This window comes from Aquimarina amphilecti, from assembly GCF_900109375.1.
Classification (GTDB): Bacteria; Bacteroidota; Bacteroidia; order Flavobacteriales; family Flavobacteriaceae; genus Aquimarina; species Aquimarina amphilecti.
Genome location: NZ_FOAB01000006.1, coordinates 346,029 through 403,699, shown reverse-complemented (window position 1 = coordinate 403,699; position 57,671 = coordinate 346,029). Strand labels below are relative to the sequence as shown.

Annotated in this window: 41 protein-coding genes and 1 tRNA gene (2 of these 42 cut by a window edge); 21 read left to right on the top strand and 21 right to left on the bottom strand. The window is 31.5% G+C overall.

The features are described from left to right. From BMY33_RS17490 to BMY33_RS17455, 8 genes are all read left to right on the top strand, one after another. Nucleotides 1–1,062 carry the end of a SusC/RagA family TonB-linked outer membrane protein gene (locus tag BMY33_RS17490; RefSeq protein ID WP_091410935.1) on the top strand. Its footprint begins 1,890 nt before the window's first position, so the window shows 1,062 of its 2,952 coding nt (coding positions 1,891–2,952); the start codon falls outside the window, past its left edge; the stop codon is at nt 1,060–1,062. An 11-nt stretch (nt 1,063–1,073) separates the two neighbouring features. Next, nucleotides 1,074–2,921, top strand: coding sequence for a RagB/SusD family nutrient uptake outer membrane protein (locus BMY33_RS23825; protein ID WP_091410934.1), 1,848 nt, complete (start codon nt 1,074–1,076; stop codon nt 2,919–2,921). 13 nt (nt 2,922–2,934) lie between these two features. Next, the gene (locus tag BMY33_RS17480) at nt 2,935–4,026 is read left to right on the top strand and encodes a SusE domain-containing protein (protein ID WP_091410932.1); all 1,092 of its coding nucleotides are present in this window, start codon (nt 2,935–2,937) and stop codon (nt 4,024–4,026) included. A 66-nt stretch (nt 4,027–4,092) separates the two neighbouring features. Then, nucleotides 4,093–6,876 carry an alpha-amylase family glycosyl hydrolase gene (locus BMY33_RS17475; protein ID WP_234424200.1) on the top strand — a complete coding sequence of 928 codons (2,784 nt, stop codon included), beginning with the start codon at nt 4,093–4,095 and terminating at the stop codon, nt 6,874–6,876. A gap of 353 nt (nt 6,877–7,229) precedes the next feature. After that, entirely contained in the window at nt 7,230–7,433 is a 204-nt protein-coding gene (locus BMY33_RS17470; RefSeq protein WP_027394054.1) for a hypothetical protein, read from the top strand. 64 nt (nt 7,434–7,497) lie between these two features. Beyond that, nucleotides 7,498–8,796 (top strand): DUF6734 family protein, encoded by a 1,299-nt coding sequence (locus BMY33_RS17465; RefSeq protein ID WP_091410930.1) that lies wholly within the window; start codon nt 7,498–7,500, stop codon nt 8,794–8,796. Nucleotides 8,797–8,958: 162 nt separating this feature from the next. After that, nucleotides 8,959–11,163 carry a peptidase domain-containing ABC transporter gene (locus BMY33_RS17460; RefSeq protein ID WP_091410928.1) on the top strand — a complete coding sequence of 735 codons (2,205 nt, stop codon included), beginning with the start codon at nt 8,959–8,961 and terminating at the stop codon, nt 11,161–11,163. 1 nt (nt 11,164) lies between these two features. Further along, complete coding sequence (locus BMY33_RS17455) at nt 11,165–12,460, top strand: HlyD family secretion protein (protein ID WP_091410927.1); 1,296 nt, start codon at nt 11,165–11,167, stop codon at nt 12,458–12,460. 8 nt (nt 12,461–12,468) lie between these two features. Here the strand turns inward: BMY33_RS17455 and BMY33_RS17450 are convergent, their stop codons facing one another. The 5 genes from BMY33_RS17450 to tilS all read right to left on the bottom strand — a co-directional run bounded on the left by BMY33_RS17450 (nt 12,469) and on the right by tilS (nt 21,939). Beyond that, a complete protein-coding gene (locus BMY33_RS17450; protein ID WP_091410925.1) occupies nt 12,469–14,445 on the bottom strand; it encodes a tetratricopeptide repeat-containing sensor histidine kinase in 1,977 nt (658 codons plus the stop codon). Between the two features lie 207 nt (nt 14,446–14,652). Continuing rightward, nucleotides 14,653–16,521: a DUF885 domain-containing protein gene (locus tag BMY33_RS17445; RefSeq protein ID WP_091410923.1), complete on the bottom strand. Its 1,869-nt coding sequence runs from the start codon at nt 16,519–16,521 to the stop codon at nt 14,653–14,655. Between the two features lie 35 nt (nt 16,522–16,556). Next, nucleotides 16,557–18,458, bottom strand: coding sequence for a CocE/NonD family hydrolase (locus BMY33_RS17440; protein ID WP_091410922.1), 1,902 nt, complete (start codon nt 18,456–18,458; stop codon nt 16,557–16,559). A 173-nt stretch (nt 18,459–18,631) separates the two neighbouring features. Next, nucleotides 18,632–20,626, bottom strand: a complete 1,995-nt coding sequence (locus tag BMY33_RS17435; RefSeq protein WP_091410920.1) for a protein-disulfide reductase DsbD family protein — start codon at nt 20,624–20,626, stop codon at nt 18,632–18,634. After that, complete coding sequence (tilS, locus tag BMY33_RS17430; RefSeq protein WP_091410918.1) at nt 20,626–21,939, bottom strand: tRNA lysidine(34) synthetase TilS; 1,314 nt, start codon at nt 21,937–21,939, stop codon at nt 20,626–20,628. Before tilS ends, BMY33_RS17435 begins: the two co-directional genes overlap by 1 nt. 159 nt (nt 21,940–22,098) lie before the next feature. Between tilS and BMY33_RS17425 the strand changes: the two genes are divergently transcribed. Beyond that, nucleotides 22,099–22,803 (top strand): hypothetical protein, encoded by a 705-nt coding sequence (locus tag BMY33_RS17425; RefSeq protein WP_091410916.1) that lies wholly within the window; start codon nt 22,099–22,101, stop codon nt 22,801–22,803. An 18-nt stretch (nt 22,804–22,821) separates the two neighbouring features. Here the strand turns inward: BMY33_RS17425 and pabB are convergent, their stop codons facing one another. The 14 genes from pabB to BMY33_RS17355 all read right to left on the bottom strand — a co-directional run bounded on the left by pabB (nt 22,822) and on the right by BMY33_RS17355 (nt 43,508). Beyond that, nucleotides 22,822–24,132 (bottom strand): aminodeoxychorismate synthase component I, encoded by a 1,311-nt coding sequence (gene pabB, locus BMY33_RS17420; RefSeq protein WP_091410915.1) that lies wholly within the window; start codon nt 24,130–24,132, stop codon nt 22,822–22,824. Nucleotides 24,133–24,135: 3 nt separating this feature from the next. Beyond that, the gene (locus BMY33_RS17415) at nt 24,136–24,675 is read right to left on the bottom strand and encodes an NADPH-dependent FMN reductase (protein WP_091410913.1); all 540 of its coding nucleotides are present in this window, start codon (nt 24,673–24,675) and stop codon (nt 24,136–24,138) included. Between the two features lie 138 nt (nt 24,676–24,813). Continuing rightward, nucleotides 24,814–28,797 (bottom strand): DUF6923 family protein, encoded by a 3,984-nt coding sequence (locus BMY33_RS17410; RefSeq protein ID WP_091410912.1) that lies wholly within the window; start codon nt 28,795–28,797, stop codon nt 24,814–24,816. Nucleotides 28,798–28,956: 159 nt separating this feature from the next. Continuing rightward, nucleotides 28,957–29,769 (bottom strand): glycosyltransferase, encoded by an 813-nt coding sequence (locus BMY33_RS17405; RefSeq protein WP_091410910.1) that lies wholly within the window; start codon nt 29,767–29,769, stop codon nt 28,957–28,959. A gap of 816 nt (nt 29,770–30,585) precedes the next feature. Then, nucleotides 30,586–30,888 carry a hypothetical protein gene (locus BMY33_RS17400; protein WP_091410909.1) on the bottom strand — a complete coding sequence of 101 codons (303 nt, stop codon included), beginning with the start codon at nt 30,886–30,888 and terminating at the stop codon, nt 30,586–30,588. Nucleotides 30,889–31,040: 152 nt separating this feature from the next. Then, nucleotides 31,041–31,688, bottom strand: a complete 648-nt coding sequence (locus tag BMY33_RS17395) for an SCO family protein (RefSeq protein ID WP_091410988.1) — start codon at nt 31,686–31,688, stop codon at nt 31,041–31,043. Next, nucleotides 31,678–32,490 carry a sterol desaturase family protein gene (locus tag BMY33_RS17390; RefSeq protein WP_091410907.1) on the bottom strand — a complete coding sequence of 271 codons (813 nt, stop codon included), beginning with the start codon at nt 32,488–32,490 and terminating at the stop codon, nt 31,678–31,680. Before BMY33_RS17390 ends, BMY33_RS17395 begins: the two co-directional genes overlap by 11 nt. A 16-nt stretch (nt 32,491–32,506) precedes the next feature. Further along, nucleotides 32,507–34,183: a tetratricopeptide repeat protein gene (locus BMY33_RS17385; RefSeq protein WP_091410905.1), complete on the bottom strand. Its 1,677-nt coding sequence runs from the start codon at nt 34,181–34,183 to the stop codon at nt 32,507–32,509. Nucleotides 34,184–34,262: 79 nt separating this feature from the next. Beyond that, nucleotides 34,263–35,354: a leucine-rich repeat domain-containing protein gene (locus BMY33_RS17380; protein WP_091410903.1), complete on the bottom strand. Its 1,092-nt coding sequence runs from the start codon at nt 35,352–35,354 to the stop codon at nt 34,263–34,265. Between the two features lie 60 nt (nt 35,355–35,414). Next, nucleotides 35,415–37,091, bottom strand: coding sequence for a leucine-rich repeat domain-containing protein (locus BMY33_RS17375; RefSeq protein WP_091410901.1), 1,677 nt, complete (start codon nt 37,089–37,091; stop codon nt 35,415–35,417). 18 nt (nt 37,092–37,109) lie between these two features. Beyond that, nucleotides 37,110–38,429: an NHL domain-containing protein gene (locus BMY33_RS17370; RefSeq protein ID WP_091410899.1), complete on the bottom strand. Its 1,320-nt coding sequence runs from the start codon at nt 38,427–38,429 to the stop codon at nt 37,110–37,112. Nucleotides 38,430–38,563: 134 nt separating this feature from the next. Continuing rightward, complete coding sequence (locus BMY33_RS17365) at nt 38,564–42,502, bottom strand: hybrid sensor histidine kinase/response regulator transcription factor (RefSeq protein ID WP_091410898.1); 3,939 nt, start codon at nt 42,500–42,502, stop codon at nt 38,564–38,566. A gap of 254 nt (nt 42,503–42,756) precedes the next feature. Beyond that, nucleotides 42,757–42,831: transfer RNA gene (locus BMY33_RS17360), tRNA-Pro, on the bottom strand. Between the two features lie 59 nt (nt 42,832–42,890). Then, nucleotides 42,891–43,508 carry a hypothetical protein gene (locus BMY33_RS17355; RefSeq protein WP_091410896.1) on the bottom strand — a complete coding sequence of 206 codons (618 nt, stop codon included), beginning with the start codon at nt 43,506–43,508 and terminating at the stop codon, nt 42,891–42,893. 108 nt (nt 43,509–43,616) lie between these two features. Between BMY33_RS17355 and BMY33_RS17350 the strand changes: the two genes are divergently transcribed. From BMY33_RS17350 to BMY33_RS17300, 11 genes are all read left to right on the top strand, one after another. After that, nucleotides 43,617–45,899, top strand: coding sequence for a TonB-dependent receptor (locus BMY33_RS17350; RefSeq protein WP_091410895.1), 2,283 nt, complete (start codon nt 43,617–43,619; stop codon nt 45,897–45,899). A 44-nt stretch (nt 45,900–45,943) separates the two neighbouring features. After that, nucleotides 45,944–47,065 carry a PQQ-dependent sugar dehydrogenase gene (locus tag BMY33_RS17345; RefSeq protein ID WP_091410894.1) on the top strand — a complete coding sequence of 374 codons (1,122 nt, stop codon included), beginning with the start codon at nt 45,944–45,946 and terminating at the stop codon, nt 47,063–47,065. A 15-nt stretch (nt 47,066–47,080) separates the two neighbouring features. After that, nucleotides 47,081–47,545, top strand: a complete 465-nt coding sequence (locus BMY33_RS17340) for a c-type cytochrome (RefSeq protein ID WP_091410893.1) — start codon at nt 47,081–47,083, stop codon at nt 47,543–47,545. 146 nt (nt 47,546–47,691) lie between these two features. Beyond that, the gene (locus BMY33_RS17335; protein ID WP_091410892.1) at nt 47,692–48,444 is read left to right on the top strand and encodes a hypothetical protein; all 753 of its coding nucleotides are present in this window, start codon (nt 47,692–47,694) and stop codon (nt 48,442–48,444) included. Nucleotides 48,445–48,478: 34 nt separating this feature from the next. Continuing rightward, nucleotides 48,479–49,576, top strand: a complete 1,098-nt coding sequence (locus BMY33_RS17330; protein ID WP_244543047.1) for an anhydro-N-acetylmuramic acid kinase — start codon at nt 48,479–48,481, stop codon at nt 49,574–49,576. Between the two features lie 96 nt (nt 49,577–49,672). Then, nucleotides 49,673–50,281 carry a uridine kinase gene (gene udk, locus BMY33_RS17325; protein WP_091410889.1) on the top strand — a complete coding sequence of 203 codons (609 nt, stop codon included), beginning with the start codon at nt 49,673–49,675 and terminating at the stop codon, nt 50,279–50,281. A gap of 40 nt (nt 50,282–50,321) precedes the next feature. Then, the gene (locus BMY33_RS17320; RefSeq protein ID WP_425284232.1) at nt 50,322–50,681 is read left to right on the top strand and encodes an FtsB family cell division protein; all 360 of its coding nucleotides are present in this window, start codon (nt 50,322–50,324) and stop codon (nt 50,679–50,681) included. Continuing rightward, nucleotides 50,674–52,041: a methylmalonyl-CoA mutase subunit beta gene (locus BMY33_RS17315; protein WP_091410886.1), complete on the top strand. Its 1,368-nt coding sequence runs from the start codon at nt 50,674–50,676 to the stop codon at nt 52,039–52,041. The genes BMY33_RS17320 and BMY33_RS17315 overlap by 8 nt, the downstream gene beginning before the upstream one ends. Before the next feature lie 93 nt (nt 52,042–52,134). After that, nucleotides 52,135–52,758, top strand: a complete 624-nt coding sequence (locus BMY33_RS17310) for a hypothetical protein (RefSeq protein ID WP_091410884.1) — start codon at nt 52,135–52,137, stop codon at nt 52,756–52,758. Nucleotides 52,759–52,968: 210 nt separating this feature from the next. Continuing rightward, complete coding sequence (gene scpA / locus BMY33_RS17305) at nt 52,969–55,104, top strand: methylmalonyl-CoA mutase (RefSeq protein WP_091410882.1); 2,136 nt, start codon at nt 52,969–52,971, stop codon at nt 55,102–55,104. A gap of 82 nt (nt 55,105–55,186) precedes the next feature. Continuing rightward, on the top strand, nt 55,187–56,068 hold the full coding sequence (locus BMY33_RS17300; RefSeq protein WP_091410881.1) for an SDR family oxidoreductase: 882 nt from the start codon (nt 55,187–55,189) through the stop codon (nt 56,066–56,068). A 103-nt stretch (nt 56,069–56,171) separates the two neighbouring features. Here the strand turns inward: BMY33_RS17300 and BMY33_RS17295 are convergent, their stop codons facing one another. Beyond that, a complete protein-coding gene (locus BMY33_RS17295; protein WP_091410879.1) occupies nt 56,172–56,969 on the bottom strand; it encodes a tetratricopeptide repeat protein in 798 nt (265 codons plus the stop codon). After that, nucleotides 56,966–57,523: an RNA polymerase sigma factor gene (locus tag BMY33_RS17290; RefSeq protein WP_091410987.1), complete on the bottom strand. Its 558-nt coding sequence runs from the start codon at nt 57,521–57,523 to the stop codon at nt 56,966–56,968. The genes BMY33_RS17295 and BMY33_RS17290 overlap by 4 nt, the downstream gene beginning before the upstream one ends. A gap of 99 nt (nt 57,524–57,622) precedes the next feature. On the opposite strand from BMY33_RS17290, the gene BMY33_RS17285 reads away from it, so the two are divergent. Further along, nucleotides 57,623–57,671, top strand: the start of a protein-coding gene (locus BMY33_RS17285) for a hypothetical protein (RefSeq protein WP_091410878.1). The gene runs 428 nt beyond the window's last position; 49 of the gene's 477 nt are visible here — the first part of the coding sequence; its start codon is at nt 57,623–57,625; its stop codon lies off the right edge, out of view.

Below are 57,671 nucleotides of genomic sequence, written 5' to 3'. Positions count from 1 at the left end.
CTTGCTAGAATATTGACTAGTGATCCACAATCTCAATATCAGATTGGTCAGGAACCAGATGGAACTCCAATCTTTATCTCTACAGGTCTAGCACTTCCTTATAATCCAGATTTAACTTGGGAAACTACAACTCAGTATAACGTAGGTTTAGATTATGGGCTTTTTGATGGTAGAGTATCCGGTTCCATAGATGTATATAGAAAAGAAACCGAAGATCTTCTCTTTTTAGCTGCTCTTCCTAGTGGTAGTTTATCAAACGAAGATGATGTGAATTTAGGGAACTTAACTAATGAAGGGCTTGAACTTTCTTTAAATGTTACTCCCATCCAAACAGAAAACTTAAGATGGCAAATTGGAGGTAATATAACTTTTCAAAAAGGAGAAGTTACAGAATTATTTGCAGTAGATAATCCAAATTTCGAAGGGTTCTTTAATACCGGTTTTGTTGGTAGTAATATTAATATTCAAACGGTAGGTTTCGCTCCTAATTCTTATTGGGTATTTGAACAAATATATGATGCTAACGGAACACCTGTAGAAGGAGCCTATGTTGATAGAAATAACGATAACATCATAAATGAGAAAGATAAATATATTTATAGAAAACCCGCAGCAGATTTCTTTTACGGTTTTAATACCATCTTAGATTATAAGAATTGGAACTTTAGTATGTTCTGGAGAGGTAGTGTAGGGAATTATAACTATAATTTTGTAGATGCGGGAAGTAATGGAAGAAGAATTTTGAATTTCCAGAATACACTTTCTAACACTACTACAGACTTATTACAGTCTAACTTTTTTGATGGTGGAGTTGATAGGTTTTCTTCAGATTATTATATCCAAGATGCTTCATTCCTAAAATTAGATAACATCTCTTTAGGATACACTTTTAAGAATTTCTTGAACTATAAGAATATTGATATGAAATTGTACGGAACGGTGAATAATGTTTTAATTATTACTGATTATACTGGTATAGATCCTGAAATCAGTAGTGGTTTTGATAGTACGATTTATCCAAGACCAAGAACGTACCAATTTGGAGTTAATTTAGACTTTTAAAAATTAATGCAATGAAGATAAAATTTAAAAACTTAATAAACATTGGTATATGCACGTTCCTATTATCTGTAGGGTCTTGTACTGATGATTTAGATGTAGAAGTTAATGATGATCAGAATCAAACTACGGATGAATTCTTTAGTTCTGATCAAGCATATTTGCAAGCACTTGGTAAGCTATACTCTGGACTAGCGGTAAGTGGTCAGTTAGGTCCGGGTGATAGTGACATTTCAGGTATTGACGCAGGTTTCGGCCAATACTTAAGAGGATTTTGGCAACTACAAGAATTACCAACAGATGAAGCTGTAATTGCTTGGGGAGATCCTGATCTACCTGTATTAAATTTTGGACAATGGACTTCTAGTAATGCTTTTGTAAGAGCGTTCTATGATAGAGCTAATTTTCAGGTTTCATCGGTAAACGAATATTTGAGACAAACGACGGATGGCAAATTAGATTCGAGAGGAGTATCTGCAGCTTTAAGAACAGAAATTCAAGGATTTAGAGCTGAGGCTCGTTTCTTAAGAGCATTAAGTCATTTTCATTTGATCGATATGTTTGGGAATATTGCTTTCTTCACGGAAAATGATCCAGTAGTTGGATTTATTCCTCCACAAGTTTCTAGAAAAGAAGCATTTGATTTTGTGGTATCTGAGTTATTAGCTATCGAAGATGAAATGCCAGCACCACAAACAAATTCATATCCAAGAGCTGACCAAGCTGCGGTATGGATGCTATTATCAAAACTTTACTTAAATGCAGAAGTATATACTGGTGTAGAAATGTATACAGAAAGTTTAGAATACACTAATAAAATATTGAACGCAGGTTTTGCCTTAGTCGATGATTATCAAAAACTTTTCTTAGCAGATAATAATTTCAATGGTTCTCAAAGCGAGAGTATTTTTAGTGTTGCCTTTGATGGAATTAACACACAATCTTTTGGAGGAACGACTTTCTTAACACATGCTCCAATTGGTGGAAATATTAGACCTAGAGCCTTTGGTATAGATGGTGGATGGTTTGGAGTACGAACTACAGAATCTTTTGTTGAGTTATTTGGAAATAGTAGTGGATCCTTTGAAATCTATGAATATGACAATGATTTAAGATTATTAGCTGAAGACGCAGGTACATTAAAAGCATTTGATGCGGATGGTGATTTTGAATATCTAGGGACTGATGAAAATAACATTAATCCTGACTTTGACTCAAACGAGGTATATACCTATAACTTTTTGACTGGTGTTATCACTAATAATGGTACTGAAGTATCAGCACCAACTATGGCAGTTTCGATTGCTTCTCAGCCACTTTGGAATGACTCAAGAGGAAAATTCTATTCAAACGGTCAAACTCTTGAGATTGCAACACTTTCAAATTATTCTGATGGATATGCAATACAAAAATGGAGAAACGTTGGAGTAGATTTAGAACCAGGATCAGATGGAACAGGGACACATGTAGATGCTGATTTTCACATGTTTAGACTTGGAGAAGTTTTCTTAAACTATGCCGAAGCTGTAGTAAGAGGTGGTACAGGAGGTACTCCTAATGATGCTGTAGGATATGTTAATCAACTAAGAGAACGTGCTTATGGTGACTCTAGCGGAAATATAAATGCTGGAGATCTTACATTAGACTTCTTACTTGATGAAAGAGGAAGAGAATTATACTGGGAAGGCCAGCGAAGAACGGATCTAATAAGATTCGAACAATTTACTGGAGGAACCTATTTATGGCCATTTAAAAATGGAGCAACCAATGGTTCTCCACTACCTCCTCACATAAGCCTTTTCCCAATCCCGTCTACTGAATTAGTAGCAAATCCAAACATTAATCAAAACTCAGGTTATTAAAAAATTATATAAAATGAAAAAAATATTTTTAACATTAGCTATACTAAGTACATTATTTATTGGATGTACAAGTGACGATAACATAGAAGATAGACCAATTTTTGAATTAGCCGAAGCTCCTGTATTAACTGCTCCAGAAGCTGGAACTTCTTATGTATTTACTTTTGAAACTAAAGACCTGCTCGCAGAGAGGTTTACATTTACAGATGCGGATTTCAATTTTGATGCTGCTACAAACTATATTGTTCAAGTTGATACGGAAGGAAATGAATTCGCTTCTGCTCAAGAACTAGGAAGTGGTAGTTCATTACAAATTCCTGTATCTGTAGATTCTTTTAATAATGCAGCTTTGGCATTAGGTTTAGCTCCAGGAGAGCCTTCTAACGTAGAAGTTAGAATTGCTGCAAATGTTGGAGCTGGAGAACCTCAATATTCTGAATCAAGAATTGTTGTTATAACTCCATTTACTACGGAAGCACCTAAGTTTTTTATTATTGGAAACTTCTTAAGCGCTGGTGGATATGGTGACGATTGGACACCTGCAGATACTTTACCAACTATTGAAGCTGCTGAGTTCGGAGCAACTGCTTTTCAAGGATATATTTTCTTAAACAATGCTAGTCCAGAGTTTAAAGTATTACCTACCAATACTAGTTTTGAAGGAGATTATGGAGATGCTGACGGAAGTGGATCTTCAGGGGTTTTAGTGCAAGAAGGAGAATCTAACATGAGAGTTTCTGAAGCAGGGTACTATAAAATAGATGCCGATTTTACTGATCCAGAAAACATCACTTGGACATCAAGAAAGCAAGTATGGGGTATTATTGGAGCTGCTACACCAACAGGTTGGGATAGTGATACAGATTTAACGTATGATGCCGCTGCTCAAACTTGGAGTATCGTAGTTGACTTAACTGTTGATGAGTTTAAATTTAGAGCTAATGACAACTGGGATGATCCACAGGATAATTTAGGTACTGGAGCAGAAGATGGTCAATTAGGATTTAATGGTGGAAACCTTAGTGTTGATACTGCTGGAACATACTTAGTTACTTTAGACCTAAGTAACCCTAATAATTATACATATACTTTAACACCTCAATAGTTAAATATAAACATAGAAAAGGCTGTTATTAAATTAACAGCCTTTTTGCTTTAAACATATAGCGTCATGAAAAAGTTTACTTTATTATTTATGTTCTTTCTAGGACTCATTATGTCTAATGCCCAACAACAAAATGCAACTTTTACAATTACTCCTTCAGCTTTTAACGAAGATGATGAAATCACAATTACTGTATCTGGAGTAGATCTTAGTGCATGGGGGACAACAGACTTATACTTATGGGCATGGTATTTTGATAGCCCAACTGCAACAGCTGCCATCAACTCTCCAAATAATGGTGATTGGACAGATTCATCAAATAGTGCTCAACCTCAAGTTTTTACTGATAATGGAAATGGAACATATTCTATTACATTAACGCCAACTACTTTTTATGGTACTACTGGGATTGATCGTATAGGTATGTTAGCGAAAGCTCAGGATGGTACTGGTGATAATAAAACTCAAGACAATGTGGTCAACGTAGGTATCTTTCAACTTACTTTGGATGCTCCTACCGAATCCGTAAGTATCATTGATAATGGAAATGATCTTACTATTACTGCTACTTCTACCGTAAATGCAGATTTTGAACTTTTTGCTAACGGTGCATCCGTTGATACGCAAGCAAATATTACAAATTACACTACTAATTATACTATTACAGAAGGAGTTGACTTTGAGCTAGTGGCCACAGAAACTGGAACAACAAACTCTTTATCAGAAACTTTTTCAGCCATTACTACTCCTGTAGTTACTGAAGTTCCTGTGCCTGCTGGCATGAAGGATGGATTGAATCTAGATGGAACGTCTGCGACATTCGTATTATACGCTCCCGGAAAAAACTATGTGCATTTAAAAGGGAATTTCAATAACAATGACTGGACTCTTGACAACACATATCTATTAAATAAAGATAGTGCACAAGACAGGTTTTGGATTACTTTAGATAACCTAACTAATAATGCAAATATTCTATATCAATATGTAGTGGATGCTTCTATATCAGTTGCTGACCCCTACTCTACCCTAATATTATCTGAATTTAATGATTCATTTATAGACAATGTAACTTTTCCTGATTTACCAAGTTATCCAACTGGAAAAACTAATGATGCTGTATCCTGGTTTAAAACTGGAGAAGCGCCATACATTTGGCAAACTACCGGTTTTCAAAGACCGGAGGTTACCGATTTAGTTATTTATGAGTTGCTGATTCGTGATTTTGATAATTTACATTCTTTTGATGCCGTTAAAGCAAGACTAGATTATTTAGAAGATTTAGGTGTAAATGCAATCGAATTAATGCCTGTATCAGAATTTGATGGAAACATTAGTTGGGGATACAACCCTTCATTTCACATGGCATTGGATAAGTATTATGGAACTCCTACTGCATTTAAACAATTTATAGATGAATGTCATGCTAGAGGGATTGCGGTTATATTAGATGTTGTTTACAATCATGCTACTGGTCAAAACCCTTATTATAGAATGTGGAATGATTGTAATGGTTGCTATAATGGTCAGGCGACTGCAGAGAACCCAATATTTAGGGAAACTGATTCTAATCCGACTTTTTCATTCTTTAATGATATAGATCATGAATCACAAGCTACAGAAGATTATATTGATCGATTAAACGAATATTGGTTAACAGAATACAATATTGATGGTTTTAGATTTGACTTCACCAAGGGATTTACTAACACTATTGGCGATGGAGGATCATTTGATCAAAGCCGAATTGATATACTTACCAGAATGAATACAGCGATTCAAGCTGTTGATGCTGATGCATATGTTATTCTTGAACATTTCGCCCCAAATTCTGAAGAAACCATCTTAATTAATGAAGGTATGCTTGTTTGGGGGAATAGTAATTTCAACTATAATCAAGCTACAATGGGGTATGGAGATTCTAATTTTCAATCCGTTTCTTATTTATCTCGTGGTTGGACTACTCCATCAAATATTAGTTATATGGAGAGCCATGATGAAGAACGTTTGATGTATAAAAACATTCAATTCGGAAATGACACCAATTCTCCAACCTACGATATAACCGAACTATCTACTGCGTTGGATCGAGTAGAACTTGCCGGTGCATTTTACTTTACTATTCCAGGACCAAAAATGATTTGGCAATTTGGCGAATTAGGATATGGTTTTAGCATTAATCGTTGTGAAGATGGTAGTATAGATGATGGATGTAGAACAAATCCAAAACCTATCCGTTGGGATTATTTAAACGTTACTGATAGAACGGATGTATATGATGTATATACTAAGTTAATTGATCTGAAGTTAAATGAGAAGATATTTGCAACTAATGACTTCGCACTATCATTATCATCAACCACATCAAAGAAAATTCAACTTACGGATGCTTCTGCGACAGGAGATGAAATAGAATATGTAACCATTATTGGAAATTTTGGAGTTAGTACCATTTCTATCAATCCTACTTTTCAAGAAACTGGAACTTGGTATGATTTATTAGATGAAGCAGGATCTTCTATAGAAGTGACTGATGTAAACGCCGTTATTTCATTACAACCTGGTGAATTTAAAATATATGCGAATCAACAACGTAGTTTAAGTACTCAGGATTTTATTAAAGGGAATAGTTTTAACGCATACCCGAACCCTGCTAAAACTACATTTAGTATTGATGAATCTGTACAGAAAGTATTTGTTTATAATATCACTGGTTCATTAGCCAAGAAATTTGAAGGTAATTTTGAACCGGGAACTAATTTTGAAATAGGAGAATTAGCCCGCGGACTGTACTTAGTACAAATCCAAAATGAAAAAGGAATAGCCTCCACCAAGTTAAGTTTACGCTAAAAGCCAAGCTTGATTGTATCCTTAAAAAGGAGTGTTTTATATAAAAACACTCCTTTTTATTTTATATATCTCAAGAATGTTCGTCATTAATAATTATATCTCTTCTAAAATTTTCTTTCAAAAGGAAATTACCACTTCTCCACAGTTCACATTGCATAGGGCCACATTTTGATAAAAAAATAACATTTTAACCAATACTTATGTCAGGATTATGTTAAAAAACATACAATTCTAACAACTTATCAACACTACAACGTTTAAGTGAATTTCTCCCTAGTAACATTTCTCCTTTTCATCGTATTATATAGTAATAGTATACTATCAAATCATTATTAATTTAAAATCATGTAAAAATGAAAAAATCAGAAATTTTAAAGAAAATCAAAGGTGAAATCTTAGACAGAAAAGAAGCTAAGCAAATTACTGGTGGCTACGAATATGGGTCTTACCCTAATTGCCCATCCGGTAAAATGTATCCTCCTCATGGGTCTTGGATTAACGGTCAATATTTATATTATGACACTGAATTGCATACTTGGTGTAAGCCTAATTACTAAGATCTATTTATCTTAATTTATAGAGGGTGTTTTTTAAACATCCTCTTTTTAAACACACAGTATCATGAAAATAATTCAAAGTTTTTGGACTAAACCTACATATCACAACTCGGATGATGCAAATGCTAGGTTTAATGGTGGATGGCCAAATCAAAAATATGCATTTTATAGTTTTGCCTTAAGCGCTCTAACCATAAATAGGTTTTACAAATCAAATGAACTATTTACTGACAATAGAGGAAAAGAACTATTTGATGATTTACTAGAATTACCCTATTCTAACATTCATACTAATCTGGAGAAAATCAATAATTATCATCCCAAACTATGGGCTTTTGGGAAGCTCGTTACATGTGCTGAACAAAGTGAACCTTTTATTCACTTAGATAATGATATTTTTATTTGGGACAAAATCCCTTACGATATCGATCAGTATGACATCATTGCTCAAAACATTGAAACAAACTTTCCTGGGTATGCTAAAACATTTAAGTATATGCTCGCAAATTTTGATTCTATACCTAATGAACTCATAAATAACTATTACAAAAACGGTAAAATTCAAGCTCATAATGCCGGCTTTATTGGCGGGAAAAACAATAATTATTTTAAAGAATTGTATGCTACGGCTAAAAACTTAATAGAAAAAAACCAACGTCATTTCCCTCATATAGATATTGGAATATTCAATACTATTTTCGAACAACAACTGGGATTTGCTATTACGGATAAAAACGATTTAAAAGTTCAATATTTATTTGATAACGTACAACCAAATTTTGCAGAAATCATTGATTTAAGTACAGTACCCCTTATTTCTAAATTCATTCATTGTATTGGATTTGCTAAAAAATCAATTTTTGCTTGCGAACAAATTGAAGCCAGACTTCAATATCATTTCCCGGAATATTATAAGAATATAAAAACTAAACTCCATAAACTTTTTCCTGATCAAGGTTTTGATCAAGAAATTAAGCCTTCTAGATTACAGAAAATATTTGATTTTTATGATTTTGTAGAAAACGTAACTATTGAAGAATTGCTAACAACCAAGTTTGTTTTAAAAAAAGAATGTATTATCGATTTTAATGCAGAGCCAATCACTATAGAATTTACAATTCCATATAATAGAAAAGTAGATAAAAAAGATCTTGTTGGTTGGCATAGTATTTTACTATATTTTATGGAACCTGTTTCCATAAAAGAACTATATGATGAATTATCAAAAGATGAAGATTTCTTAAAACAGTTTGGACAAGACATTACAAGTTTTAAAACTAGGATGATTTCTTTTGTACTAGAAAAAACGTTATTATTAGAAATCCTACAACCAGAACATGTTAGCGTTTCGCTATCAACCTAAAAAATAATATTTAAAAATAATTCATCTTTCTTGGGTAACAAATTGCTTATTAGTTAAACTAATTCATATAAACAATTTAGTATCTAATCAAGTTTGATAGTATAATCAAAAAGAATTACTTTTCTTTGTAGAACAACTCATCACTCAAAATTAAAACTTTTAATGCCTAAATTTCCTTTTTACAAACAAGCCGAATCAAAAGATTGTGGACCTACTTGTATTAAAATCATAGCTAAACATTACGGAAAAGTACTAAACACTCAGAAACTTAGATCTCTAAGTGAGACAACAAGAGAAGGAAGTTCTTTACTCGGTTTAAGCGAAGCTGTAGAAAGTATTGGATTTAGATCATTAGGAGTAAAACTATCCTTAGATCAATTATTAGAAGTTCCTTTGCCTTGTATAGTACACTGGAACAAAGTACATTATGTAGTAGTTTATAAAATCAAAACTACCAAAAAAGGAGGTATGACAATTTATGTGTCAGACCCTGCTCATGGTTTAATTACATATACCAAAGAAGAATTCATTAAAGCTTGGATTGGTAATAATGCTGATCAAACTACTGAAGAAGGTGTTGCATTATTAGTTGAACCAACACCAAAATTCTACAATGATAATTTAGATGAGAAAGATGAAGAGTTTGGATTCAAATTTATTTCTAAATATGTTTTCCAATACAAAAAATTCATTTTTCAACTTATTCTTGGATTAACTGCAGGGAGTTTATTACAATTAATTACTCCTTTTCTTACTCAGAGTATCGTTGATGTAGGTATCGAAAACGAAGATATTAATTTTGTATATCTAGTGTTAATCGCACAATTATCGCTCTTTATTGGAAGAACTTTAATAGATGTTCTACGAAGTTGGATTTTATTACATTTAAGTACTAGAATAAATATTTCTCTAATATCAGATTTCTTTATTAAGTTAATGAATCTACCCATCTCCTATTTTGATGTAAAAATGACTGGAGATTTATTACAGCGGATTAATGACCATAAAAGGATAGAACAGATCCTTACTATGTCCTCATTAAACGTATTATTTTCGATGGTGAACTTAATCGTTTTTAGTATTGTTCTTATTTATTATAGTTTCTCCATTTTTTCAGTTTTTGCAATTGGTAGTGCTTTTTACTTTGCTTGGATATTAATATTTTTCAAAAAACGTAAAAAATTAGATTATAAGCGTTTTTCCCAAATCAGTGAAGAACAGAGCAAGGTAATTGAGTTGGTAAATGGTATGCAGGAAATTAAACTCCACAATGCCGAAAAAAGAAAAAGGTGGAATTGGGAATTTGTACAAGCTAAGCTTTTCAAAATATCTATAGAAAACCTAGCTTTAGAACAATATCAAAGTGTTGGTTCTGCTTTTATAAACGAGCTAAAAAACATACTAATTACTGTTCTTTCTGCTTTATTGGTGATTGACGGAGAAATTACTTTGGGTATGATGCTCGCAATTACATCTATCGTAGGGCAATTAAATGCTCCAATTACTCAATTGATTAATTTCTTAAGAGAATTGCAAGATGCTCAGATTTCATTAGAACGTCTCGGAGAAATTCATAATAAGGAAGACGAAGAAAAATCTGGAGAAGAAAAGATTCGGGAAATTCCCGATAATTCTGGTTTTGAAATTAAAAATCTTAGCTTTAGATATGTAGGATCTGACAAACCTGTTTTACAAAACTTAAAACTCTCTATTCCGGCTAATAAAATAACCGCAGTAGTTGGTGTAAGTGGTAGTGGAAAAACTACCCTCATGAAAATTCTACTAAAGTTTTATGAACCAGATGAAGGACAAATATTTATTGGTTCTCACGATTTACAGCACGTATCGCAAAAATCTTGGAGAGATCAATTTGGAGTTGTAATGCAAGAAGGGTATATATTTAATGATACAATTGCTAATAATATTGCAGTTGGAGAAGATTATGTAGATAAGAAAAAATTAGCTCACGCTGTAGATGTAGCAAATATTAAAGAATTTGTGGAATCGCTACCACTATCTTATAACACAAAAATAGGAATGGAAGGCGTGGGATTAAGTACTGGTCAAAAGCAACGATTGTTTATTGCTAGAGCTGTATATAAAAACCCTAAATTTTTATTCTTTGATGAAGCGACTTCTGCTCTAGATGCAAATAATGAAAAGGTAATAATGGAAAAATTAGATACCTTTTTTAAAGATAAAACAGTAATGGTTATTGCCCATAGATTAAGTACTGTTAAAAATGCCGATCAGATTGTTGTACTGGATAAAGGAGAAATTATAGAAGTAGGAAATCACGAGTCTTTGATCAAAGAAAAAGGAAGCTATTATAATTTGGTTAAAAATCAATTAGAATTAGGAAAGTAACATGCCAGATAATTTAGAGGAAATACAATTAAGAAGTGAAGAAGTTCAAGAGATTTTAACTCGAGTACCACATTGGATGATACGATGGGGAAACTTGTTGATTTTAGTTTTAATACTTCTATTACTATTTCTATCATGGATGCTTAAATATCCAGATACTATTCCTGCACAAGCTATTGTTACTACAGAAGCTCCTTTACAAAAAGAACAAGCTAATGTTAGCGAAAAAATAGAAGCTATTTTAGTAAAAGAAGGAGATACAGTTCCTGAAGGTACTCCATTGGCTATTTTGAGAAATACGGCGAATTATGAAGATGTATTTAAACTTAAAGCGATTGTTGATACAATTACTGTAAGTAATAAATCATTTAGTTTCCCTTTAGATGAACTACCAACATTAATTCTTGGAGATATATTAACTGATTTCGCTACATTCGAAAATAGTTATTTAGATTACTTACTTAATAAGCGATTAAATCCTTTCTCTAATGAAGCTATAGCTAATAAGAACTCTTTATCAGAACTTCGTTTAAGAAAGCAAAATTTAATTGATCAGAAGAAGTTTTCCAAAAGAGAATTAGATAATAAGAAAAGAGATTTCAATAGACAAAAAGTGTTATTTGAAAAAGGTAGAATTTCTCAGCAAGAATATGAACAAAGTGAATCTGAGTACTACGGAGTAGAGAGAAATTATAAAGCAATTGATGCCCAAATTTCGCAAATTACTGAATCAATAGGTAATGCAAATAAGACATCTGTAAATACAGAAATAAACAAAACAAAAGAAGAGAATAATCTTAGACTAAAAGTACTGCAGTCCTTTAATAGACTTAAGAAAAGTATTAAAGACTGGGAACTAAGGTATTTGCTGCAATCGGATATCGAAGGACGTGTTTCATTTTCTAATTATCGTTTTGCAAATCAAAATGTTACTGCCGGAGACATTGTTTTTATAGTAATCCCGATTCAAGAATCTTCCTCTTATGTTGCCAAAATAAAAGCTCCTACTCAGAATTCAGGGAAAATAAAACTAGGACAAAAAGCGAATATTAAATTAGAAAATTTTCCGGATGATGAATTCGGAATGTTACAGGGAACAGTAGATTATATATCTATGTTACCAGATAAAGACGGATTATATCTTATCGATGTAAAACTTCCTAAAAACCTCATCACTACTTATAATAAAGAAATACCTTTTCAGCAAGAAATGCGTGGTTCTGTAGAAATCATAACAGAAGACTTAAGACTTATAGAACGTTTCTTTTATCAGTTTAGAAGCTTGATGGATAAATAAACTTAAGTTCAAGCTGCTTTTGGTAATGAAACGGAAAAAACACTTCCTTTTCCTGGTGTACTTTCCACCTGTATTTTACCTTGATTAAGTTCAATTAACTCTTTACATATTCTAAGTCCAAGACCAGTTCCTGTTTCGTTTTCTGTTCCCGTAGTGGTAAATGTATCTTCTGCAAATAGTTTATTGAGGTTAGAAGGGTCTATACCAATACCAGTATCCTCAAAACAGATTTCATAATGATTTTCTTTTTCTTTAGATACTAAAGCTATAGAATCACCTGGATTACAAAACTTAATTGCATTTGCTATTAGGTTTTGAGCCACAATCCCAAACATGTCTTTATCCGCGAAGATTAGGGTAGAATCTAACTTATTAATTAATTTAATATCTTTTTTCTCCGCTTTTGGTTTAAAAAAAGTAAACTTATTGCTAATTACCTCTGTTATATCAAACTCTGTAGGTTGAGCATTTAGCTCCTTCATCTGCGATTTTGACCAGTTCAATAAATTATTAAGTAAAATGGATGTTTGATGTGTTCTATTGGCTAACAAAGGAACTATTTCTTTAAATTCATCCTCAGATATCACATCTTCTTTCATTAAATTAAGACTGCTTTCTAAACCATGTATTTCATTTTTCAAGTCATGAGAAATAATAGAAAATAGTTTATTTTTCACCTGATTAGATTCATTAAGTTCTTTAATATATCTTTTCCTTTCCTTCCTAGTTTTAATAATGAGTACCATAAAAACTAATATAACAGCAATTACCGCTAAGCTTATAAATGCTAGTAATCTATATCTAAACAGTTCTTCTTTTGTTTTTAACTCTCTTTTCTCTTTTTCATCTATCAATTTAAGTTGCTCCAACTCCGCTTCGTATCGAGATTTTGTGTTTTCAACTTTCTGTGTAGTATTTTCATACATTCTCTTATCCGAAAGTTCTTGATATTCTTTCTGCCATTTTATAGCATTAAGTAGATTGCCTCTAGTAGAATCTAATTTAAAAGAATACTTAAAGTTTTTTAATATTAGCGATATCACATTAGCCTTAACAAAATCTTTTCTCGCTGTTTCTAATAATCTTTCTGCTTTTTGATACTCACCCTCTTCTAATGCAATAATTCCTAATTGTTGTTTAGCATTTACCACTATTAACTTATAATTAGCTTGGCTTCCTACGCATAAGGTAGTGTCATAATATTTTTTTGCTGTCTCATATTCCTTACCATACATTGTGGCCTTTGCCATAATACTATATGATTGAGCAGTATGCTTTAAATCATCTTCTACTTTGTTAATTTTCAAGGCTTCTTGTAAAAGTTTTTTTGCTTGAGCAAGTTTTCCTCCTTCTGTATATAATAAGGCTAGATTATTCATAACCATACCAACGCCATCAATTTTTAGATTTTTACGGGTATCAATAGATTTTAAATAAAACTTTTCTGCATTTGGTATATCTTTAAGCTCTTTATAAATGATTGCTAAGTTATTGTAGGTTCCCGATAACCCAACACTATCATTTAGTTGTTCCATATTTAGTTTAGCTTCCATAAGGTAAGCAGCCGCTTTTTCTAGGTTTCCTTTATTTTGTTCAATTATGAATCTATCATTACTTACCATTGCTAGACCATCTTTATCATCAACTTTCTGGAAATAGAGTACGGCTTTTTCAAAACTTTCGTTGGAATCAATATACTTATTCAGTTCATTGTACATAAATCCTTTCAATCTATAAACTAAACCTAAACCTTTGTCATAATTTATATCATGACCTAATTTAATTAGTTTATTCGCGATATCTTCTGCTCTCTCAAACTGATCTTCATTAACATATTGCCGTAAATCTTTGGTTGCGTTATCAAATAACAAAGAATCTTTTAGTGTTTCTATTTTAGAGAAATCAACGGCAGTAAATTGATCTTGGGAAAAACTAAAAAAGTTAATCGCACAGAAAGTTACTATGGTTAAAATTGTTTTATTCATATCATCTATTTTGGGGCTAGAATCAGATTAAATACCAATTACACCAGCAAAGTACACAAAAATACATTAAAAAACACAATAATGTAATAATATTCTTACATTTAATTATAGATTTCCCGTAATTTAGTTCAGTTTGAACAAAAAAACAGCCTTTCATCGACTGAAAGGCTGTTTTCTTATATTTATGAATCTAGTATTAATTGAATATCAACTAGTTTTTTTAGCTTCTGATGTATTACTTTTTGATGCTACCCATTCATTCACTAATTCCTCTAATATAGTAAGTGGTACCGCTCCATTTGTCAAAACTACGTCATGAAACTCTCTTATATCGAATAACTCATTACCCAATTTAGATCTAGCATCTTCTCTTAATTCTAGAATTTTATTCATTCCTATCTTATACGCAGTGGCTTGACCTGGCATTACGATATGTCTTTCTACCATTTTTATTGCATCACTCTCGGCATTTGGAGTATTATCCGTATAATATTTAATTCCTTCTTCTCTAGTCCATTTCTTAGCATGTATACCAGTATCTACTACTAATCTACAGGCTCTCCATAACTCCATCGCTAATCTTCCAAAATTAGAATATGGATCATTATACAATCCAATTTCCTTTGGTAAAAATTCATTGTACAATCCCCATCCTTCTACATAAGCTTGATATCCCCCAAATTTTCTAAACTTAGGAACATCTTCTAATTCTTGAGCAATTGAAATTTGCATATGATGTCCAGGTATTCCCTCATGATAGGCAAGAGCTTCCATCTGATATTTTGGCATTGCTTCCATATCATATAGATTTGCATAATAAGTTCCTGGTCGTGATCCATCCGGAGTTCCTCTTTGATAAAATGCTTTTCCGGCACTTTTTTCTCTAAATGGTTCTACTGCTTTTACTACAATATCAGCTTTGGGTTTAGTGATAAATAACTCATCCATTCTAGATTTCATATTATCAATCAACCCCACAGCTCTTTTAAGATATTCTTCTCTACCTACTTGGTCATTACTATAATAAAACCTCTCATCTTCCTTCATGAACTTAAAAAAATCTTGTAACGTGCCTTCGTACTTAAGCTCCGTCATAATATCTTTCATTTCCTTATGAATTCTAGCCACCTCATCCAAACCAAGTTGATGAATTTGTTCTGCAGTCATATTGGTAGTAGTAGTTCGTCTTAATGCGTTATTATAAAACGTATTACCTTTTGGAAATTTCCAAGCTCCATCTTCTGTTGTAGCTCTTTGTTGTTGATCTTCTAATAAAGTAATTAATTGATCATAGGCAGTTTTCACATCTCCTTTTAAAGCAAATTCAGCTTTAGAAATTAAACTATCTTTCTCTTCCTTGGAAATCTCTAATTTCTCTATTTTAGATTTGAAATCAGATAATAATGTGCTTTCGTTGTTCGAATCATCAAACGGTTTACCTGTTACTAGATTACGGCAATCATTAAGAACCTTAGCAAAAACAAACTTAGGAGGAACAATTCCATTCTTTTCCCTGATTTTAATATTTTCTGATTGCTGCGCAAATAGCTCATCCATTCCTTCCAGTCTTGAAATATAAGCATCTGCATCATTCTTATTTTCTATTTTATGCATATTGATCAAAAAAGCTGGGATTTCTGCTTGCATTCCATGCATTTGATTTACCGGATAATCATAAAAACGATATTGAAAATCATCTATTTCATTTCTTAAATCTTCCTTCATCAATCGATAACTCAGAGCAGTTTCTTTATTAAGTTTAGCAACATCAATTGAGTCATTTAGATATTTTAATCTCTTTTTTGCTTTATCCAGATCTTCTACTTCTTTTTTGGAAGAAACATCATCCCATTTACCATAATCCTCAGTTTTTACACCTAAATAGGTTTGCATCATGGGCGATTCAGAAACTTCCTCCTGAAATTGAGTCTCAAACCAATCATTGAGTTTTTTGGAATGTATATCAATTTGTTCTTCATCTGAAATTACGGATACAGGCTCCTTACTTGTCTTATTACAACCTGTAATAAATAGTAAGCAGCAAAAAGGTAACAAGGTTAATTTTGCTTTAATCATGTTCCAAGGAGGTGTTTAAATTTTGTTAGTTTAATCTATTTTAGAACGGAGAACTCTATTGATGAATCATCAAAAACTTTATGAGTTTCTTTTTTAAAATCTGACACTTTTGCTTTAAAAATATTAGGAACAAAAGTTTGAGGGTTAAGATCTATATATGGAAACCAAGTACTCTGCACTTGAATTTGAATTTTATGTCCTTTTAGAAATGTATGGTGTATATCCTGAAGCTTAATATTTACATCCGTTTTTTGATTAGGAGTAAAAGGTTCAGGTTTACTAAAACTATTTCTAAATCTTCCTCTCAGCACCTCACTACGAACCATCATATGGTAATTCGACATTTTAAGATACTTCTGTGTCTCTTCAGTATCTTCTGCATCTTCCGGATACACATCGATTAATTTAACCACCCAATCGGCCGCAGTTCCCGTAGTAGCAACTTTTAACTTTGCCAAAATCTCTCCAGAAAGTGTCATATCTTCTGAAAGAATTGGGGTTTCATATACTAATACATCGGGACGTCTTGCAGCAAAACGCTGATCATCCGTCATATATTTCCTAGGTGTAAATACCATTTTTATATCTTCTGAATATGGTACTGGTTTTTTAGGATCACTAACAAATTCTGAAAACCCTTTACCAACAGTTTCCGATAAATCATTCCCAGATAAATACATAGTTTTCTTTTCTGTATTTTTTGGTGGCCAATTATCAAATGTATTCCACTCTTTTTTTCCAGTATCAAAAATCTGAATTTCCGTTAAACCACTAGCATTATCTCCTTCACCTTTCAAAAAGTGATTAAAGAATTTTGTTTCTATATTTTGCTGAAAATTAAGTGAAATATCGTCTCCAAAATACACATTCCCTATTGCCTGACGCTTTTTATTCCTTGCCCAATCCCCATGACTCCAAGGTCCAAAAACCATAATATTATAGTTATCACTATTATTTTCAATTTTCTCATACGTTTCAAATGGGCCATATAAATCTTCTGCATCAAACAAACCACCAACAACCATTACTGCTGGCTTAATATCTTTAAGATGCTGAATAATTCCTCTTTTTTGCCAGAATTCATCATAATTAGGATGTTCTTTAAGTTGAGTCCAAAAAACATTATCTTCTTTATAATATTGATCCAATGTACTTAAGGGGCCAGCATCTAGAAAAAACTGGTATTGATCCTTGGCCTTTAACTCAGGAAATGTATACCAACTTTCTTTTACCGGCTCGGTTTTTTCATACCCAAATACCGCCGTTGCTCTCCAATAGCTCAAAAGATATGCTCCATTATGATGGAAATCATCAAAAAAGAAATCACCAATACAAGCCTGAGGAGACACTGCTTTTAACGCTGGATGTGAGTCTAACAAGGAATACGTAGCATAAAAACCAGGGTACGAAATTCCCCAAACACCTACATTACCATTATTATTATCTACATTATTTACCAACCAATCAATAGTATCGTACGTATCACTTGCTTCATCAAATTGTTTATCTTTTTTATTAGGAATGTATGCTCTCATATTGTCATATACTCCTTCACTCATCCATCGACCACGAACATCTTGATATACAATAATATTACCTTCTTTCATTAAAAATTCATTTGGAGCAATTTTAGATCGAAACTGATCTTCCCCATAAGGTCTTGAACTATAAGGGGTTCTCTGCATTAAAATAGGATACTTTTTACTAGTGTCTTTCGGAGAATAAATAGTAGTATGTAATTTAGTACCATCTCTCATTACGATATCGACTTCTTTCTTAGAATAAAATTCTTTTACATCGTACGTATCTTTTTGTTCTGTAGTTGTGACTTCTTCCTTCGTTTCTATATTACTATTCGGATCTGTTTTTTCATTACAAGATGTGATAAAAACAAAAAGACTCAGAAAAGATAATAATAGTATTCTAGTTGATCGCATATGCTCGAGTTTAGTTGAACGCTGAAGATAAAAAAATGGAATGCTGACAAACTCTATTTTAAGGAGATTTTAACAATCATCAGAAATATTAACAAAACGGAGGAGCCTGTAGTGGTCACTACAGGCTCCTCTGTTTATCGGTATATAATTCCAATATACTACATTCAACCTTTTTATTTAACCGAGAAATTATCAATCCCCTTTTTTAACCAACCTAAATACTCATTCTCGTTAGGAGTATATCCGACTGGTTTATTAAGATTTTCTTCATTATGATCTACTAAAACATAATAAGGTTGCGCGTTAGCTTTATATCTAGTAATCTGAAAATCACTCCACTTATTACCTACTGTTTTTATTTTTTTACCGGTAGTCTTAGAAACATATTGCTCAGATTCTGGTAGTTCTTTTTTATAATCTACATAAAGAGATATTAAAACAACGTCATTTTTTAGTGTTTTTAAAACTGAAGGTACTGACCAAACATACTCTTCCATTTTACGACAATTAACACAAGCATATCCAGTAAAATCAATTAAAACGGGTTTATTCATTTTTTTAGCATAATCCAATCCTTTTTCATAATCGGTAAAAGATATAATATCATGTTCTCCATATTTTGCTCCTTCAGGAAGTTCTGAACTTGATAGACTGCTACTCGACCCTCCAAAGCCTCTAGGTGATTCACTATATGTTTGTGGTGGAGGAAAACCACTAATTAATTTTAATGGTGCTCCCCATAAACCTGGAATTAAATAAATAGTAAATGCTAATGTCAAAAGTGCCATAGACAATCTTCCTACAGAAATATTTTCCATAGGTGAATCATGTGGTAGTTTTATTTTACCTAATAAATACAATGCTAATGTTCCAAAAACAGCAATCCAGATCGCTAGAAAAACTTCTCTTTGTAATAGTCCTAATTGTAGTACTAAATCTGCATTTGATAAAAACTTAAATGCAAATGCTAATTCTAAGAAACCCAAAACAACCTTTACTGTGTTTAACCATCCACCACTTTTAGGAAGTGAATTTAACCATCCTGGGAACATAGCAAAAAGTGCAAATGGTAGCGCAATTGCTAATGAAAACCCAAGCATTCCAATTATAGGAGCCATTCCGCCTTGAGAAGCCGCCTGTACTAATAAGGTACCTACTATCGGTCCGGTACAACTAAATGAAACAATAGCAAGAGCTAATGCCATGAAAAATATACCTATCATCCCGCCTTTATCAGCTTGTCGATCTACTTTGTTTGCCCAAGAATTTGGCAGCATAATTTCAAAAGCACCGAGAAAAGATAATCCGAACACTATAAGTAATGCAAAAAAGAGTAAATTGAACCATACATTGGTCGACAAAGCATTCAGCGCATCTGCTCCAAATATAGCTGTAACGACAGAACCTAAGCCAACATAAATTACGATAATAAAAATCCCATAAAAAATAGCATTTTTAATACCAGTAGCTCTTGTTTTACTTTGTTTAGTAAAAAAACTAACTGTCATTGGAATCATTGGAAATACGCAAGGTGTCAATAACGCTGCAAACCCAGATAAGAAAGCTAAAATAAAGGTACTCCATAAACCTTTTTGACTATCTTTTTCTTTATCATTACTTTCATTTTCAGAAGAAACAGTAGTTTTATTCTTAGTATCAGAAGAAGATTCTGAAACATCTGGTTTTTCTGTTTCATTACTATTTCCTCCTGATAAATTCAAATTGAACTCAACTATATCAGGGGCTAGACATTTTTCATCATCACATACTCCAAAAAACACCTCTGCCTTTATCGTTTTTAAAGATTGATCTATTCTTTTTATTTTTTGGGTAAAAACTACGCTGTCCTCAAAATATTTGATGTCCATTTCAAATACTTTATCAAACTTCTGAATACCTTCTGGTTCATTGGTATCGCCAATAAGTTCATATGTTTTATCCTCATTATAAAAAGTAAACTCCGTAGCGGTAGGTGCTATATCATCCGTATCTACTTCTTTCTGAGAATATATATGCCACCCTTTTTCTAAAGTAGCTGCAAAAGATAAAATATAAACGTTTTCTGATTCTTCCTTAACGCTACTTTTCCAAGTAATAGGTTCAAATATTTGTGAAAATAACGTGGTAGAAAACAACAATGTTGTTAATAATAGTAGAATATTCCTCATTAGGTAATCGTTACTTTTAGTAATTGTTTTGTTCTGGGGTTTATTTTAAATCTGTTATCTGCTCTATAGTTTATAATCCATATAATATCATTATCAGAGCATAATAGCCAGACTCTTTCTTTTGCTAGCAAAGATAGTTTTTCGTCTTTAAAGTACTTACTCAATTTCTTTTTGCCTTGCATCCCTAAAGGATAAAAATAGTCGCCTTCTTTCCATTTTCTTACAACTAAAGGGTACTTTAACTTTTCTTTATCTACATAAATCGTCTTAAAATCCGTTTCCGATAATTCAGAAACCTCTTTTAAATGAATCATTCCAGAAGGAATCATAATCCTATTTTCTTCTTCAGGAATTGTATATACACGATCTGAAACATCTTCTATTATTGGACAAAGTAGTAGATAATCTCTATTTTTCACTAACCTATGAGTAGAAGAAAAAACTTGTTTTCCCGATTGTGCTGTTAGAATTTGCAAAATATCATCCCAAGCTGTAAAGCCATAATCTTTTAGTAAAAAGTACAAGCATGTTTTTGGATCATCATATTGCTGCAATTTATAAATTGATATGTTTATAGTTTCTGACTCAGCATATTCAAACACTTCTTTTCTAATTGTATCAACCTGGCTATTAACAAAATATTGAGTTTGTTTTAAGTTATTTATGGTGTTTTCGAAATTGCTTAAAAACTTAGGATTCACCTCCAATAGCTCTGGAATAACATTATGTCTTAATTTATTTCTAATATATTTTGTGCTCCTATTACTACTATCTTCTCGCCAGGAAAGGTTATTTTTTTTTGCAAATTCTAAAATTTGTGTTCTAGAAAAAGGCAATAATGGTCTCACGTATTGATCATTAATTTCTGGAATACCCGTAAGCCCGTCAATACCTGTTCCTCTAGAAAGGTTGATCAAAAATGTCTCTAAATTATCATCTAAATGATGGGCAGTTAATACATAATCATATTGATATTCTAAAGCTATAGTAGTAAACCAATCATATCTAAGTTCTCTAGCCGCCATTTGTATAGAAAGCTTGTGATTCTTAGCATACACTTCCGTTTCGAAATTGGTTACAAAAAAAGGAGCCTTGATTTTGTTTGACAATGTTAGCACAAACTGTTCATCCTCATTGCTTTCAATTCCTCTTAATTTAAAATTACAATGGGCGATGCCAATTTCAAAATCAAGTAGATGACATAAGTATGATAAGACTACGCTATCCAACCCTCCACTACAAGCGATAAGTAACTTACTTTCTTTTAGAAACGATAAATGATTCTCGATATGGGTTTTAAACTTCTCCTTCAATATTTTAAAAAATTTGTCTTTAGACTGATATCAAATATACGATTTTGTAAAAGCAAACAAACCTTTCTTTTAAGCTTCTTTAACATCTGAAATTCAGGTTTTTAACATAAAAACTCAATACTTTTTGCTATTTTTAAAGAACTCTTAAAATTTGATATTATGAATAGGATAGATGAAATGCCAAGATATTATGAAGATAATCATAAAAAAGAGTTCAGTAAAAAGTTATTATCCGTAGTACCTCATCTTCATCCTTACGTAAAACATCGAATCTATATTGCAGAAAGCACTAGAATTTTACCTAGAAACATGTATTGTTCTAATGGTATTATAGACGACGCTATAGTAAACCTTTATAACGAAGAACATTTAGATATTGATATCGATAAATTATCTCTAGAATTAAAACTTTTTAGAATTGCTGATCATCTAATCGATGAACTTTATACAAAAGAAGGATGGCATCAACGATGTATTAGCACTAATTACTTTCTAAAAGACGAACTTAATAAATTAGAAGAAAACTACACTACCGAAGGTGATAATGAACTGATAATGAACGAAGATCTAAATGACATCTCTTATCATCAGGACTCAGAAAACAAACAATTATTCATTTATGACGACTCAGATTCGGCCATCCTTAAGTTAATTGAATCAGAAGAATCCACTGAAAACAAAAAACAACAATTATTAGGTAAATTTTATAGTTGGCTACCCTTAGAAACTTCTAAAATTATTGATCTATTTGTTTTTGGAAAGTTAAACTTTGAAGAAATTGCAAGAATTAAAGACATGACAGCGCAACAGGTGAAAGAAACAATTATTGATGTTAGAAAAAGTTTTAGAAAAAATCTTATTTAATATCGATAATTAATCAATCTACGACACCCCTTCTAATACCTCTCTCATTGCTTTTGCTTTGATCAGGCACTCTTCGTATTCTTTATCTGGGTCAGATTTAGCCGTAATAGCTCCACCGACGGTATAAGATATATATCGTTTGTCTTCATTATATAATATACTTCTTATAACCACATTAAAATCAAAATCACCTTTTGGTGTAAAATATCCAACTGCTCCACTATACAAACCTCTTTTAGAAGTTTCTAAATTCTCTATAATCTCCATTGCAGAAATTTTAGGAGCTCCAGTCATACTCCCCATTGGAAATGTAGTTCTTATAACATCCACAGGCGATGTTTCTGGACTGATCTCAGATACTACCGTAGAAATCATTTGATGTACCTGCGGAAATGTATACACTTTACATAACTCTTCTACTTGCACCGCACCTTTTTTTGCAGTTCTAGAAAGATCGTTTCTTACGAGATCTACGATCATTACATTTTCTGAACGTTCTTTAGGATCATTTTCTAATTCCTTAATTAGTCTTTTATCCTCTTTATCTATTTGCGAACGTTTAGCCGTTCCTTTTATTGGTTGCGAAATAATCCTATTCCCTTCCTTTCTTAAATATCTTTCTGGTGAAGCAGATAACAGATATTGATTATCTCTTCTAAAAAAAGTTGCGAATGGTGGTTTCGAAATTTGATTAAGATGATGATATGTTTCTAAAGGAGCTATGCAACTATTCTCAGCAAAAAACTCTTGACAAAAATTCGCTTCATAAATATCTCCTCTTTGAATATGGGCAAGCATTTGTTGAATCTTATGTTTATAGACATCTTTAGTAATCCGTAAACTTATTTTAACCTTACCACACGAGGTGTCTTCTTTAGGAACTTTTATAAAAGAAGGAAATGTCTGGATAAATTGATAATCTTCTTCTATCTCATCATCAACCATATTTAGATATCTAATTTCTAAACTATTATCTTTCAAAAAAAACAACTTTTTAGGTTGAAAAAAATATAAGTCAGGAAAATCTAAACTATCCAAGTTTTCTGAAGTTAATTTCTCGGTATCATTCTTTAGATCATAAGATAGATATCCGAAAATCCAATCCGCAGTCTGTTCTTGGTATTCTTTTAATTTATCAAAACCCGTATGATAATCTGTTTTTATAGCAGTTAAAGCATCTACTGCTAAAACTACATCATAACTAGAATATTGTTGAGAATACCTATTAGAATCCAACCATACAATTTCGTCAAATTGTTGTGCCCATTGCAATAATTTGATTTTAAACTCTGAAGAGTTTTCTAGAATATAGGTCTTGGTAGTACGCACGAGTTATTTAATCTGATGCGCAAAAGTACTTAGAACTTCGTTTAATCCCAACAAAAGTGTTTCATCTGTAACTTCATTATTTTCTACAGAAAAATTAGCTTGAAACGATGGGAAACTAAAACTTTCTATAATCTCACCTCCAAACCTAGGAAACACGTTTTTTGCAAATTCCAAAGAACTCAAACCTCCTCTTTGACCAGGAGAAGTGCTCATCAATAATATTTTTTTTCCTTCTAAAAAATTACGATCTAATCGAGATAACCAATCAATTACATTTTTAAAAAACGCACTCCAGCTACCATTATGTTCATTTACAGAAATAATCAAAGCATCTGCTTCAGATATTTCCTGTTTTAAACCTAAAGCCATTCCTGGAAATCCATTCTCCCTTTCTTCATCTTCACTATAAATTGGCATTGGATAATTTACTAATTTCAATATTTTAATTTTATGATCAGATATTTCTTTAGCCACATATTCAACAAGTTTTTGATTGATAGAAGTACTGCTATTAGAACCTGCAATTGCGAGAATATTTTTCATTGTTAATCTAAGTTTAGACCCAAAAGTAATTAAAATCAATACAGATGCAAAAGATCACTCACTCCAATATAATAATAATTGGAACGAGTGATCTTTTTTATTTTATTGACTAATCGTATTACAAATAAAATAGGTCTATCAATAAATCATAAAACTCCCAACATACTTGGTTGATTGGTCTCCTATAACAATATACCTATATATTCCTGGACTTAAGTTTTTGGGAATAAAAGTCACTGTGCTAAATGGATTAATCGAATTTTCTGATTCCTCCTGTACTACTTTCCCTAGAACATCAATCACTCTTAAATTTATCTTTTTATGAGAGTTAGGCAATGCGATATTCGTAGATTCCCTAAATGGATTTGGGTAAGTAACTAATTGACTAATAGACACATCTTCAACTTCATCATCACTTTCATCTTCAGTCTCTTCTAACTCCTGACTTTTGGTGAATGCTAGGTTAGAAATATTCACATCAAAAGAAGAAAAGTCCACATAATCTCCTTGGATAGAAAAAACTACACTTCTTATATCATTTAACTGATCTCCATTATCTCCTTCGGTATTCGTAAACTCAGAAAATGGTATATTAAATACTTGCTCATTTCCATCTCCAGAAATAGTATACCGTAATCGATCTTCCCAATCTGTTAATTCTTTATTTACAAGAATAACTTCTATTTCTGTATTCGCTACTAATTTAAATTCTAATTCATTGTATTCAGAAACGTTCAATGTTAAATCTCCTCCTAGAACACTTCTAAATATATTCAATGTTTCTTTTACCGAACCTTGAACCACTACATCTCTTTCTACCAAATAGTAGTTTTCACGGTTTTCTTCTGTAATTTCTTCCTTTACAATATCAAAATTAGTAACATCTACACCATCTGGACTATAATCAAGTCCCCAAGGTCCATCTGCGAGATACAAAGCATCTGTTTTATCATTTACTGTTACTGCAAATCCAATATCAAACAAATATCCTGTATCTATAGTAATAGTCTCTTGATAAGATCCAGATAATGAAATTGATGAAGTAATTAGTTCCTCTTCAGATAATTCTGTGACTCTTTTATTACCTCTAAAATCAAAATAATCAATCTGATTTTTATTAATAATATCTAAAATCAATTTCCCCTCTTTGTAATAACCTTTTTGTACAAATACTTCTGGAATATTAGAGGGAATAAACATTTTACCTAAACCTTTTTCTTCTAAAAGTTTATCAATAATGGTATTCGCAATATTTACTACCTGTGGAATAGAACCACCCCAAATTTGAAAGTTTAAATAATCTCCTTCTGGATATTGATCAATATTCCAAAGGCTGTATAACTCATTTTGAAATTCATCTATTCTAACTGAAAAATGTAGCGCTTGTTCTAATTCTCCCGAAGGTCTTCTTATCTTGGTATTTACCAAAACATAGTCTCTAACGCTAAGAGTTCTTATATCCTCTACAACTGAACCATTTAATCGGTCACAAATTGTTTTAGAATGATCATAAATTGTTCCACTTGTTACTGTAGCTAAACCAGCGCCAACTCTACTTTCATCATTGTAATAATCAATCGAGAATACAGAAGATGCATTTGTTATACCTATTAAATCTTCTGGTGTAGAAACATAAGAAGTTTCTGTTCCAGAAGCTCCAGTTTGTGGAAAATAAATACTCAAATCATCATTATTTCTCGTTTTATAGGATATACGGCCTGGCTTAAACTCTTTTTGTAATTTTTTCTTATTGTAAACTTCATTAGTCTTTGATCTAATAAAATTTCTTTTTGCTATTAAAGTAGCTAAATCTCCATTACTTTCTAATCCACCATCATTAGCTGAAGTTACCTCGCTTTCTTCTTCCAAATCAATTATATTACTTGTTTTAATAGCAGAATATTGATCTGCGGTAATATAAAATAGTATATCATTAAAATCATTATCAACGCTCGGATAATCTCTTCTTTCATCTTCAAACCCTAATATAACTGCTTCCTTTTCATCATCTTTTAGTAATATGTTATGTGGTCGTAATGACTCATCACATTCTGGATTAAACTCAGCCTGAGAATACAATTGCCAAATTCCTTCATCTATATCATTAGTATCCCATGCATCTACTAATAAAACCCATCCAATTCCTGTATTAGCTGGAAAACTTCCTAGATTAACTGTATTACCTGTAATCAATCCACCACCACTTCCTGAAGCAGAAGAATTAGGTAAGATCACAGTAATATCTTCTGGTTCTGGAGCCTTTGTTAACGGCGAATTTATATCATATGTATAATACCCTAAGATATTTTCATATAATGTATTTTCATTAATAAAAGTAATAGCAACATTTGTAGATTGTTCTAATATAATATCCGTATCATAACCTCCATAAATATAATTAGGATTTAAACCTACTACTGAATTACCTTCAGGTAATGCGGTATCAATTTTGGTTAAAAGATCAGTATCTATACTGACGTCTCCTACTAAATAATCCGGGACACCATCTACATCATATGTTCCTAAAAATCGATAACGTTCTGCAGTACTAGCAACAGGAAAACTGCTTGGTGTTTGACTTCCATTTTCTGAATCAAAAACAGTTTCTTTTGTGTCAAAACCATCATCAAGTCCATCCTGATCAAAATCGTTGTTAGCTAGAACGGTATCTGCTATACCATCATTATTGGTATCATATGCGTCTACAGTGTCTAAAACTCCATCATTGTTTGAATCTGTATCAAGAAAATCCGGGTTATCGGTATTATCGGTATTTTGATATCCCTGAGGAGTTCCACCTTGATCAGGATCAAACGCATCATCTACTCCATCTCTATCCTGATCCAATCCGGATAAAGAAACAAAGGTTTCACGGTTTTGTCCTTCAATAAGATCTATAATCCCATCTTGATCGGCATCAATATCGTAAGGATCATAAATTAAATCTCCATCAGCATCATCTGGAAAAAATGCAACTCCTGTTTGATCAACATCAACTACATCTGCTATACCATCCAAATCAGAATCTTGAAAACCGGTATCTTCACTATTATACAAACCATCACCATTAGTATCATAATCTCCGAGACCTGCCTCTACAATATCATAAATCCCGTCATTATCGCTATCTAAATCTAACGCATTAGGAATACCATCTCTATCAATATCAAAGGCTAAAGAAACTCCACTATTACATGTATTACCAAAATCAGGATCTAAGTAATTAAAAATCCCATCATTATCATCATCTCCATAAGGATCTATTCCTCCTCCTTCTACAACATCTGGTATACCATCTCCATCAGTATCTTTATCAAAAGGGTCTAGTACCTCATCTCCATCAGCATCAATTGGCGAAACACCTGCTGCACATTTAAAACCATCGTTCTGATTCGTTACATCTGTATTATTTAATAACGTAGCAAAAGGTGAGACATCTTCATAATCATTGACCAAATGTAAACCTCCTTTATTACTAGATACATACAATCTATTACTGGTATCAGTATAACAGGCTCCAAAAGTGTCATTAGGTAAATCTGTTACTGTTTTAGAACTAAAGACTGGAGTCGATGATGACAAATCCCATTTATATACTTTTCCTTTACTACCGCCATAGAGATTACCATCTATAAAAACAATATCTGCACACGTATTAGGAGAGGCTTGATCCGCTACTATTATTTCGAAAGTTGGAGAAGTTGATCCATCATAACTCTGAAGATTAACAATTTTATGAAAAGATTGCCTTCCTTGTGCATTTTGGAAAACCCATAAGTTACCCTGATCATCCACGTCAGCAGCATAACCTCCACCAAAACTGACACCTCCATTAGAGGCTACAGCTCCTAGATCAATTACTTGATCTGTACCAATTCGCAATAAATGCTTATCATTACTTCTGATTGCATATAAGAAATCATCGACCACATTATATCCTCCAGCATTATAACTCGGAGTAGTATGTAATGGTTCGGAATAGGTACCTGTCACTGGATCATAAGATCGTAATGATCCTGAAATTACTTGATAAAAGTTAGCTTCATCACAATCAAATGGAAGTTGAGCGTATGAAAATTTCACAGTAACAAGTAATAGTATCAATAGTAAAGTTTTTTTCATTGGAGATAAAGTTGTTTTGTCAAGGTCTTACATATTATTTTCTACCAAACTTCATGAATACATAACACTTATTTTTTTATGACATAGTTATAACAAGAGTGCTCTTAATATTAATATCGCACCTTATTTTTATTGAGGTTTTAACAATAAACAAAGTAGTTATTTAACCATAGACATTTCTTTTTTTTGATTAAAAATAGGTTGTAAAACAGGTGTGCTTTTCCTTTTAAAAATATTCACATAATTAATCCAGATAAGAATTAAATTAAGGGGAATCAGGAATGAATCTTTTAAAGTAATTTTAGACCCTTCTACTTCTATCCAACTATCTAAGGGTTCTTCACTTATAGTATTCAATAAATCATTCAATCCAATGTGTTTCTTAAGTCGAAGAAAAATTTCTATATCGAACAACCATTTGCTAATGAACTTTCTATGATAAATGTTTTTGATAATTTCCTTTTTGAAAACTTTTGCTCCACACTGCGTATCCTTTATGGGTAACTGTAAAATAAATTGAATAAAAAATCCTACAAAATTGGATAAAGCCTTTCTTGTAAAACTTCTCTTTATATCATCTGAATCATCAGATTTTCTAGAACCGAAAACCATTGATAGTTTACTCTCACTATTAAGTTTTTGTACTAACCTATCTAATTCTTCTAAGGAGGTAGAAAGATCTGCATCCAAAAATGCTACATTATCAATAAAAGGTAAAGAGTTTAGGTAGTTTGCCCCTGTTTGTACAGCGGTAGCTTTACCTTGATTTTTCTCTAAATCTATTACGTGAATCTTTTTTTCATTAGTCTTTTTCAATTGATGTAACATTCTAGAAGTATCGTCTGTACTCCCATCGTTTACAAAACATAAATAATAATCATCGTGATTGGTTAAAAAATTGCAAAACTTCTCCTTGTCCAGTCTATAATATTCATTATAGGCCGGAATAATAATTCCTGTCCTTTTAGTCATTGTATGTTTAGGTATGAATGTACTCTATTAAATCTATCATAAGTAGTTTCCTAAAGTACGCTAGAATAATTCTTTGTTCTTTTTTTAAAAACGTTATTTCTTATTCTTAATGGTTCGTATTTCTTCTGGGGCTTCCTGAAGATCGCATCGTTTGCACTAGTATTGAGCTCTGATTACCAGCGCATTGTAAAAGTAAATTAATCACGGTTTAGTTGTCTGCGGTAAAACCGCAATAGTTTTACGTTATGTTAAAAAAACGTGTATTTCATCGCTTTTTTATGCATTTAACATTTTTTTTAACATGTTTTAACACGAAAAAAAGTTTTCGTACTACAAATAAAATCATTTAATACAAGTAATAAACAATAAAAAAATGAATAATTTAGGGGAAAAAACCCTTTTTTAACAATTAACATTTAGGGGAAAAAACCACTTTTTCAGTTTTTTCTTCTCAAAAATTACTTTTTTGAAATATTTCTTACTCTAAAGTGAAAAAATAGTGTCCTATTTAACAAACATTTTAATTGTATAGAAACCACTTTTTAAACTCAATAAATTAATAACCAGAAGAGTAATAAACTAAAAAGAGAAGATGGTAAATGAGTTTAAAAAATTAAATCGTAATTATTATGATTTTTAATCAGTAATAAATTGTTCTATATCTTATAAATGTTTAACCAAAATAACTTACATAATTACGATATAGCTCAATCGTTTTGCTGAAGCACCTCTATTTTGGTAATATTATTTAGATCAATATCAATAATTGCTCCTGTATTCCCATAACAAATTAGATGTTCGTTTTCTACTTCAGCTTTATGAATAGGGTTTAAAAAGTAAAAAAATAGACGAATTTAATTCGCCTGTTAGTGTTATTGAAGCTATATAACCTTCGTTCCCAATGGCTCCAGGACCAAATACAAATTTTTGATTATCATATTCAAAAGCTCCGTAAGAAATATCAATCTCTGTCCAGACGTCTTCTTCGTATTTTTCTATCCCTTTTAACACAGTATCACAGAGAGGAAACCAGCAACGTTTACTTTTACTGGTTTCTGTTATTATTACTTCATAGATATTTCCTCTAATTACGGTACCATCTCCATAAGTGTTATGCAATCATATCCTACCACTTTACCTTCCTACCATTTTACTTGTATTTTTTTATTCATCATGTTTCATTATTGAAATATAATAGTGCACAAATGATTAGTTAAAAAAGATACAAATAGTTCTCAAAATAAAAATGTTTCATGAGGAGAATACTACAATTAGTTTCGTAGTAATTTAATATCTTTAATTAAACGTTGTATTTCATCCTTATTAGTACCGTCATACATACCACGGATTTGTTTATTCTTATCTATTAACGTGAAGTTTGGTGTATGAATAAAATCTTGTAAACCGCCATCGCCTTGCTCTACAACAGCAAAATAGCTTTTACGAGCCAATTCGTAAATATGCTTTTTATTTCCTGTTGTAATATTCCACTTTTTATCTATCACTCCTTTATTTGTGGCATATTCTCTTAAAACTGATACGTTATCTATTTCGGGAGTCACAGATAGTGATAAGAACATAATATCATTATTATTTAAAAACTCTTTTTGTAATATGGCTATATTATTGCTCATAATTGGGCAAATACTTATACAACGTGTGAAAAAGAAGTCGGTGATATAAATTTTGTCCTTGTAATTTTCTTGAGTTATAGTATCCCCATTCTGGTTGATGAGGCTGAAATCTGCAACAGTATGATTTTTATTTTTTTGGCGAAGATTTCTGTCTACTAATTCAGGTTTAAAATCTGAAGGATTGTATATAGGTAATGATTTGTTAGAGTTTTCTTTACAAGAAAATATAATCAAAATAAAGAATATTATAAAAGTCTTTTTAATGTATAAGAAATTATTCATCATTTTTTTCTCTTTCAATTTTAATAAAAGGACTTTTCATTAGATATATAAAGGTTTGTTTATTATCCGTATCAAATTCTTTAAGGCCGTATTTCATTTCTTCAATAGGTAGTTCTTTAAAAGTACCAAATAATCGATCCCAAAGAATAACGATATCGGCATAATTAGAGTCTGTATACTGTTGATCTTGATGATGATGTACTCTGTGATGATTTGGCATTACAAAGACTAATCCTAATATATTGTCTATCCATTTAGGATAATTAAGATTTGAATGTTCAAAAAAGAAAAAAATGTATAGGATAAAATAATAGAGAGCCATAGATAACCCATCTGTTCCAAATATTAAGGCGGTTAAAATGTTTCCTGTTTGATAAATTAAAATTAATTCTAAAGGATGAAACCTAAAAACGGTAGATGAATCCATAGTAGTATCACTGTGATGTACACGATGAAATCTCCAAAACAAAGGTATTTTATGTGACGCTCTATGTATCCAGTAAGTTGTTAAATCATAAAACAATACACTTAAAACTAGTTTTGTAAAAAACGGTAATTCTATAAAACATAAAAGCCCTATTCGATGACTGTTTAACAATTCAATACTAAATACTAATATTGTTATAAAAAAAAGATTTAGAATTATAAGAAGTACTTGAAACAGTAAATTATTAACTAAATGTTTAGCTCTATTTTTAAAATTGAAAGGGGTTCTTAATACTTGTTCAAGAGTAAAAAAGAATGCAAGCAAACCCAATATTATATAACTGGGGTCGATTTCTAAAAGGCTATTAAGTAATTCCATATCAATAAAACTTGAATTAAATATTTTGGTTTTTTATAAATGTTTTAGCTTCTATTAATTCTTCTCTATTACTATTAGAATACTTAGCAAGTTCAATAAGCTGTTTAAAATAGCTAATCGCTTTATCTAAATCTTTAGATTTTTTTGCTGCCAATGCAGCGCCATAAATACCATTAAACCTATTAGGGTGGCTTAAAAGATTGATTTCATATGCTTTAAGTGCTTCCATAGGATCATTCAATTCTAATAACATATCACCCAACAATTCATCAGCAGGTAAAAGCTCTCCAGGTGTTACTGCATGTTTAGAGGTTTGACTTTCTAACAAAGCTGCTTTTTTCATAAGCTTTAATGCTTTTTCATCATTACTTTTTGCTAACTCTATCCATGCTTGTGCGGCATGAACTTGAATATTAACTTGACCTGCTTTATAAAGTTCCTCTTCATCTAAAAGTTTTTGATGTAAGGTTTTAAGGGTTGTTAATTCATTTTCTGCTAATTCAATTTCTCCAGTATGTGCGAAACCTAAAGCTTTACCGAAGTGATGCATAGCTTTCTCCCAATGTAATGTTTCCCATGTGAAATTAATTGAAGGTAAATCTAGTTTAGTTGCTTCTTCCCATTGTTTATTTTCTAAGATCATTCTCACAGGCATTGCGCTTAAAGCATAAGTAGTTGCAAAATGTTGTTTAGGAAAAACAGATTTCACGTTTTGCATTTCATTTAAATATTCTTGTGCTTTTTGGTTGTTTCCCATTTGCAAATAGGCGTACACTAGATAATCTACAGCATGAATTTCTTGAGCCCAATTTGCTCCAGGGTTTACACTTTCGGCATAACAAACGGCTGATGAGGCCGAATTAATATTAGTATTTATAGATTCTTGCCAAAGTCCTAAACGTGTAAAAATATGTGAAGGCATATGTTGTGCATGAGCAGAAGCAGGTGCAATTTCTGCATATTTCCGGGCTGTTGATAATCCTAGTTGTGCTAATTCGGGATAATCATAATTGTGAATAATATAGTGTGCTATTCCCGGATGATTAGGCTTATCTATAAAAAGCTCTTCCAATATTTTTCCAGATTTTTTTTGTCTAGTATATGTTTTATCACTCGGGTCTGCAGCAGCACGTATTGCTAAAGCATAAAAGACAGCTACTTCAACGTCAGTTTTGTTATTGTTGTAAAGCTCCTTCATTTTGTTTTCGTATAATAGTTTTCTTGTTTTTTTATCTTTAGTATCCCAATCTTTATAAAAAACACTAATAGCATTTATATACTCTTTTTCTAGTTTTGTAGCTGGCAATGTTTTAGCTATTTCTAATAATTGTTCTCCTTTTTTCAGATAGCTCAAGTCAGACTGCATCCAAAGACTATTATAAATACTCATAGCAACTCCCCAATATGCCATTGCGCATTCGGGATCTGCATCAAGTACTTTTACAAATGCTTTTTCGGCTTCTGCATATTCAAAAGAATGCAGTAATGATAGCGCCAAATCAAAAGTTTCTCTTGTTTCATAATTGCACGACAATGAAAAATTAACATCTCCAAATTGTTCTGTGCTACATAGCAAAAGCTCACCGCGTTTTAGATCTATGGATGCTAAAATTGGATTTGGATTTTTGTTCTTGCAGCTTGAAATGCAAAGTATTATACCTAAACCAAATATTGTAATCGTTGAATACTTCATAATTCTGCCTTATTAGTTTGTTCTGAAATCTAATATTATGTAATAATAGATTTCATATATCTTTTTACAGTTATTCGCTTTAATTACAGGTAGTTGTAAACGTTACTCCTGGGTCTATAAGAAGCGTATTAAATAGAGGTGGTAATTGATCAACACATATAATAGTTAAATTAGGATTGTTAAGGGCTCTTGCATCGAGAATAGTATTATTCCCGTTTTTTAGATTTAGTGTTGACAGGTCGTTGTTGTCACACTCAAATTGTTCTAGTACTGAGTTGTTACTTACATCTAATTGGGTTAAATTATTATTATCTAAAAATAATTCTTCTAGGTTCGTATTGTTTGTTAAATCTATTGCTATAAGGTTATTATCTTGAAAGCTCAATTCTATTAAACTTGTATTGTTACTAATATCTATTTCGGTTAATTGATTGTCTGCAGCATACAAAGTTTTTAAATTTGTATTATTGGTTACATCCAATTGAATTAGGTTATTGTTAAAAGAATTGAAGTCCTCTATTGCTGTATTATTACTAAGATCTAATTGCGTTAGTTGGTTGTTAGAACAGTTTAATGTTAATAAATTAGTGTTCTTACTAATATTTAAAGTGGTTAAATTGTTACCCACACAGCTTAAAGAGATAAGATTAGTAAACGCCTCGATGCCTGTTACATCATTTATGTTTGCATTGTTCATACTTAAAAAATCTGCAGCCAACGCGTCTTGAATGCTTATTTGTCCATTAATCATATTGTCAGTATCTGTACCAAAATTTATTAAAGCTTGTTCAAAATTAGCATCAGGAATATTTACTAAAGAAGATGTGGTAAAAGTAAAAGTACTACTGCTTTCTCCTCCTTTTCCGTCTTTAGCAATTATAGTTCCAGATTGGGTTGTATTGTAAGCCGATGCTCTAAACACATGTGATAGGCTTGTTGTATTTTCTAAGATGATAGAAGAATCTATCGTAACATCGTAGGTAAGTGCATCTCCATCTGGTTCTATAGGCGCATCCCAAGTAAGTCTTATAGCTAAGCCCTTTTCAGATACTTCTACGTTAACATTAAAGTCTTCTGGGTTTTGATTTATAACTGTATCATCATCATTTCCGCAAGAGAAAAATAGTATCATAAATGCTAAAAAGGCTCTTTGTTTTATGTTTGTTTTCATGTTTTTAATTTTTTGAGACTCAATCTGTTTTTAAAATGGATGAAGTTTGGGTTTTTATAATTAATTACAGCCTTCCCCAGGATCTGTAAGTAGGGTAAGTATACCGCCATTTGACGTTTGTAAATTGCAAACTTCTGGCGGTATACTTGTTATGGGGTTATCGATTAAACTTAACAAAGTCAAATTTTCCAATTTTCGAAAAGTATCTGGAACCGTAGTTAGATTATTACTAGCTGCAGTTATTACTTCTAAGGAGCCTATTTCGCCTAAATTCGCATCTAAGGTTTCGAACTTGTTATTATTTATGTTTAGAACTTTTAAACCGCCAAGTTTAAAAACATTGCTTGGGATTCTGGTTAAATTTTTGTTGTTCATCGTAATCTCAATTACGCCACCTGTATCCCCAAAGGTCACTCCTGGATATTCGTCAACACTCCACTCCAATGTATTACCTGGGTTAGCACTATATATTTCAATAAGTAAATCGTTAGATGATTGACTATCGTAATTCACCTCTGGATCTTTAACGACTAATAGGTCGTTGTGTAGTTCGAGCTGTAAAATTGATGCCGGTATTTCAGTAAGGTTATTGTTATTAATGAATAACTTTTCTAGTTGAGAAAGAAATCCAATTTCTGGAGGTAAAGAAATGAATTGGTTCCTGAATAAAGACAATTCTTTCAAACGGATTAATTGCCCAATTTCTTTAGATAAGCTTGTAAGTTGATTCTCCCCTAGATCCAAAATTTCCAGACTGGTTAATTGTTCAATTTCAATCGGTAAAGTGGTAAGCTCGTTTCTATTTATATTTAATATTTCCAAATTAGATAATTGGCCTATTTCAACAGGCAAGGAAGTAAGTTGGTTTGAACTTAATCTTAAAGTAATTAAATTGGTTAATTGTCCTATTTCTATAGGTAAAGAAGTGAGTTGATTGCTAACTAAAGACAAAAAAGTTAAATTAGTCAACTGCCCGATCTCTACAGGAATAGAGGTGAGTTTATTAGAATTTAAGCTCAAAGACGTTAAATTAGTTAATTGTCCAATTTCTTCAGGAATTACATTAAGTTGATGACTGGAATTTAAATACAGCTTCCTCAAATTGGTTAAAAGACCAATTTCTGGCGGTATTGATTGAATTTTGTTCGCAATAAAGAATAACTCTTCTAGCTTAGTTAATTGTCCTATTTCTGCTGGAATGATTGAAACATTAACAACGTTTGCGAAAAACCCAATAATTTCACCTTCCGTATTTAATGTTATTCCGTTTAAATCCCCCAAATTTTCAGTAGCATTAAGGTCCCAACCCAACGTATTATCAGGATTCGCATCTAAAATAGCCTGCAATATTTGCCGTTGGCTTAATAAGGCAGTTACGGTTACTGTATAAATTACTTCGCTTCCGTCTTCAGCAGTTACCTTGTATTCCAAGGCTTGTGTAAAATCTTCGGCTGTCGTGCGGTCTATGATTGCGAGCGCAGATACTTCTATCTTTGGTAATAAACCAGTAATAGGAGTGCCCTCTGGCATAGTAGCTGTTATAGTTTTGTTTTCTTCATCTATAGTTGCTACCACATTTACATCAATGGGGTTATTGGTAAGTAGGAACACAAAACTAGTAATTTGCTTTTCATTGCTTTTTGATGCTTCTTCAATAGGTCCGTCATCACCTTTAGCACAAGAGATAATGGATGTAATTATTATTAAAAAAACAGTTTGTTTAATATATAGTTTCATTCTTGTAATTCTTAAAAATTAATCTTGTACTATTTTACGTACTCTATGGTTTTTTTGGTCTGCGATGTATAAACTACCGTCTAGATCTATAGCTAAACTGTTGGGTTGGCTAAAATTTGATTCGTTTGCGTTACCATCTGCAAAACCATTTGTGGTTCCCGCGATAGTACTTACAATACCATTAGGTGTTATTTTTCTAATTTTATGATTATCGGAATCAGCGATATATAAATTATTTTGACTATCTATAGTTATTCCTCGAGGATTATTAAAGGTTGCACTAGTTACACTTCCATCTTGAAAACCTTGGATACTTCCAGCTAAAGTGCTTACCGTACCATCTGGTGTTATTTTACGTATACGATGGTTTTGCGTATCTGCTATATAGAGGTTGTTTTGCGCATCAATGGCTATGCCTTTTGGATTGTTAAATTTTGCAGTTGCAGTTGTACCGTCTTCAAAACCAGCACCACTTCCAGCTATTGTAGTTACGACACCTGTAGGTGTAATTTTTCTAATTCTAGAGCCATCGACTGTATATAAATCACCTTGAGTATCTATTGTTATTCCAGTAGGAAAAGCAAATTCAGCATCTGTTCCTGTTCCATCATCTAAACCTAAAGTTCCTCCTGCCAATGTGCTTACAACTCCAGTTGGTGTTATTTTTCGTACACTTCGATTTTGAGTATCTGCTACATATAGATTTCCTTGTATATCTAACGCAACACCAGAAGGAAGATTAAATTGTGCGTTACTATCTGTTCCATCATTAGAACCTTCAATGCTTCCTGCTAAAGTTGTTACAATACCATTTGACGTTATTTTTCGTATTCTATGACCATTACCACCTGCTACGTATACATTACCTTGAGCATCTACAGTAATATCCCTTGGGTTATTAAATCTAGCGTCAATACCAGTTCCATCTGTTATGCCTGCTAGACTTCCACCCGCTATAGTTGTTACAGCCGTAGTCAAGATGTATGTAAATTCCTGACCTACTAACGCTACATCATTACTTATAACTTTTATCAATCCTGTGCCTGCACCAGAGGGAACTTTTGCTTTAATTTGAGTTACTGAAACTGATTCTACTACAGCTTCTACTTCATTAAAAAAAACTTGAACAGTATTAATATCACTAAAGTTAGTCCCATTAATAGTTACGACAGTAGCTTTTGGTCCACTTATAGGATTCATGTTTGTTAGTGTAGCAATAGGTATTAGGATTTCTTCTTGCTCGTTATCTTCAGAACAGCTACCAAAACCAATAATCATAATTAATATCACTATAATTATGGTTGGCTTATTCGATTCATTTTTAAATGATACATTCATAATAGTACTCGATTAAGAAATATCACTTCTCAATGTATAAATGATACTTGCGTTAAACTTTGAGTAAAATTAAAATGAAAAGAAAAGACAGTATAGCACCATTGTTTTTACACATAGCACTATTGTGTTTTTAGCTACAAAACGCGAGTTTCTCGATATTCTACAGGTGTAATCCCTGTTTCTTTTTTAAATATTCTGGTGAAGTAATTTGCTGATTCAAACCCTAACTCAAAAGCAATTTCACCAATTTGCAGTGTATTATCTTTTAAAAGTTGTTTGGCTTTTTCTATACGCACATAATTTAAATAGTGTGTTATAGACTTACCTGTTAAAGCTTTTATTTTTTTATGAAGTTGACTGCGACTTATAAATAGTTTTTCGGTAATCTCATCAATAGTAACTTTATTGGGCAAAAGCGCTATTTCTTGAATGGCTTTTATAAAGTCTATATCTAATTGATTTATATCGGCAACCGCAGTTGTTTGTTTTTTTAGATTTAAAAGAGTGCTGAAATATTTTATTTTATCCTGTTGTTTTTGCAATAAGTTTTTAATTATTAGCAGCAATTCTTCTTTATTAAATGGTTTTAACAAATAGGCATCTACACCCAATCGATAACCTTCTAACTTATCCTGAGTTGCTGATTTTGCCGTAACCATAATAAAAGGGATATGAGAGGTTTTAGTATCTTCTTTTATGTGTTTACAAAACTCAAACCCATTCATTTTTGGCATCATCACATCGCTAATAATAAAATCTACAGGTTTGTTTTTTGCTATTTCTAGACCTTCAACACCATTATTTGCTATATGTATTGTGTACAATTTCCCTAACAATAATTTTATGAATTTTTGAATCTCTTTGTTATCTTCAACTAATAGAATCGTAGCAGTAGCTGAATAGTTTTCTATAATTTCAGTTTCTGCTTTTATTGTTTCTATAAATGGAATATGATGAATTACAGCCTCAGAATTCTTTATCGTATTCTTAATAGGTAATTTAATAGTAAATACAGATCCTTTTTCTAAAACGCTTTTCACAGAAATACTTCCCTCTAAAATAGTTACCAACTCTTTAGTTAGTGCCATACCTATACCATTTCCTAAAGTATTATCTACATCAAATGTTTTGTAGTGTCTTTCAAAAATATGTGGGATATGTTCTGGTGCTATACCTTGTCCTGTATCTCTTATTGTTAGAAGTAAATCTTGACCTTCAGCGCTTATTTCTACATTAACTGCCCCTCCTTTTTGTGTGAATTTTATAGCGTTAGAAAGGACATTGTTTAATATTTTCTGAAGCTTTTTATCGTCAAAATCCATTATTAATGAAGACGCTTCAGAAGTAAATATTAATTGTATTTCTTTAGAATCGGCATAAAACCTATAAAGAGATACACATTGCGATATAAACTTAATTATATCTGCATTTTTGTAAGAAACAATTACCTCGTTTGCTTCAAATGATACTAATTCCAACATTTGATTTACTAAATGCAATAATTGATTTCCATTATTGTTAATGCCTTTTAGTTTTTCAATATTTTCGTGGTTGAAATCTTCTTCGAGTAATACTTGTGATAATCCGTTTATTAAGGTTAAAGGTGTTCTAAATTCATGAGAAATATTCTCATACATTTCTGTTTTCAAACTATCTAACTCTAGTGTTTTTTGTTTTTCTACAACCGCTATTTTCCTATTTAAATTGAATTTATACAGTAACATTATTATAGATAAAAAAGCAATGCTGTAAAATGTGTAAGCCCACCATGTTTTATACCATGGTGGCATGATAATTATAGTCATCGAAGTTTCTGGTGCATTTTTAGGCAATTTTGATTGATAAGTTGCTCTTAAGAGAAAATGATATGTACCAGGCTGTAGATTGGTAAAATTAGCATTATTGTCTTTAGTTTTTCTCCAGTCTTGTTGTATTTCTTTAATTTTATAAAAATAATTTACCTTATCAGAAAAGCGAAAATCTAGTAATTGAAAACGAATTGTAAAATTTGATTCATGATGCTCTAATATTAATTCTTGATTTTTTAAGGTTGATACTGAAGGTACTTCATCTTGCCCATATATATTAAAATCAGTAATTAAAGGACTCTTTTCAATTTTTGGATAGATAAAGTTTTTTGTATTAATTACTTGTACTTTGTCTTCAGTTCCAAAATATAATTTATTATCATAATGAGCACTAGAATTGAACAGATATGCGTTAGATACTAAACCATCCTTTTTATTAAGATTAAAATATTGTTTCGTTACTGGGTTAAGAATAAATATACCATTACGAATAGTGCTTATCCAGAATAAATTTTCTTTATCAATTTGAAAAGACATACTATTATCATCAAATAACTTTTTATCTTTTTTTAATGGCTTAAAAGAATTGGTTTCTTCAACGTATTGATTGATCCCATAATTTGTACCAAACCATAATGTGCCATTTTTTTCTTCTTTTATTTCATAAAGAACATTTGAATTTATTGTTGAAACATTTCCTTTTTCATGTAGATAATTTGTGTAATTAAAGTCTTTAACACCTGCACTTATTTTTGAAGCTTCAGGTATTCTGTAGACACCATTACCGACAGTGGTAATCCATAATGTCCCTTTTTTGTCTATGTATAGTTTTGTTATATTAATACCCTTGTTCTCATCTTTAGTTTTTACAGCAAATGTTTTTATAAGTTCACCTTTCTCATTAAGTAAGTAAAGTCCAATCCAAGACCCAATCCATATATGACCATTAGCGTCTTCAACAATTCCATAAATGTCTCGAATAGGATTATTCGTTTTTTCGATAATAGCATCAAAAACAGAAATCTTTCCGTTTTGGTCTACAAAATGTATATTCCCTCTTATATCCCCCAACCAAAATCCTTTTAAAGTTTTATGAATAGAAAGAAAATATGTATTCTTAATAATAGGTGTTATGACTTTGGTTTCTTTATTATATTTATGAAAACCATTTCTACCAGCGATGAAAACATACTTATCATCAACAATGATTCCTCGTCCATGTAATGGAATTGTCTCTTTAAAAATATCAGCAATTACATTTTGCTTGTATAATCCTTTACGACTACCCACCCATAGAACATCACTATTATCTATAAATAGCGTCTTAATATCTTTTATTTTGAGACTTTGATCGTCTATATTTAAAGGAACAATACTTTCCGTTTCTATATTGTATCTGAATAGTTTGTTTTCTCCTAAAAAATAAATAGTTTGTTTTTGAATGTTAGATATGTTGCTTATCTTTTTTGGAAGCGGTATTTTTTTTGAGCTTTTATTTTTTAAATCATGTATAAATAGATCTCCTTTAGATCTATAAATTATTTGATCTTTAATAGTAGATTCAAATTGTTGAATAGAAACATTTTCTAGTATGGATACAAGTTCATTTGTGTCGGTTTGATAATGAAATAGTGCTTTTTCTTTACTAATAAGCACATTGCCATTGACTGTTTTGTTTATATTGATTGTTGAATTAGCACTGGTAATTTTTATAAATTTTTCATCTTCTTTTTCTTTCTTGAATACTCCATTTTCTGTACGTATCCATATAGCACCTTCTTTAGTGCATAAAACTTGAAGAACGGTCAAACCACTAGTCTCTTTTGATGATTCTAATTCCGTAGACAATATTTCATATTCATTTTTATGGCTGTCAAAACGCACCAATCCAAAGCCATTAATTCCTAACCAAAAAACACCATTATCATCTTGTACAATAGTCCTAATCCATGTACCTGGCAGTGATTCTGTTATAGGGTTATATTTATATGTCTTTGTGTTGCTTCCATCAAATCGGTACAAGCCATCTTGAGTACCAATCCATAAAAAGTCATTTTTCCCTTGAATTATTGAGGATATATATTGTTCTGATAAATCTTTTTTAATTTGAGAGAATTTAATAAAATCTGAATCTTCAAAGTTGAGATTTTTTGATTCTTTTTCTTGTGAGACAGCAGTAAGAAATATAAAAAATCCAAATAAAAAATTAGCGTAAAAAAAGCTTTTTTTCTTTGTTCTGTTATATGTGAATTCTATCCGTTTCATTTATGACTTACTATTATACAAAAATAATATCAAAGGTTAAGAATCCGATGATTGATAAAAATAGTTTTCCAAAGCAAGACTTTCGAATAACACTAATTTACAGTAGAAAAAATCTTTATCTAGAATGATTTAGGAAACTAAGCAGGAAAAGCAAGAGGATAAAACGCTGTGCAATGTTATTAAAATTATATAAAACAAAAAACACTGTTAATTATATAATTAACAGTGTTTTAATTTAACCTATTTTTAAGTTGTCGGGGTGGCAGGATTCGAACCTGCGACCTCCGCGTCCCAAACGCGGCGCGATAACCGGGCTACGCTACACCCCGAAAAGGTTATCCTTTTTGCGGGTGCAAATATAAGTAAACTCTTTTGTTAAAACCTATTATTATTTTAAAATTCTTTTAAGCTGAAGGTTTAATAAATACCCTAATTTCTTATAACATTCTCCTACTCTAAGAATTGTTCCAAATTCTCCATATGCATAGTTCCCAATGATTTTTGGTGTCTGTGTCATGTATAACACATTTTCTGGGGTTGATTTATCTACAAATTTTAAGGTTACCTCCAACTTAGCCTCTTCTCTACCGACGCTTGCTCCACCGCCATAACCCGGATACATCCAATTTCCTTCTACTATCAATAAATAATTTGTTTTCTCCTCAGAGTCTACAAATCTTAAATCACTATATCCCGCTAATGCTTTATTAATAGTGGACAAAAAATCAGTCTTCCAGGTTGTTTGTTTAGCATTATTATATTCAACTAACCACTTATCACCCATGGAAGGGTCTTTTTTACTTCTCCTTTCCTTCATATACAGGATGAATTCTTTTTCAGACATATTATCACTCAAAAAAGTCATTTGTTCTGGAAAAGTAAGTTGAACTTCAATTCTTGATTCACTTTTTAAAAAACTGAGTTTTTTCCTATCAATTTTAATTCTTTGTGCAAAAGAAACTGAACTAGATATAATAAGTACAATGCACACTATTTTTCTAAACATTTAATAACATATTTAATTGATTTCGTTTTTTGATTTCGATACAATTATAAGTTATTTTTAAGAATCAAAATATAATTAGTTCCCGATATTTGGGTAAAATTGTACCTTTTGAAAAACACAGTATTATTTCTTTTCTTATTTATTACCTATAATATTGAAGCACAATCTGAGATTTCTGGATTGATTATAGATCAAACAACTTTAATTCCAATTAATAATGCTACTATATTAGATATACAAACTGGTAATAAAACATTGTCTAATCAGCACGGTAAATTTAAAATGATCAGTTTTGGGAAAATAGAAATTTCCTTTTTAGGATATCAAACCAAAAAAATTGCAGTTTTAGAAAATGAATTTTTGATCATACCAATTTCATTAAAAATTAATCAATTACAAGAAGTATTTATTAATGGTCAATCAATTCCATCTCAAAAAAAATATGCAACGGATGCAGTAACCATTATTAATACACAAGCCATTAATCGCGGTAACTCGATTGAGCTACATCCAATTCTTAATAAAGTCCCTGGAGTTTTTATGCAAAATGGCACCTTAAATACAAATAGAATAACTATTAGAGGTATTGGTGCCAGAAATTTATTCGGTACAGCGAATATCCGAACTTATTTCGGAGACATTCCTTTAACAGATGGCAACGGCGAATCATCCATAGAAGATCTTGAATTAGTTGCTGTTTCCAGAATTGATATTCATAAAGGTCCATCATCTAGTAGTTACGGAGTGGGTTTAGGAGGGACTATTTTATTGAGACCAGAGTTTATTACAAATGAAGGAATAGAAACTTCTCTATCGACATATTTAGGAAGCTACGGACTGTCAAGGAATGTTGCAAAAATAGCTATTGGAGGAAAGAAGGCAGGTGTCAATATTATATATAGTAACAATAAATCTGATGGATATCGAGATAACAATACATATAACAGAAACACAGCGACTATAACCTCCTCCTTATTCCTTGGAGAGAAAAACAACTTCTCTATAATTGCAAGTTATATTGATCTTAAAGCTGGTATCCCAAGTTCACTGGATCAAGATGATTTTGATACCAACCCAAGACAAGCTGCATTCACTTGGGGACAGTCTCAGGCGTTCGAAGATGTTACTTATGGAATAATAGGGGTTACCTGGAAACATCAATATACTCCGTCTTTTTCGCAGCATACAAGCTTATTTTCTTCATTTAGAAAAAACTATGAACCAAGACCTTTTAATATTTTAGAAGAGAAATCTAATACAATTGGCATACGAAGTAGAGTCGTTCATAATTCAAAATTATTTGATAAAAAATGGGATTGGACAGCAGGCGGAGAAGTTTTTTTTGATTTCTATAACAGCAAAACATTTGACAATTTATATCAAGATTTTCCAACGGGAACAGGCAGTGTATTGGGAGATCAGCTTTTTGATTTTAATGAAAAAAGAAACTATTATAATCTTTTTCTAGAATCTAATTTGATGATAACAAATAAATTAAAGTTCAATGTAGGAATCCATACTAATCAAACATTTTTTGATATTAAAGATGAATTTTTGGAAGATAATGTTGATAGTTCTGGGAAATTTGATTTTGACCCAATAATATCTCCAAAAATTGGATTCAATTATACTTTAAATAGCCACTTTACTTTTTTCGGAAACATTGCCCATGGATTCTCTACTCCTACCACTTCAGAAACCTTATTGCCAGATGGAGAGTTTAATCCTGAAATACGACCAGAAATTGGATGGAATTATGAGGTCGGAACCAGATACAATCTGTTGAATAATCAAGTATATGGTTCTCTTTCTTTATATACTTTAAGAGTAAAAGATCTATTAGTAGCAAGGAGAACTGAAGAAGATAATTTCTTCGCTATTAATGCAGGAAAAACAATTCATACTGGATTTGAAGGAACGATTAACTATCGTATTATTACATCTGCACAAAAACAACTAAACCTAACATTAAGCGGAACATTAAACCATTACAAATTTGATAAATTTATAGATCTCGACAATGATTTTTCCAGTAATGATCTTACCGGTGTACCATCACATATTATTAATTTAGGAATTGATTATATAGCTAAAAAAGGAATCTATGGGAATTTAAATTTTCAGACAGTTGGTGAAATTCCTGCAAATGATGGAAACACTGTTTTTAATAACAGTTATGAATTATTAAATGGAAAGATAGGGTATATAAGCTTCATTCAGGATTATATTTCCTTTGATTTCTTTCTTGGAGCTAATAATATCTTAGATAGTAAATATGCATCCCAGTTACAGATTAACGCAAGAGGTTTTGGAGGAAATCAACCCAGATATTTTTATCCAGGACTACCTTTTAATATGTATGGAGGGATTAACATAAAATATAGATTATAAATAATTTTTATTTGTAATTTTCAAATGTAAACTACAGTAACACAATGAACAATACTTTATTCTACATAACCGCCATCCTATCTACTGTCTTTTCTTGTGCTCAAGAGAAAAAAAATGACATAACAATTGACAATGATCCTAAAAACTATACTACAGAAATTGTTATTCCTGATTTACAAATTCCTTGGGGAATGGATTGGCTTCCAGATGGGAGCATGCTAATTACTGAGAAAAGTGGTGAATTAATCCACTACAGTAACGGAACAAAAACTAACATAGAAAATGTTCCAGAAGTATACAACCGTAATCAAGGAGGCTTATTAGATATTGAAATACACCCTGAATATGATAAAAATGGGTGGTTGTACATTACCTATTCCTCCAAAGAGGGTTCTGAAAAAGGAGGTCATACTGCCTTAATTAGAGCTAAATTAGAGAACAACAAGCTTACTTCAATAGAAAACCTATATAGAGGTACCCCAAACACTACAAGAGGACATCATTTTGGGTCAAGAATAGAATTTGATAAAGAAGGATATCTTTATTTTAGTATAGGAGATCGAGGAAATAGAGATGAAAACCCTCAGGATATAACTAGAGATGGTGGAAAAATTTATCGACTTAATGATGATGGAAGTATTCCTAAAGACAACCCTTTTATAAAAGAAAATGATGCTAAGAAAGCGATCTTTTCATACGGACATAGAAATCCACAGGGAATGGCTATTCATCCTAATAATGGTAAAATTTGGATTCACGAACATGGACCGAGAGGTGGTGATGAAATTAATATTATCAACAAAGGAGTAAATTACGGCTGGCCCATTATTACATATGGAATTAACTATAGCGGTTCTACTATTACAGATATCACCAGTAAAGAAGGAATGGAACAACCTATTTATTATTGGGTACCATCAATCGCTCCTAGCGGAATGGATTTTGTAACAAGTGATAAATATCCTGATTGGAAAAACGATCTTCTAGTAGGTTCTCTAAAATTTCAATATTTAGAATTGGTTGAATTAGATGGTAACAAAGTGACAGGGCGAAAAAAAATAGCAGAAGGTATTGGTAGAGTTCGAAATGTTCGACAAGGTCCGGACGGTTATATTTATCTAGCTGTTGAAAATAAAGGAATTATAAAAATAATTCCAAAATCATAATTCTTATTATTTAACATGAAAAAGCGATTCAGACATCTCTTATTACTAGAAGTACTTTCTGTGATATTTTGTATTTCAATTATAGCAAAACAAAAAAATACTGCAAATACTTATATTCTAACTGATAGTTTAAGCTATCAAGATACGGAACTATCTAAGAGTATTGCCCGTGGCGAAGAAGTGTATATTGATTTCTGCATGCAATGTCATCTCCCCGACGGAAAAGGAACTCCAAAAGTTTTCCCTCCATTAGCTGGGTCTGATTGGCTCGTAAATAAACGCGAAGAAAGTATTCACTCTGTTAAATATGGTTTAAATGGACCAATCAAAGTTAATGGAGAACCATACGATAGTGCTATGACTTCCTTAGGGTTAGAAGATGAAGAAATTGCTGATGTAATGAATTATATTATGAACAGTTGGGGAAACAAACAGCAAAAGATGGTTACTGTAAAAGAAGTTACAGCTATCAAAAAATAACATCAATCAATTTGTTTTGAAACCTATTTCTAACAACTTAAATTAATCCTCTTAAGTTTTTGCATAACAATTTTAACATAATTTACGTTACTATTTTTATAAATTAGAAAAGTACATCTCTAATCTACATTTAGAAATCAATAGTTATGAAACCCTTTTTATTTCTTGTCATACTTTTCATAAGCTATTCCGCTTATAATCAAGAAATAGATGATATTTCGCCAAATCGATATCGATTTAGATACAAGTCAATACTATATAAAGGTTCTAGGTTGCAAATTACTTCGCAAATTAGAACTATAAAAAATAGCCCAAAATTCTCAGGAATACCGGAAGAAATTCAGGTCGAACTTAATAAACTTTTTATTGATGCCAAAAAGCAAGCTTTTCCGAGAATTTATAAAAAGAAGGCAATTTTATTTCTGGATGCATTATATAATTATGAGAAATTTGTAATAATGTATAATGGTGCGCTCTACGAAGTTGTTGAAAAACTTAAAAGAGATATGAAACGTATTGATTTTAAACTAGAAAGACAATATATTAAAGCTAAAACAGCTGTGGATCGTTTAAAAAAGAATGATTCTACAAATATAAAAGAGATACGCTACCTCAGTGAAGAACAACAAAAAAGTTTAGTACGATTGGCCAGTCATCGATGGATGAAGAAAAAATTTGACGGTTATAAAGGTATTAATATTGTAGAAAATCCAGATGATCTTATAACAGAATTTAAAAAAGGAGAAGCTTCATATATATTTTCTCTTTACGGAAAAAAAACTGTGAGTGATATTAAGAACTATTTAGAAAATGAAATTATAGATTTTTACTACAATAAAGCAATCTTAGAAATCGACACAGAAAAACTTGACCTTCAATACATAAATAAATATAACTAGTCAAAAATGATAATGTTTAAAATATTTTGGTAGTTTGCGTTCTTATATGGCTACTAATTCTAAAACATATAAAGTAATTGGATTAATGTCTGGAACTTCTTTAGATGGTTTAGACATTGCCTATTGTCATATAAAAAAAAATGAAGATTCTTGGGCATTTTCCATTCTCAATATTGAAAATGTATCATATTCAGAAGCGTTTAAAAATAAACTAAAAAACGCTGTACATCTTCCTACTACTGATCTATTGGCATTTAATAATACTTATGGAGACTGGCTAGGCACAAAAGTGAAAAACTTTATTGATAAAAATTCGTTAGAAGTGGATTTCATTTCTAGTCACGGTCATACCGTTTTTCATCAACCAGAAATCGGATTAACTTATCAAATTGGTTCTGGTCAACATATCGCCAATACTTCTAATCTAAAAGTGATCTGTGATTTCAGGACAAATGATGTAGCTCTTGGTGGACAAGGTGCTCCTTTAGTACCTATAGGAGATCAACTATTATTTAACGAATATGATTTCTGCCTTAATTTAGGAGGAATTAGTAATATTTCTTTTGACCTAAACGGACAAAGGATAGCATATGACATTTCCCCTGCCAATATGTTGTTAAATCTAATTTGTAACTCTATTAACCTTGAATATGATGATGGAGGTAAACTGGCCAGGACAGGAAAATTGATTGAAGAATTATACAATACACTAAATGGGTTATCATATTATAGAGCCTCATATCCCAAGTCACTTGGATATGAATGGTTTTTAAATGAAGTTATACCTATAATAAAAACAACTAAAGCATCTGCAGAAAATCTATTATATACATCGATCCATCATATAACTGAACAGATTGCTAATGCAATAAAAAAAACGAGAAAAGAAAAATCATCACTATTAATAACTGGAGGAGGTGCCAACAATATCTTTCTAATAGAAGTTTTACAACAAAAATTACAAAATCATACAACAGTCATTATACCTAATGAACATGTTATTGACTATAAGGAAGCTTTAATTTTTGCTTTTATGGGTGTTTTAAGGGATCGAAACGAAATAAACTGTTTACAATCAGTAACTGGCGCTAAGAGAGATTCTTCCTCAGGAATCATCTACTATCCACATTAGAGTTTCCTATTTAGTAACCCACTTATAAAAACTCTCTTACACAAAGACTCAATAACTCAATAAGTATTTCTAAATTTGTCAAAAAAAATATTGGGAATGCTTATTATTGGTATAGCTGGAGGAACCGGTTGTGGAAAAACAACTGTAGTCAATCAAATTGTTAATGAATTACCTGAAAATGAAGTATGTGTAATATCTCAGGATTCTTACTACAAAGATACTAGTCATCTTAGGTATGAAGAACGAACAAAAATTAATTTTGATCATCCTCAGTCTATCGACTTTGAATTATTAGGAGAACATCTTAGTGCCTTGAGGAAAGGAGAAACTATTGAACAACCCGTTTACTCCTTTGTGGAACATAACCGCACTAAAGAAACTATATTAACCAAACCAAGTAAAGTAATTATTGTAGAAGGTATTTTGATTCTTACAAATCCAAAAATTCGGGAAATGTTCGATATCAAAATATACGTACAAACTGATAGTGATGAACGTCTAATCCGTCGTTTAAAACGTGATATAGCAGAAAGAGGTCGTGATATGGAAGAAGTTTTAGATAGATATCAAAATACACTAAAACCAATGCACCAACAATTCATTGATCCTACAAAAGAGTTTGCGGATCTTATTATTCCTAATAATAATTACAATAATGTGGCAATTGATATTGTTCGTACTATAGTAAAAGAACGCTTGAATTAACTTTTGTACCTTTATAAACTAATAAATCATTTAATCTAAATTGAAGCTACAACGCTATTTCGAAAAGCTTAGGAATACTCCTGCATTGATTCCGGTTTTTGCCATATTTTTCAACAAATATGTGCTTATCATTTTGGTATTCGTAGTTTGGATTCTATTTTTAGATACCAATTCTTGGCTTATTCATAGAGAATTAGATCAAGAAATTGACGAATTAAAGGACAATAAAGAATATTATAAAAAAGAAATTGTCAAAGATCAAAAGAACATAAAAATTCTAAAAGATAGTGGTGAGCTTGAAAAATTTGCTAGAGAAGAATATTTTATGAAAAGAGATAACGAGGAAATTTATATTATCGAATACGAAGACAGTATCCCTAAAAAAAAGAAAGATGACTAAAACTTTATTTAATGATTTTGATAAAGTTTCTGCAAAAGAATGGAAACAAAAAATTCAATTTGATTTAAAAGGTGCTGATTATAATGAAGCACTTATATATAAATCTTATGAAGGTATAGATGTTAAACCATTCTATAATGAAGAAGATATCACTACGGATCATAGAAATGTGAATCATCCATCTTCTTGGAAAAACTCCCAACAGATCAATGTCGAAGATGCAGTTTCAGGAAATAATGCTGCATTAACAGCTATAAAAAAAGGAGCAGAGACTATTTATTTTACAATTACTACCGATAAAATTGATCCTGCTATATTATTGTCTGGGATTTCCCCAGATATTATTGTCTTTATTGAGACCTTATTTTTATCTAAAGATTATATCGGCAATTTAAACAGCTGTGCTCTTAAATTAGATTTTTCTATCCATTTACTTATAGACATCATTGGAAACTTAGCAACAACAGGAAACTGGCACAAAAGTTTAAAAGATGATCATACAAAGTTAGAAAATATTATTTCTGAAAACTCTAATCTAAAAATTAGTATCACCGCAGACCTTAGTATACTTCAAAATTCTGGAGCTACCATGGTTCAACAATTAGCATATGGGTTAGCGCACATCAATGAATATCTTAACTATTTCGAAAACAGAAAAGACACTTCTTTCACAAAAACACCTGTTATTTTTAAGGTAGCAGTTGGGGGAAATTATTTTTTCGAAATTGCAAAATTAAGAGCTTTAAGAATATTATGGAATTCTTTATCGGAAGAATATAATATGTTAAAAAAATGTTATATATTCGCACATCCTTCACACAGAAATAAAACAATTTTAGATTATAACGTAAATATGCTTCGTACAACTACTGAGTGTATGAGCGCTATCTTAGGCGGGGCAAATATTATTCATAATTTAAGATATGATGATATTTATAATCTAGAAAATGACTTTGGAACTAGAATAGCGATCAATCAATTATTGATCTTAAAAAATGAAAGTTATTTTGATATTGTAAACAATCCTTCATCCGGATCTTATTATATCGAAAGCTTAACGAATCAACTGGCAGATAAGTCACTATCGTTATTTAAAAATATTGAAGAAAGTGGTGGTTATCTACAACAATTGAAAGCTGGAACGATTCAGAAAAAAATAAAAGAAAGTGCCGATAAGGAACAAGAGCTTTTCGACAAAGAAGAAATTATTTTAACAGGTGCAAATACTTATAAAAACCCTGAAGAAGTAATTCCTCCATTACAAAAAGCTTTATTTAAAGAAAAGAACGTAAGAAAAACGTTAATAAACCCAATTATTAGTAGAAGATTGTGTGAAAAAATCGAGAAAAACATTATATAACGCAAATAATTAATATTTTATTGTTAACTTTCGTTGATATTAACATTTAACTAACAAATAATTAACAAAACTAAATCTTAATCGATGCCCCAAATGATTAGATCTAGAATCGCTTTAATAGCATTTTTACTTATAACGATATTTGGCCACTCTCAAAGTGGTATCAATTGTCTAAGTGTAGACAGCAGTGGACTTTATTCCAAAGCCTTTAATTCATTCGAAAAAGACTTATTTGCGCATTACAAATTTGGAAACGATTCCATAAAAACATACCGTACTTTTCTAGCAGAAGTTGCAAGTTTATCTCTCGATTTAAGAAAATTACCGTCTAACAACTCCATTCAATTAGCACGAGTTTTCAAAAAGAAATCTAGTGACCCTAATTCAATTTGGGTTAAGTTAAGTGATTACGAAAATCAGGAAGCAACTAAAAAAGCCTCTCCTTATACGAATCCATCTAAAAAAGATGAGGAAGAAATACTTATATTTAATTACAGAGGAGGATTGATTCAATGCTTAAAGAACAACAGTGCTAGTGATGATTTTCAAAACATAATTAGCACACTAGAAGAAGATGGTAATGTAAGTACATCCTTGATTGCACAAAGAATTTACTATATCCCCGACAAAAAATTTAAAGCTTCTGAAATAAAGAAATTTATTGCTTTTGATATATATTATTCAATTCTAATGGTTATCGAAAAAGCATTTGGCTAAACATTATTGCAATATTCTTTCATAAACAGTTAACATATTTTATATTTTCTAAAATAGATCATTAATAAAACCGTAATTTTACATTTTTATCAATGATTTTCTTCAATGAAAATAAGGTATAATCTTCTAATTTATATCTTATATAGACTCGCTTCTTGTAACTTATAAAGCAAGAAACTTGGAATTGGATTGAAAAAATGAAATTTTAAAATGACCAGAAAGAATATTCAAAACATTACACTGAAAAAGGAATATAGTGTTCCTAAAACTCCTTCAGAAAACAAAACTTTTATTACTTCCGAAGGAATTGAAATAAAAGAAGAATATACAAGTGACGAAATTAAGGATCTTAATCATCTTAATTTTGCAGCAGGAATTCCTCCATATTTAAGAGGGCCGTATTCTACAATGTATGTAAGAAGACCATGGACAATTAGACAATATGCTGGTTTCTCTACAGCAGAAGAAAGTAATGCTTTTTACCGAAGAAATCTGGCGGCTGGTCAAAAGGGATTATCAGTTGCATTTGATCTTGCTACACACCGAGGATATGACAGTGATCACGAAAGAGTATTTGGGGATGTAGGAATGGCGGGAGTAGCCATTGATACTGTAGAAGATATGAAAGTACTCTTCGATCAGATACCATTAGATAAGATGTCGGTTTCTATGACTATGAATGGGGCAGTTTTGCCTATAATGGCTTTTTACATTGTTGCAGCAGAAGAACAAGGGGTAGATCAGAAACTTCTATCTGGTACTATTCAAAATGATATCCTTAAGGAGTTTATGGTACGTAATACCTACATCTATCCTCCTACTCCATCCATGAGAATTATTAGTGATATTTTTAAATATTGTTCTAAAAATATGCCTAAGTTTAATCCAATAAGTATTTCCGGATACCATATGCAAGAAGCAGGAGCTACTTGTGATATTGAATTAGCATATACACTAGCCGATGGGTTAGAATATATTAGAAAAGGAATTGATGCCGGTTTAGACGTAGATTCTTTTGCTCCTCGCCTATCCTTCTTTTGGGCAATTGGGATGAATCATTTTATGGAAATTGCAAAAATGCGAGCAGCTCGAATGCTTTGGGCTAAATTAATCAAGCAATTTAACCCTAAGAATCCAAAATCCTTAATGCTAAGAACACATTGTCAAACTAGTGGATGGAGTTTAACAGCGCAGGATCCTTTTAACAATGTCGCTAGAACATGTATTGAAGCAAGTGCAGCAGCTTTTGGAGGGACTCAAAGTTTACATACCAATGCTTTAGATGAAGCAATTGCTTTACCTACAGATTTTTCTGCAAGAATAGCTAGAAATACACAAATATACCTTCAAGAAGAAACACAAATCAACAGAACTGTTGACCCATGGGCAGGAAGTTTTTATGTCGAATCTTTGACAAACGATATTGCAGAAAAGGCTTGGAAACTCCTCGAAGAAGTAGAGGAATTAGGTGGTATGACCAAAGCAATAGAAGCTGGAATTCCTAAAATGCGTATTGAAGAAGCTGCTGCTCGTAAGCAAGCTAGAATAGACAGTGAACAAGATGTTATCATTGGGGTAAACAAATTTCAACTAGAAGAAGAAGAACATATAGCTACGCTAAAAGTAGATAACAATGCCGTTAGAAATCAGCAAATTGAAGGGTTAACAAAGGTTAAGGAATCGAGAAATGAAAAAGCTGTAAAAGAAGCTCTAAATAATTTATCCGAAGCAGCTAAAAATGATCATCAAAATTTATTAGCTTTAGCAGTAGATGCAGCTAGATTAAGAGCTACCTTAGGAGAAATTAGCGATGCTCTTGAAAAAGAATTCGGAAGATATAAAGCAGAAATCAAATCATTTACTGGAGTGTACGCTAAAGAAATAAAAAATGATAAGTCTTTTAATAAGGCTAGAGAACTTGCAAATCAATTTGCAGACTTAGAAGGTCGAAGACCTAGAATAATGATTGCAAAAATGGGGCAAGACGGTCATGATCGAGGAGCTAAAGTTGTAGCTACTAGTTATGCTGATGTAGGTTTTGATGTCGATATAGGTCCTTTATTTCAAACTCCTATTGAAGCTGCCAAACAAGCCGTAGAAAATGATGTACATATCGTAGGAGTTTCTTCATTAGCTGGAGGACACAAAACACTAGTACCGCAAATTATTGCTGAGTTAAAAAAATATGGAAGAGAAGATATCATGGTAATTGTAGGTGGAGTGATTCCTCCCGATGATTATGAGTTCTTATTTCAAGAAGGTGCTGTTGCTATATTTGGTCCTGGAACCAAAATTAGTGATGCAGCAATTACGATACTTGATATCTTAATTTCTACATTTGAATAATTTTAAAATACTATGCGTGCATAGTATTTTAAATATAAATTGTAACTTTCACAAAAAATAATGACATTATAATACATAACATATGAGCTATACTGATAAAATGCTTCGAGATGGAGCCCTTGAAGGAAAAAACATTGTAGTTACCGGAGGTGGTAGCGGACTTGGAAAGTCTATGACTAAGTATTTTATGGAACTTGGAGCTAAAGTAGCTATAACTTCTCGTAATCTCGAAAAATTACAAGGTACGGCTAAAGAGCTAGAGTCAGAAACTGGAGGTACTTGTTTACCACTTCAGTGTGATGTAAGGCATTATGATCAAGTAGAAGCGATGAGAGATCAGGTTTTAGAGAAATTCGGAACCGTAGATATACTATTAAATAACGCAGCTGGAAATTTCATCTCCCCTACAGAACGTTTATCTGCTAACGCCTTTGATACCATTATTGATATTGTATTAAAAGGAACCAAAAACTGCACACTTGCATTTGGTAAGCATTGGATTGACACAAAATATCAAAATACTAATGTTTTAAATATAGTAACAACTTATGCTTGGACAGGTTCTGCATATGTAGTACCAAGTGCTACTGCAAAAGCTGGTGTATTAGCTATGACAAGATCTCTCGCTGTAGAATGGGCTAAGTATGGAATGCGTTTTAATGCTATTGCACCTGGACCTTTCCCCACAAAAGGAGCTTGGGATAGACTTTTACCAGGTGATATGAAAGATAAGTTTGATCTTGCTAAGAAAGTACCTCTTAAACGTGTAGGTGATCATCAAGAATTAGCTAACCTGGCAGCATACCTTGTATCCGATTTTTCTGCATATGTTAATGGAGAGGTAATCACACTAGATGGAGGAGAATGGCTAAAAGGAGCTGGTCAGTTTAACATGCTAGAACAAGTACCTGAAGAAATGTGGGATATGCTAGAAGCTGCAATTCGAGCTAAAAAGAATAAATAAGTAACACTTTTTTATCAAAATTTTAATAGAACTGAATATCAGAAAACCTGATATTCAGTTTTTTTGTTAAGACTTGTTTTCTTCTTAAAAAAAGAAGTTTTTATTACTTATTTAATTTGTTCAATAATTCTTTTGCTTTACTCTGATTGTAAAGAGAATCCTGTACTATAGTTTCTAGATTTTTAACTGCTTCATCTATTCTATCAGATTTCAAAAACACCAATGATTTAAACCAATACCCCTTTTCCCCGTCAACTAAATCGCTATCAATTAAAGTATTTAATATTTCCTGAGCCTTGTTATATTCTTTTAATTCAGTATGAGATATTGCCTTATACAAATACAGTAAACTATTCTTTTTATCTTCTTCTAAGGCCTTATCTAAATATATGATCGCTCTTTCGTATTTCTTGCTCTTAAAATCACTTTCGGCTTCTACTAAATTGTTTTCCTCTACATGCACTCCCCTATTCACAAGAGATGGCAATTTTTCTTTCATAATATACTCTGTATAAAGCTCTTCAGTAGTAACAGAAGAATTAAAAAAGAAAATACTAAATGCAATTATTACCACTACAACTGCCGCTATAGATGAAAGAGTGAAAATGTTTCTATTCGTTCGATTTTGATATTGGAATGATGCTTTTTCTATATTTTCCTTTATTTCCTGAGTCTTCGAATCATTAAACAAAATATCATACTCTTCTATTTCTTTGGTCTGCTTTTTAGTGTAGTAACTCCAATCTTTATCATTAAGGCCTTCAAAAAGTTGTTTTTCCAAGAGGTATGATTTTTTAAATTCATCATCCGTTTCTATTCTGTTTAGAAAATCAATTCTATCTTCTTCAGAAAGTTCATCTCTTAAAAACTGTTCTATTAATATATCTTCTTCTAAACTCATATTTCGATCAATGATTTATATCTTTCATCGTTTTCAATTAACTCTATTAGCTTCTTTTTACATTTAAAAACACGTTGTCTAACTGCAGATTCAGAATTATATTCAGTAGTTGCTACTATTTCTTTATAAGGTGTTTTAGCAAAAAAAAGTGTCAATATATTTTTACAATTGCCTGAAATTTTATCTAATTTTTCAACGAACAATTCCTGTCGTTTTTGTTCCATAACCGCTAATGAATAATCTCTATACTCACTTGTCAGTTCAATAATACCCTTATTTGTTACCCTCTTTTTGTAACTATTTAACTCTCTCCTCCATAAATTTTTACAAACTTTAAACAAATATCCACCAAAACTAGTCTCGATAGTAATACCTTCTTTTCTATGCCGCACTGCAATTTGTAGTAATGCCTTTTGAAAAACATCTTTTGCATCCTCCTCATTACCATTGTTTTGTAAAACAAATTTCTTTACTAAAGGAAAATTTGTTGTGTAAACTTTATTGATGATTTTAGAATCTCCATCTATAAGTGCGTCCAAGACATTCTTCCCCATTATTATTTTTTTGTAAAGCAAAAGTAAAATTTTATACTTTCGCATGGGTAACATTATATATTTTTCTGAACAGAGGAGTAAATCAAAAAAAAGTAAAAAATGAAAAATCAATTTTTATTAGGAGTACTTGCTCTTTTCAGTATAATCA

Coding starts and splice junctions, on each gene's coding strand:
- BMY33_RS23825 (WP_091410934.1), top strand. CDS start 1,074: ATGAAGATAAAATTTAAAAACTTAATAAACATTGGTATATGCACGTTC.
- BMY33_RS17480 (WP_091410932.1), top strand. CDS start 2,935: ATGAAAAAAATATTTTTAACATTAGCTATACTAAGTACATTATTTATT.
- BMY33_RS17475 (WP_234424200.1), top strand. CDS start 4,093: ATGAAAAAGTTTACTTTATTATTTATGTTCTTTCTAGGACTCATTATG.
- BMY33_RS17470 (WP_027394054.1), top strand. CDS start 7,230: ATGAAAAAATCAGAAATTTTAAAGAAAATCAAAGGTGAAATCTTAGAC.
- BMY33_RS17465 (WP_091410930.1), top strand. CDS start 7,498: ATGAAAATAATTCAAAGTTTTTGGACTAAACCTACATATCACAACTCG.
- BMY33_RS17460 (WP_091410928.1), top strand. CDS start 8,959: ATGCCTAAATTTCCTTTTTACAAACAAGCCGAATCAAAAGATTGTGGA.
- BMY33_RS17455 (WP_091410927.1), top strand. CDS start 11,165: ATGCCAGATAATTTAGAGGAAATACAATTAAGAAGTGAAGAAGTTCAA.
- BMY33_RS17450 (WP_091410925.1), bottom strand. CDS start 14,445: ATGAATAAAACAATTTTAACCATAGTAACTTTCTGTGCGATTAACTTT.
- BMY33_RS17445 (WP_091410923.1), bottom strand. CDS start 16,521: ATGATTAAAGCAAAATTAACCTTGTTACCTTTTTGCTGCTTACTATTT.
- BMY33_RS17440 (WP_091410922.1), bottom strand. CDS start 18,458: ATGCGATCAACTAGAATACTATTATTATCTTTTCTGAGTCTTTTTGTT.
- BMY33_RS17435 (WP_091410920.1), bottom strand. CDS start 20,626: ATGAGGAATATTCTACTATTATTAACAACATTGTTGTTTTCTACCACG.
- BMY33_RS17425 (WP_091410916.1), top strand. CDS start 22,099: ATGAATAGGATAGATGAAATGCCAAGATATTATGAAGATAATCATAAA.
- BMY33_RS17415 (WP_091410913.1), bottom strand. CDS start 24,675: ATGAAAAATATTCTCGCAATTGCAGGTTCTAATAGCAGTACTTCTATC.
- BMY33_RS17410 (WP_091410912.1), bottom strand. CDS start 28,797: ATGAAAAAAACTTTACTATTGATACTATTACTTGTTACTGTGAAATTT.
- BMY33_RS17405 (WP_091410910.1), bottom strand. CDS start 29,769: ATGACTAAAAGGACAGGAATTATTATTCCGGCCTATAATGAATATTAT.
- BMY33_RS17395 (WP_091410988.1), bottom strand. CDS start 31,688: ATGATGAATAATTTCTTATACATTAAAAAGACTTTTATAATATTCTTT.
- BMY33_RS17390 (WP_091410907.1), bottom strand. CDS start 32,490: ATGGAATTACTTAATAGCCTTTTAGAAATCGACCCCAGTTATATAATA.
- BMY33_RS17385 (WP_091410905.1), bottom strand. CDS start 34,183: ATGAAGTATTCAACGATTACAATATTTGGTTTAGGTATAATACTTTGC.
- BMY33_RS17380 (WP_091410903.1), bottom strand. CDS start 35,354: ATGAAAACAAACATAAAACAAAGAGCCTTTTTAGCATTTATGATACTA.
- BMY33_RS17375 (WP_091410901.1), bottom strand. CDS start 37,091: ATGAAACTATATATTAAACAAACTGTTTTTTTAATAATAATTACATCC.
- BMY33_RS17370 (WP_091410899.1), bottom strand. CDS start 38,429: ATGAATGTATCATTTAAAAATGAATCGAATAAGCCAACCATAATTATA.
- BMY33_RS17365 (WP_091410898.1), bottom strand. CDS start 42,502: ATGAAACGGATAGAATTCACATATAACAGAACAAAGAAAAAAAGCTTT.
- BMY33_RS17355 (WP_091410896.1), bottom strand. CDS start 43,508: ATGTTTAGAAAAATAGTGTGCATTGTACTTATTATATCTAGTTCAGTT.
- BMY33_RS17345 (WP_091410894.1), top strand. CDS start 45,944: ATGAACAATACTTTATTCTACATAACCGCCATCCTATCTACTGTCTTT.
- BMY33_RS17340 (WP_091410893.1), top strand. CDS start 47,081: ATGAAAAAGCGATTCAGACATCTCTTATTACTAGAAGTACTTTCTGTG.
- BMY33_RS17335 (WP_091410892.1), top strand. CDS start 47,692: ATGAAACCCTTTTTATTTCTTGTCATACTTTTCATAAGCTATTCCGCT.
- udk (WP_091410889.1), top strand. CDS start 49,673: ATGCTTATTATTGGTATAGCTGGAGGAACCGGTTGTGGAAAAACAACT.
- BMY33_RS17315 (WP_091410886.1), top strand. CDS start 50,674: ATGACTAAAACTTTATTTAATGATTTTGATAAAGTTTCTGCAAAAGAA.
- BMY33_RS17310 (WP_091410884.1), top strand. CDS start 52,135: ATGATTAGATCTAGAATCGCTTTAATAGCATTTTTACTTATAACGATA.
- scpA (WP_091410882.1), top strand. CDS start 52,969: ATGACCAGAAAGAATATTCAAAACATTACACTGAAAAAGGAATATAGT.
- BMY33_RS17300 (WP_091410881.1), top strand. CDS start 55,187: ATGAGCTATACTGATAAAATGCTTCGAGATGGAGCCCTTGAAGGAAAA.
- BMY33_RS17295 (WP_091410879.1), bottom strand. CDS start 56,969: ATGAGTTTAGAAGAAGATATATTAATAGAACAGTTTTTAAGAGATGAA.
- BMY33_RS17290 (WP_091410987.1), bottom strand. CDS start 57,523: ATGGGGAAGAATGTCTTGGACGCACTTATAGATGGAGATTCTAAAATC.